The sequence below is a fragment of the Halocynthiibacter sp. C4 genome, assembly GCF_028823805.1.
Taxonomy (GTDB): domain Bacteria; phylum Pseudomonadota; class Alphaproteobacteria; order Rhodobacterales; family Rhodobacteraceae; genus Falsihalocynthiibacter; species Falsihalocynthiibacter halioticoli.
In genome coordinates, this window is sequence record NZ_JAPEIE010000002.1 from 684,219 (window position 1) to 740,915 (window position 56,697).

A 56,697-nucleotide genomic window follows, 5' to 3' on the forward strand; every position below is an offset into this window, starting at 1 on the left:
ACGCGGTTCTGCCACCAGCCAAACCCGGAGAGGTCGCATCAACAGAGCATGTCGGAGATATGATCGACGTTAAGGGGCAGGAACGTGCAAAACGGGCGCTCGAAATCGCAGCAAGCGGCCGCCATCACGTGTTAATGGTCGGGCCTCCTGGCGCAGGCAAATCGATGCTTGCCGCGCGATTGACCAGCATTCTTCCTGAAATGACACCACGCGAAGCGCTTGAAACGTCGATGATTCACTCGGTTGCCGGCTTATTGAGCGGACAAGGCATCCGCCGCGACCGCCCGTTTCGGGCACCGCATCACACTGCTTCAATGCCCGCAATTGCCGGCGGGGGTCGGGGCGCAAGCCCAGGCGAAATTTCATTGGCGCATAACGGCGTACTCTTCATGGACGAGTTCCCAGAATACAATCGAAACGTTCTTGAAACCTTAAGACAACCCTTGGAAACGGGCGAGATTGCGGTCACGCGAGCCAACGCAAAAGTTACATATCCGTGCCGCATTATGCTGGTCGCCGCTGCAAACCCCTGCAGATGCGGGCATCTCGCAGATGCAAACCGCGCATGTAGCCGTGCGCCCGTTTGCAGCGAAGATTACCTTGGAAAAATCTCGGGCCCATTGATGGATCGGTTCGACCTTCGCATCGAGCTTCCGCCCATGGCATATTCTGATCTCGACCTGCCAGCTTCTGGTGAAACGAGTTTTGAAATTGCCAAGCGTGTTCGTGCCGCGCGCGAAATCCAAGAAGCACGATATGAAGGCCTTACGGCAATCAACCAGAACGCTGATATCGAAGGGAAATTGCTGGAAGACGTCGCAACCCCAGACTCGGAAAGCCGCGCATTTCTTGAGCAGATTTCTGATCGTTTTGGGCTATCCGCGCGCGGTTATCATCGGATTCTCAGAGTTGCGCGCACGATCGCAGACCTCGACCAGTCCGAAATGGTCCGCAAACCACATGTTGCCGAGGCCGTCAGTTACCGAACGTCCCTCTCACAGCAGCTTTAAGCACGCTTAGCTTCAATCGCTTCCCAAATCTTGGCGGCAATATTCTCACCATTGAAGCGCTCGAGCTCAAGAATTCCAGTAGGAGACGTTACATTGATCTCTGTCAGATACTCGCCAATCACATCAATCCCGACAAATATCTGACCCTTTTCCCGCAGAAGCGGGCCGATCTTTGCGCAAATTTCCAAATCACGCTCCGTTAGCTCGGTTTTCTCCGGCTTTCCGCCCACATGCATGTTGGAACGCGTTTCGCCTTTGGCCGGTACGCGGTTAATCGCGCCGACAGGCTCTCCATCTACCAATATCACCCGTTTGTCGCCGCCGGAAACTGCTGGAAGGAATTTTTGAACTATGAGCGGTTCGCGATTAATTCCGGAAAACAGCTCGTGAAGAGACGTCAGGTTGCGATCATCCGGACCAAGCCGAAAAACACCCGCACCGCCGTTTCCATAAAGTGGTTTCAGAATGACATCGCCATGCTCTGCCTTGAACGCTTTGATCGTCTCAAGATCACGTGCAATCGTTGTTGGTGGTGTGAGGTCGGGGAAATCGAGCACGAGCAATTTCTCTGGATAGTTCCGCACCCAAAACGGATCATTCACAACAAGGGTATCGGGATGGATGCGATCTAGCAGGTGCGTGGTCGTGATATAGCCCATGTCAAAGGGCGGATCTTGCCGCAGCCAAACAACATCCCAATCCGCCAGATCAATTTCTGTTTCGGCACCGAGCGTAAAGTGATTGCCTTCTTCGCGGCGTACAGTCAGCGGCCACCCACGCGCGGTAATCTTGCCTTCTTGATAGGCAAGTTTGTCAGGCGTGTAATAGAACAAAGAATGCCCGCGCGCTTGCGCTTCTTCCGCAATTCGAAACGAACTGTCCCCTGCGATGTCAATATTCTCGATCGGGTCCATTTGAATAGCGACTTTTAGCGACATACCGTTTCTCCCTTGTTGCCCATTACATGGCGCAAGGTTGTGACCGGTTCAATGGCAATTAGAATTGTCCAAAGGCATTTTCAAGAATTTGCACTTGCCCCTTATCGTTCACCAACGCCACATCAAACCGCACTTCGGTATCCTGGCCGTTTGGTTCACCGGCCAAAAACTCAGAAGCCGTTGCAAATATGCGCTGCATTTGGCGGCGGGAAACACGCGCCGCTGCGCGCTCGAAGGTTTTGCTTTTCTTGACCTCGACGAAGACAACCCCCGCGCCATTTCTCGCAACAAGGTCTATCTCTCCCGATTTCCCGCGCCAACGTTTTCGCGAGATCGGCAAGCCACGCGCAATATAATCTCTCGAAACAGACTCTTCGGCAGCGATCCCAGCCTGATATGAAACCATTCCACTCATACAACTCTCCAAAACCGCGCAATTCACAACGCGGCAGAGCGTGTTGTGTTTTAATCCTTAGCGTCTTTCGCGATGGCGAGCGCCTTTTGGTACACATCCCGCCGCGCGATATTGAAAGTATCGGCCACAATACTTGCGGAATCTTTAACAGAGTTTGATTTCAGAGCCTCTTTAAGAGCATCTTCAATTGAAGATGCATCCACCGTTTTGGTGCCTACGCGGTTAACAAGAACAACGATCTCGCCTTTGACTGTGCGTTCAGAAAATGCCGAGGCGAGTTCCTCCAATGTGCCGCGCGCGACCTCTTCAAATTTTTTGGTTAACTCGCGGCAAACAGCTGCTTTTCGCTCTTCGCCGAATATCTCTGCCATATCTTTCAAACTGGCTTTGAGGCGCTTTGGAGATTCATAAAAAACAAGCGTCGCATCGGTATCTGCGACAGCCGACAGTGCCTTTCGCCGCGCGGATTTCGCATTGGGAAGGAACCCCGCGAACAGGAACTTATCAGTCGGCAGCCCTGCAATCGTAAGTGCGGCGATCATAGCGCTCGGTCCGGGCGCAGAGGTTACAGGATAACCCGCTTCTATCGCGGCAACGGACAAGTGATAGCCCGGATCAGCAACAAGCGGCGTTCCCGCTTCGCTGGCGTAGGCCACGGAGCACCCCTCCTCAAGATATTTCAGCAAACGCGGACGCGCCTTCTCTCCGTTGTGATCGTGATACGCAACCATTGGCCGATCTCGGAGCGGGATGCCGTGAATGTCCATGAGCCTTCGCGCTGTGCGGGTATCTTCGGCAGCGATAACATCCGCAGATGCAAGCGTATCCAGTGCCCGAAGCGTGATGTCCCGCGCCGAACCAATCGGTGTTGCAACAAAATACAGACCTGACGCGAGCTTTTTTGTCTCGAAATTCATCTCTTTAGGCTTTCGCTAGCGTTTACTATTCTCTTGTAAACGCATAGGTTCACCCCGTCCGGAGTCAATGCCTGACATGTTGCCGATCAATTGAAGCGAGACCTTTTTATGCTCAGAATTCTTCGAAATGCCCGTTTTGGATTGCAATTTCTTCTCCTTGGTATCGCGGCAATATTCCTCGCGGCCTGTCAACCAGGCGGCACAGGTGGTGGCCCGTCGATCAACACGCAAAAGGCTGTTCCTGTTGCGCTTTTGGTTCCTGGCAACTCTGCAAGTTCAGGCGATAACCTGATCGCCGCAGCACTTGAGAATTCCGCACGCCTTGCCATAGCAGACCTTCAGGGCGTCGAAATTGATCTGCGCGTTTATAACACTTCTGGTCGCGCCGATGTTGCGGCAAAGGTTGCCAAAGAGGCGGTCAGCGATGGTGCAAAAATCATTCTTGGCCCGCTTTACGCAGAATCAGCCAACGCTGTCGGCGTAGCGATTTCGAACAAAAACGTGAACATTCTTGCCTTCTCGAACAAGCCCGACATCGCTGGCGGCAACGTATTTGTGCTCGGCAATACATTCCAGAACACAGCAGACCGCATCGTGTCCTATGCAGCACGTCAAGGCATCAGCAGTGCTATGGTGATTTCCGGCTCCGGCGACCTCTCTGAAGATGCGGGCCGCGACGCACTGGTGACTGCGGCAAACAATTCCGGTGTAACCGTAGCAGCACTAGGCACTTTCGAGATGAGCCAGCAAGGTGTGATCAATGCGATCCCGGATCTCGCGGCATCGGCAAAATCTTCAGGTGCGGAGGCTCTACTCTTTGCTTCCGGAACCGAAGGTGCTCTTCCGTTACTCGCGCAGCTTTTGCCGGAAAACGGTATCGACCCGACAGCGACGCAATTTATCGGCCTGACACGCTGGGATATTCCGGCGTCGACGCTCGCGCTTCCTGGTGTTCAGAGCGGCTGGTTTGCCCTTCCTGATCCTGGCTTGGCGGCGCAATTCGCTTCGCGCTATGAAAACGCTTATGGCCAACCACCCCACCCGATCGCGGGGCTCTCTTATGACGGCATCGCCGCAATCGGTGCCCTCGTGCGCGCGGGCAAATCAGACGCGCTCACCCAATCGGCTCTCACTCAACCTTCGGGATTCGTTGGTGTGAATGGCGTATTCCGCCTGCTCCCTGACGGAACGAACCAACGCGGTCTCGCCATCGGTCAGATCCAAGACAATCAGGTAAACATAATTGACCCCGCTCCAAGAAGCTTCTCCGGCACCGGTTTCTAACGTCGCAGAGGCGACGCCGCTAACCTATCCTGCGCCATCTTTAGCATGTGCGCCGAATGACATCTTTGACCTCGTCGCGGTGAGCGGAGAGCTCGCCGAAACGATTCAGGGTGAAACCGATACGGCCGTCATTCGCAAGGCGACGGTCGATATCCTTTTGCGGGAACGCAAAAGAGGGTCCGAAGCAATCGAGGCGGCATTTGCCCTGCGCCCGCGCGAAGCCATGCCGGTCACGAGCGCCTATACCTACCTGACGGATTGCCTTGTGATGGTCGCCTATAACGTGGCCACAGGTTTTCTACACCCCAACCCGACGCCAACCGACGGCGAGCGCCTGACGCTGTTGGGCGTTGGCGGCTATGGCCGCGCAGAAATGGCGCCTGGTTCTGACGTGGACCTGCTTTTCCTCACACCGTACAAGATTACCCCTTGGGCCGAGAGCGTGATTGAATCCATGCTCTACATCCTTTGGGATTTGCGCCTGAAGGTGGGCCATTCCTCGCGGACTGTGAAGGATTGCGTTCGCTTAGGGCGCGAAGACATCACCATACGAACAGCGCTCCTCGAGCATCGCTACATCGCCGGAGCCGAGGACCTCATGGGCGACCTTGAGGACAGCCTGTACAAAAACCTGTTCAAAGGAACCGCAGCGGAGTTCATCGAAGCAAAGCTTCAGGAGCGCGCCGAACGCCATAAGAAGCAAGGCGGGCAGCGCTATGTGGTGGAGCCCAACGTCAAAGAAGGCAAAGGCGGCTTGCGAGATCTCCAAACGTTGTTCTGGGTGGCAAAATACCTGCATAACGTCGACACATCCGCGGAACTCGTCGCGCTCGGTGTGTTCGATCAAGAAGAATACGACAACTTCGTTCGTGCGGAAAACTTCCTGTGGGCCGTGCGCTGTCATCTGCATCTGATTGCAGGGCGCGCAATGGATACGCTCAGCTTTGACATGCAGATCGAAGTAGCGGACCGCATGGGATATATCGACACCGCCGGACGCCGCGCGGTTGAATTGTTCATGCAGGACTATTTTCGCCACGCCACCCGCGTTGGTGAATTGACCCGCATTTTCCTAACCTCGCTCGAAGCCTCGCACGTCAAGAAAGAGCCGTTGCTGGTTGGACTTTTCAAACGGAAACGCAAAGCGCGCGACGGCTTTAAGATCGTGCAGAACCGCCTCACTTTTGCAAATGAGGAGAAATTCCTAGCTGACAAGATGAACATCTTGCGCATCTTTGAGGAAGGGTTGCGCACGGGCGTGTTGCTGCACCCAGAAGCCATGCGCGTTGTGGCCTCCAACCTTGATCTGATCGACGACGACATGCGCAATCAGAAAGAGGCGCGCCGCATTTTTCTTGATCTTATGCTCAAGCACGGAAACCCCGAGCGCGCGCTCCGCCGCATGAACGAGATCGGTGTGCTCGGCGCGTTTATCCCCGAATTTCAAGAGATCGTCGCGATGATGCAGTTCAATATGTATCATCACTACACCGTGGATGAGCACACCATCCAATGTATCAAGACCCTCGCACAGATCGAGCGCGGCGAGTTGATCGAAGAGCTTCCCGTGGCCAGCGGCATTCTCAAGGACGGCATCAACCGCAAGGTGCTTTATGTCGCGCTGCTGCTGCATGACATCGGCAAGGGTCGCGACGAGGACCACTCGATTGTTGGCGCACGGATTGCCCGCAAGGTCGCGCCGCGCCTCGGCCTAAAGCCAAGCGAATGCAAAACTGTCGAGTGGCTCGTGCGCAATCACCTTTTGATGTCGGATATCGCCCAGAAACGTGACATTTCCGATCCTCGCACGGTGCGCGGATTTGCTAAGGCGGTGAACAACACCAAACAGCTCGACCTGCTCACTGTTCTAACTGTTTGTGACATTCGCGGCGTTGGACCGGGCACGTGGAACAACTGGAAAGCCATGCTCCTAAGGGATCTTCATGGCCAAACCACAATGGCGCTTGAGTCCGGCCTTGAAGCCCTCAACAGGGAAACGCGCGAAACAGAGGCCAAGAAAGCCCTGCGCACCGCGCTTGCAGATTGGGATAAGAAAGCCGTCCGCAAAGAAGTCACCCGCCACTACCCGCCTTATTGGCAAGGCAACCAGCTTTCCACGCATATTGTCTTTGCCAATATGCTCAAGAAGCTTAAAGACGACGAGATCGAGATTGATCTCAGCCTTGATGAGGACCGCGACGCAACGCGTGCCTGTTTCGCGCTTGTCGATCATCCCGGTATATTCTCGCGCCTTGCAGGGGCGCTCGCGCTGGTTGGGGCCAATGTGGTCGACGCGCGGACTTACACGACCAAAGACGGTTACGTGACGGCGATTTTCTGGGTTCAAGATTCCGAAGGGCATCCCTACGCCCGAAGCCGAATGCAACGCCTGCGCAATATGATCAAGAAGACCCTGCTTGGCGAGGTTGTGCCGCGAGACGCCTTGGTTGACCGCGACAAGCTCAAGAAGCGCGAGAAAGCCTTCAAGGTTCCAACGATCATTACCTTCGATAACGAAGGCTCTGAAATCTATACGATCATCGAAGTCGATACCCGCGACCGCCCCGGCCTGCTGTTTGATTTGACGCGGACATTGGCCAATGCAAATGTCTATATCGCCACCGCGACCATCGCGACCTATGGCGAGCAGGTGGTGGATACCTTCTATGTTAAGGATATGTTCGGCCTGAAGTATCACACCAAGGACAAGCAAAAGGTTCTGGCGGATAAAATTCGCACAGCAATCGCGCAAGGCACCAAGCGGGCACTCAACGGATGAAGCCCGCGCGCATGATCTCCGGCTTCATGACGGTTGGGTTCTGGACCCTGATGAGCCGTATTCTCGGATTTCTGCGCGACATTCTGATGGCGAGCTTCCTCGGAACCGGCCCCGTGGCAGAGGCTTTCCTGATTGCGTTTTCGCTGCCCAACATGTTTCGCCGCTTCTTTGCCGAAGGGGCATTCAACATGGCCTTTGTGCCGATGTTCTCCAAAAAACTGGAGCGCGGCGAAGATCCGTGTACCTTCGCCCGCGATGCATTTTCGGGGCTTGGCGGCATCCTGATTGTGTTCTCGCTTGTCGCGCATCTGTTGATGCCTTGGCTTGTGATCGCGATGGCGAGCGGATTTATCGGAGACGAGCGGTTTGATCTTGCGGTTCTATATGGCCGCATCGCTTTTCCCTATATCCTTTTCATCTCACTCTCTGCTCTTTTGGCTGGCGTGCTTAATGCCAGCGGTCGTTTCGCCGCCGCCGCCGCGGCCCCTGTTTTCCTTAACGTGGTGTTTGTTGCCGCAATGCTTGGCGCTGACGCTTTGGGCTGGCCGATTGGCCTAACATTGGCTTGGGCTGTTCCCGTTTCGGGCATTGTGCAGCTTGCGATTGTTTGGGTCGCGGCGAGCCGGATTGGCTTTCGTCTCGTTCCAAAGCGCCCGCGAATGACGCCTGATCTCAAACGCCTTCTTATCATCGCTGCTCCTGCCGCGCTGGCTGGTGGTGTTGTCCAGGTCAATCTGTTGGTCGGCCGTCAGGTCGCGAGCCATTTCGAAGGCGCGGTTGCGTGGCTTGCCTATGCCGACCGCCTCTATCAACTGCCGCTCGGAGTTGTTGGAATTGCAATTGGCGTTGTCCTACTCCCCGAGCTTTCGCGTCGCCTTGGTGCGAATGATGCCGACGGCAGCCGCGACGCCCTGAGCCGCGCAGGCGAGATTTCGATGGCGCTGACCATTCCCGCCGCTGTTGCGCTCGTGGTAATCCCGACGCCGCTTATCTCTGTTCTTTTTGAACGTGGCGCGTTTGATGCGGATGATACAGCCGCCACCGCTGTTGCTGTAGCGATCTATGGCCTCGGACTCCCGGGTTTCGTGCTGCAAAAGCTGCTTCAACCGGTTTTCTTTGCCCGCGAAGATACCAAACGGCCATTTTACTATGCAGTTGTTTCGATGGTGATAAACGCGGCAATCGCAATCGGTCTTGCTCCGTTCATCGGCTTCTGGGCTGCTGCCCTCGCCACAACGGTTGCAGGTTGGTTCATGGTTCTGCTTCTCGCCCTTGGCGCACGGCGCTACGGAACAGTTGCGCGATTTGATGCGCGGTTCTGGGGGCGGGTCTGGCGCGTTGTGCTGGCGGCTCTGCTTATGGGCGGCGCGCTTTTTGGTGTTCAAATCGTCATAACGCCAATGTTCGGAACCGAAGGGTTTGGCGTGCTTGGCCTCGTGATCCTGATTGGTTCAGGAATCGTAAGTTATTTCGGCATTGGGCATTTGATCGGCGCGTTTCGAATTGGTGATTTCCGCTCGGCGCTTCGCCGTTAATTATTGCCGCCGCATCTTCGCCACGAAACCGGCAAATGCCCCCGGCACAAGCGCAATCGCAAGAATTACGCCCACAGGAAATGCCGCGAAATCGGCAACCCAATTGCTTTGCCAGCCATAAAAGAACGCGAGTAAAAGGCGTAATCCAGCAAGAACAGCGATAAGTTTAAACGCACGCGCTTTTGGCCCACCGCTCGCCGCATACTCCTTATACCGAATAAACGTGTAGGCCCCGATCAAACCGAACACGCCGGGATAGCCGCCATAGGCAATTGCCTGCGCCCCGAACACGAGGCCGTAGACAAAGGCTGCGATAAACGCCGAAGCGAAGAAAATGATCAAAAGAGCGACGTTGCCTAGGGATTCCGCCGTCAACTTGCCCAGCGCCAGCACCAAAACGGCAATAAATACCGCCTGCGAGAAACCAGGCTGCACAAAGCTATAGGTGAAAAGCCGCATAAGATGCTCCGGTACAATGCGCCCCGTTTCGAGGAAATAGCTCACAACCGCGCCGTTAAAGCCAAACTCCTGAATGGCTGTACCGCGCATGCCTATCTTGGCGGGGCCAAATGCACCGAACTCACTAAGGAGCAAATACCCCTCTACACCCGCGACGACCAACGCAAGACAAACAACCGCCCAAGGCAGCGCAAGGAATGGCGATTCCGTGTATCGCGAAGGTGAAAAATCACTCATGTTCTGTCTCGTATTCTACGCACGACACCTCTGCGACGGTTGACGCGCACCTGCGCCATGGGTAAGCGACATGAGCACATAAATCCAGACGGAGTATTCACCATGACCGAGGTGGTCCAAACACCCTCGCAGCCCGGCACTCAATTTGCGCCGCGCGTCTTTTCCGGAATCCAGCCAACAGGCGGCCTGACTCTTGGCAACTATCTCGGGGCGATGAAACGCTTTGTCGATATGCAAGACAGCGGCGTAGAAACGCTCTACTGCATGGTGGATATGCATGCGATCACCATGCCGCAAGACCCAGATAACCTACGCCGCGCCACACGCGAATTGGCGGCGGGCTATCTTGCATCCGGTCTTGATCCGAAAAAGTCGATCCTCTTCAACCAAAGTCAGGTTCCAGAGCACGCCCAACTTGGCTGGATCTTTAACTGCGTGGCGCGGATGGGCTGGCTCAACCGCATGACACAGTTCAAGGACAAAGCTGGCAAAAACCGCGAGAATGCTTCTGCTGGTCTGTTCACCTATCCGAGCCTGATGGCAGCGGATATTCTCGTTTACCACGCAACGCACGTTCCCGTGGGCGAGGACCAGAAACAGCATATCGAGCTCACGCGCGATATAGCGGCAAAGTTCAACCACGACTACGGGGTGGATTTCTTCCCCATCACCGAACCCGTGATTGAGGGCGCAGCCACCCGCGTTATGAGCCTGCGCGATGGCAGCAAAAAGATGTCAAAGTCTGATCCGTCTGATGCCAGCCGCATCAACCTGACAGACGATGCCGACACAATCGCGCTCAAAATCCGCAAAGCCAAAACCGACCCGGACGCGCTGCCAAGTGAGGTCGAGGGGCTAGAGGGTCGTTTAGAGGCGCGCAACCTTGTCAACATCTATGCGGCGCTAGACGACAGCACTCCAGAGGCCGTGTTGAAAGAGGTTGGCGGCAAGGTATTCTCGGAATTCAAACCGATGCTTTCAGAACTGGCCGTGGCCAAGCTCTCGCCGATTTCCGGCGAAATGGCACGCTTGATGGAAGACACAGCCGAGATTGACAAGATCCTTGGCGAAGGCGCTGCAAAGGCACGTAAGATTGCCTCGCCAATCCTTGACCAAGCGTATGACATTGTCGGTTTTGTCCGCAGCTAAATGCTTGTGAAAAAATGAACAGAACCTGCGCGTCGCCGTGGGTTTTGTTCGAATTTACTGTGAGTATAGTCTTTCCAAGCAAAAGGAAACGCTATGACAAAGTCCTCTCAAGAAGAGCCCACCTCCATCCATCCCCAAACGCGCATTGGTCACGTTCACCTGCGTGTCAGTGACCTTGAACGCGCGATCGGCTTTTACTCCGGCGTTCTCGGGTTCGAAGTAACTATGCGTTATGGATCTGGCGCGGCCTTTCTCGCGGCGGGCGGATATCACCATCACATCGGGCTGAACACGTGGGAAAGCCTTGGTTCAACGCCCCCTCCACCAGGCCACACCGGCCTCTATCACACAGCATTCCTCTATCCGACACGCGCAGACCTAGCCGATGCGCTGCGCCGCATTTATGCCGCCGGATATACCCTAACAGGTGCAGCTGATCACGGCGTGAGCGAAGCGCTTTATCTGGACGACCCAGACAAGAACGGTGTTGAGCTTTATTGGGACAAACCCGAAGCCGATTGGCCCCGCGACACTGACGGGAATATTGCCATGGTGAACACCCGCCTCGACCTTGAAGATCTGTTGAAGGAGTCTGCCCCGCAACCATGAATACCCATGTCATGAATCTGATTCAGAATCAGCGCATCCTAGGTCACGTAGGCGCGCTCCAATTCCTGCTGTCCCGCTAACCTCCGCGACCTACAAGCGCCTCTGGTTTCCCCACCAGAGGCGCTTCGCATTCTCACTCGACCTTTCTGGTGCGCTTATTTAGGCTCTGCATGTCAAAAGGAGAGTCGCATGGCTGTTGGGAAAAATATTCACACTTATCACAATGGTGCTTGGCACAAAGGCGACCTGCCGATCATGAACGCGGCCGACCACGGAAGCTGGCTCGGCACAACGGTTTTTGACGGTGCTCGGTTCTGGAAGGGTATGGCACCGGACCTTGATTTGCACTGTCAGCGCGTGAACGCTAGCGCCGAAGCGCTCATGATCACGCCAACTGTTTCTGCCGAAGAAATGGAAGAGCTGATCTGGGATGGGCTTGCAACTTACGACGACGAAGCTGCGGTCTATATCCGCCCGATGTATTGGGCAATCAACGGCGATCAATCTGCTATCGTTCCCGCGTCGGATTCAACCGGCTTTGCCATTTGCCTCGAAGAAATCCCGATGGCGCCTGACAATGCTGTCACAACCCTGACAACTACGCGGTTTCGCCGCCCTGTGCTTGATAGCTCGGTGGTGAATGCCAAGGCAGGATGCCTCTATCCAAACAACGCGCGGATGCTCGCCGAAGCCCGAGCCAAAGGGTTTGGCAATGCGCTCGTCTGTGATGCCCTCGGCAATGTCGCCGAAACAGCGTCGGCCAATGTGTTCATGGTCAAAGACGGGGTGCTTAAAACACCTATCGCGAACGGCACCTTCCTTTCTGGTATTACCCGCGCCCGCCACATCAAGAATGCCCAAGCCGAGGGTATAGAAGTCCAAGAAACTGTGCTGCAATTGGATGATTTCCACGAGGCTGACGAGGTCTTCCTCACGGGCAACATGAACAAGATCACCCCTGTCAGCGCATTTGACGATACCCAGTACCAGACCGGACCGATTACAAAACGGTTGAAGCAACTGTACTGGGACTGGGCACGCAGCCTGCCCAAGCGCGGATAACGCCAGAGAAGTCTTGCAAAAATAAAGGATTGCGTCGCAATCACCAAGCCGCCACTATCGCGGCACAAGGAGGATACCTATGCGCAAGTTTCTTGTCGTTCTGGACGACAGCCGAGAATGCCTGAACGCTATGCGGTTCGCGGCCATGCGAGCGGCGCACACGGGGGGCGGCGTTGAAATTCTGTCGATTATTCCGCCAGACGAGTTCAATCACTGGATTGGCGTTGCGGACATCATGCGTGCTGAAGCGCGTGAACGGATTGAGGTGCACTACGAAGTCTTCGCCAAGTGGATGCGCGACCGTCAAAATGTTGATCCGAGCCTTGTCATTCGCGAAGGTGAGGCTATTCAGGAAATCCTTGCGCACATCAAGGAGAACCCAGAAATTGGCGTGCTTGTCCTTGGTGCAGGAACCAGCAAACACGGCCCCGGCCCTCTTGTTTCTGCGCTTTCAAACACTTCGGGCTCTCTCCCGATCCCTGTCACCATTGTGCCCGGCGATCTGACCAAGGAGCAGCTAGAGGCGATCACTTGATTGCAGTTTAGAATGGTTCTAATCCTTGACACTTCCTCGCCCAAAGCGCATATCTAGCGCAAACGGAGGCGACCATGTTTATCCAAACCGAATCCACGCCAAACCCGGCGACCCTCAAATTCCTGCCTGGCCAGACTGTTCTCGAAGCGGGAACAGCAGACTTCCCTTCGGGCGAAGCTGCGGCCAAATCTCCGCTTGCGCAGCGTATCTTCGCTGTTGGCGGCGTAACTGGCGTGTTCCTCGGCACTGATTTTGTGACCGTAACCAAAGGTGATGCCACCGAATGGGACCATATCAAGCCTGCCATCCTTGGCGCGATTATGGAGCATTATCAGTCCGGTGCGCCGATCCTGAACGATGACGCCGCACCCGCAACCGGCCATGCCGAGCATACAGGCGAAGACGGCGAGATTGTTGACCAGATCAAAGAGCTTCTGGATACACGTGTGCGCCCAGCTGTTGCGCAAGACGGTGGCGACATTACCTTCCACGGTTTTGATCGCGGCATCGTATATCTGCATATGCAAGGCGCATGCGCGGGTTGCCCATCTTCGACACTGACGTTGAAAATGGGCATCGAAAACCTGCTGCGTCACTATATTCCAGAAGTGCTGGAGGTGCGCCCCGTTGCCGCCTAAGCCGCTGGTACTGGGATTTGATACATCGGCCGCGCATTGCGCGGCCGCTTTGCTTGCGGGCAATGAGGTTTTGGGAGAAACGCTCGTTCCGATGAAGAAGGGACAAGCGGAATCACTGCTCCCCATCCTCGAAGACTTACTTGCCACCCACGACGTTAGCTGGGCCGATCTTGCAGCCATCGGCGTCGGCACCGGTCCGGGCAACTTTACCGGAATCCGCGTTTCTGTCTCTGCCGCGCGCGGGCTTGCGTTGGCGCTCGGCATTCCTGCGGTTGGCGTGACGACACTCGAGGCACAGACCGAAGGGTTTGAAAAACCCGTATTTTCGGCAATCGAAGCCCGACGCGACCATGTTTATCTACAGGAAATCGGCACCGCCTCCGATGTGCTGCAACCACTGGTCACCGATGTGAATGCCATTACCAGAGAACAAACCGTCATCGGTGCGGAGCATCTTAGCTTTACCGCGCCGAAACTCCAAATCGCCGAGGCGATCGCGCGCATTGCGGCACGCCGCTTTGAAAGCCAACCATCCGATATGCGCCCTGCCCCGTTTTATGTGCGCAAGGCGGATGCGGCTCCCGCAAAAGATGCGCCTCCGGTGCTTCTTGACTGATCCTTCAGCCATAGACTGGGATGCTGGCCGTCTTGCCGCTCTACATGCCCGTTGTTTTACCGTTCCGCGCCCGTGGCGAGCGGAAGAGTTCGACGAACTCCTTGCCACACGCGGCTGCTTCCTCGCCCCCCATGACCACGGTTTTGCGCTTGGCCGAGTGATCGCCGATGAAGCCGAATTGCTCACCCTCGCCGTTTCTCCTGATATGCGCCGGAGAGGATATGGCAACGACCTGCTACGCGCATATGAAAGCCGCGCAGCACAACTTGGCGCCGCAGAATCATTTCTTGAGGTCGCAGAAACTAACCTAGGGGCAATCGCGCTCTATCGCGCCAACGGCTATATCGAATCCGGCAGAAGGCGGCGCTACTACGCGGTTCAGGGCGGCAATTCCCTAGATGCCCTTATAATGCGCAAACAGATTGGCAACGGCTAAACACCTGAATTTCCCTTATTTTGCGGCATTCCGTCGAAAAATATGACCGGTTGGTAAAAATTCTATTGACCAAATCGCCGGACTCCCCCCTAAATTGCCGATGATCTTCTTGTGATCTGCTCAGAACAAAGGGTAACGTCGTTTATGGAATGACGCCCTATAACAACAACTGGGAGAGTATTATGACCCTCATGAAAACCATTCTCGGCGCGACAGCGACGCTTGCCCTTTCGGCTGGCGCTGTTTTGGCCGACCCTGCGATCGTTTTTGATCTCGGCGGTAAATTCGACAAATCCTTTAACGAAGCGGCCTATACTGGTGCCGAGCGTTGGGCCAGCGAGACAGGTGGCTCCTACGACGAATTCGAACTCTCCGCTGACGCTCAGCGCGAGCAGGTTCTTCGCCGTTTTGCCGAAGGCGGCAACAACCCTATCGTCATGGCAGGCTTCTCTTTTGCATCCGCACTTGAGACTGTTGCAGCCGATTTCCCTGACACAAAATTCGTGATTATTGATGCGCCAGTTGACGCACCAAACGTGCGATCCATCGTGTTTGACGAGCACACAGGCTCTTACCTAGCCGGAGTGATGGCCGCTATGGCCAGCGAAACCGGCACAGTTTCCTTTGTCGGTGGTATGGACATCCCGCTCATCTCGAAATTCGCTTGTGGTTATGCGCAAGGCGTTAAAGATACCAAACCTGATGCCAACGTCATCGTTAACATGACAGGTACAACACCATCAGCATGGAACGACCCAGTGAAGGGCAGCGAGCTGACACGCGGCCAGATCAGCCAAGGCTCTGACGTGGTATATCATGCGGCCGGCGGAACTGGTCTCGGCGTTCTACAGACCGCGGCTGACCAAGGCATCCTCGCCATCGGCGTCGATAAAAACCAAAACCACCTTCAGCCCGGTTCGGTTCTGACTTCCATGGTTAAGCGCGTAGACAACGCCGTATACGAGAGCTTCACAGCCGGAGAAAGCGTTGAGCCCGGGTTCGCGGCCATGGGACTTGCCAACGAAGGTGTGGCTCTAACGTTTGACGAACACAACGCATCGCTTGTCTCTGACGAGATGAAAGCGGCTGTTGAAGAAGCAAAAGCCAAAATCATCGCAGGTGACATCGTAGTCCACGACTACATGTCCGACGAATCCTGCCCGTCCCTGTAATTCAGGATGGCTACGGCAACAGAAACAGGGCGGCAGAAGACTGCCGCCCTCGCCTCCCCCGCTCCGGCAATCGAATTGCGTGGAATTTCCAAAGCGTTCGGACCGGTTCAAGCCAACAAGGATATCTCGATCCGCGTCGAAAAAGGCACGGTACACGGGATTATCGGTGAGAACGGAGCCGGTAAATCGACACTCATGTCGATCCTCTACGGCTTTTACAAAGCCGATGCGGGCGAGATTTTTATCGGGGGCAAGGAAACGCTTATTCCCGACAGCCAAGCCGCGATCAGCGCAGGCATTGGTATGGTGTTCCAGCACTTTAAACTGGTCGAAAATTTTACGGTCCTCGAAAATGTAGTCCTCGGCGCGGAAGAAGGCTTCCGTCTTACGCCAAGCCTGCGGAAGGCGCGCAAGCTGTTGACTGAACTTGCGGCAGAGTACGAGCTGAACGTTGATCCGGATGCCTTGATCGAAGACCTGTCTGTGGGTCATCGCCAGCGCGTCGAGATCCTGAAAGCGCTTTATCGCAAGGCCGATATCCTCATTCTGGACGAGCCCACCGGCGTTTTGACACCGGCAGAGGCAGATCACCTGTTCCGTATTCTTGAGGGACTTCGGGATGCCGGGAAAACCATCATCCTCATTACGCACAAGCTGCGCGAAATCATGGATATCACCGACACGGTGAGCGTGATGCGTCGCGGCGAGATGACCGCAACCGTCAAAACATCAGAGACAAGTCCCGAGCACCTCGCGGAGCTCATGGTCGGACGCAAAGTGCTACTGCGCGTTGATAAGAAACCTGCCCAGCTTGGCGAAGAAATCCTCAAGGTCGAAAACCTCAGAGTTGTCGATGAGCAAGGTGTCGAGCGCCTCAAAGGTATCGGCTTTAACATCCGCGCAGGTGAAATCCTTGGGATCGCTGGCGTGTCGGGCAACGGGCAATCCGAATTGCTTGAGGTACTGGGCGGTTACGCGGAAGCGACGGGGAAAGTCTCGCTCCACGGCGAGGAGCTTGACCTTTCAGGTGCGGAATCCGACGCACAATCGCGCCGCTTAAAAGGTATCGCGCATGTGCCGGAGGATCGCCACGAAGAGGGGCTTATCCTCAACTTCCATGCGTGGGAGAACATGGTTTTCGGCTACCAGAACGACCCGAAATATAACAAAAACAAGATTTTGATGGATAACAAAGCCATCTGGGACGAGACCCAAGCCAAAATGGACCGTTTCGACGTACGTCCGCCCAATCCTCGCCTCAACGCGGCGAATTTCTCTGGCGGGAACCAACAAAAGATCGTTCTGGCCCGTGAGATCGAACGGAATCCCGAGCTGCTCCTTATCGGACAGCCGACCCGCGGCGTGGATATCGGCGCCATCGAATTTATTCACCAACAAATCGTCGAACTCCGTGATCAGGGGAAAGCAATCCTCTTGGTGAGCGTGGAACTTGAAGAAGTGTTGTCTCTGGCGGATCGCATCGTGGTTATGTTTGACGGTCAGATCATGGGCGAGCGCCTGTCTTCTGAAACAGATGAACGTGAACTGGGCATGCTCATGGCCGGTATGAAACAGGGAGCAGACGCATGAAAAAGATGCCGCGTTGGGCAGATGTAGCCCTGATCCCGATCCTGAACCTGTTAATTGCGTTTATCATTTCCGGCCTCGTATTGCTGGCAATCGGTAAAGACCCGTGGGCCGCGCTTGGCACCATGATCGATGGATCTTTTGGAAGCAGCCGCGGCGTGGGCTACACGCTCTATTACACAACCAACTTCATCTTCACGGGCCTCGCCATGGGCATCGCCAGCCACGCGCGGATGTTCAACATCGGCGGAGAAGGACAAGCCGCGCTTGGCGGTCTTGGCGTTGCGCTCATCCTTCTAGCTGTGCCGTGGCCCCATTGGACGCTCGCACTTCCCGCAGCGATCCTGTTTGGCGGCTTGTTCGGCGCTGCTTGGGCCTTTATTCCAGCGTATCTCCAAGCCAAACGCGGCAGCCATATCGTGATTACCACGATCATGTTCAACTTCATTGCGGCTTCTTTGATGGGGTACCTGCTGACAGGCGTTCTCAAGGTGCCGGGCAAAATGGCTGCTGAGACGGCAAAGTTCCCAGAAGGCGCGCATCTGCCGACGTTCCATGAAATGCTGGCCCCCTTTGGAATTGAATTCTCCAAACACGCTCCAGCCAACCTCAGTTTCCTTGTGGCGCTTCTCTGCCTCTATGTGTTCTGGATTTTGGTCTGGCGTACGCGGCTTGGCTACAACATCCGCGCATTTGGCGAGTCTGAATCTGCGGCGGTTTATGCAGGTATCAATCCGGCAAAGATCATCATCATCACGATGCTGATTTCCGGTGCGTTTGCTGGCCTGATGGCGATCAACAATGTGATGGGTGAAGCCGAGCGCCTGATTCACAACGCCGTTGAAGGCGCGGGCTTTATCGGAATTGCGGTTGCGCTAATGGGGCGGAACCATCCGATAGGTATTTTCCTCGCCGCACTCCTCTTTGGGTTCCTGTGGCAGGGTGGTGCCGAGCTTCAGTTCGAGCACCAGATTCCGCGCGAGATGGTCACCGTAATTCAGGCTCTTGTGATCCTGCTTACTGGTGCGCTCGACAATATGGTGCGCCGTCCGGTCGAGAAGCTGTTCATTATGCGTTACAAAGCGAAGGGACTCTGAGCCATGGATTTCATGACGCTTATCGCCATTTTCGACAGTACCCTGCGCTACGCAACTCCGCTTCTGCTGGCTTGTCTTGCTGGTCTCTATTCTGAACGCGCTGGCGTTGTAGATATCGGCCTCGAAGGCAAAATGCTCGGTGCGGCTTTCGTAACCGGTGGCGTAGCCTATGTGACCGGATCGATCTGGCTCGGTCTGCTTGCAGGAACCGCTGCTTCAATCGCGCTATCGCTGATCCACGGGGTTGCCTCAATCACCTACCACGGGGATCAGTTGATCTCCGGCGTTGCGATTAACTTCCTCGCCGCGGGCCTTTCAATTGTGATCGCGTCGGCATGGTTCGGCCTTGGTGGACGTACACCAAGCCTACCACCCGAAGCGCGCTTTCAGAACATCAACCTGCCGTTGGCAGACACGCTTCAAAATGTGCCAATCTTAGGCCCGATCTACTCCGAACTCATCTCGGGTCATACGATCCTCGTTTACGTCGCGCTGCTTGCCGTTCCGGTCACGTGGGCCGTCTTGTTCCGCACACGCTTTGGTTTGCGCCTTCGGGCTGCGGGCGAAAATCCGGGAGCGGTTGATACAGCTGGGGTTTCCGTTGTTCGGTTGCGCTATTACGCGATTCTGATTGCGGGTCTGCTCTGCGGGCTTGCGGGGGCGTATCTTGCCGATTTTGCCGCGAACTTCGTAAAGGATATGACAGCGGGTCGAGGCTTTATCGCGCTTGCCGCGCTTATTTTTGCCAAGTGGCGTCCGTGGCAAGCAATGGGAACATGCCTCCTCTTTGGCTTCCTGTCTGCCGCTGCACCCTATCTTGAAAACAAGAGCTTCATGGGTATCGAAGTCGCGTCGCAATTCATTGATGCGCTGCCCTATATCCTGACGGTCATCATCCTCGCGGGGTTCGTTGGCAAGGCAATTCCGCCCCGCGCAGGTGGCCAGCCCTATGTGAAAGAACAATAATCGACTCTTTTCTCGATTGTGGGCTTCAAATTTCAGTCAATCACGGCTTATAAGGGCCGTGATTATCACAGGACTCGCCCATGCAGATATACCTTCCTATTGCCGAGGTATCGGTAAACGCTTTCCTCCTCTTAGGGCTTGGCGGATTGGTTGGTATATTATCGGGTATGTTTGGTGTTGGCGGCGGCTTCTTGATGACGCCGCTTTTGTTTTTCATCGGCATCCCGCCAGCAGTGGCCGTGGCAACCGAGGCAAACCAGATTGTCGCCTCCTCTTTCTCTGGTGTTCTCGCACATTTTAAAAGGCGAACGGTCGATTTCAGGATGGGCGGCGTCTTACTTGTCGGCGGCCTGATTGGCGCTGCGCTCGGCGTCCAGCTCTTTAATGCGCTCAAAGAAATCGGGCAGGTCGATCTGCTTGTTACGCTTTCTTATGTCGTCTTCCTCGGGATAATCGGCGGGCTGATGTTTATCGAAAGCCTGCGCGCGCTGATGCGCTCAAAGAAGCCTGGTGCAGTACCGAAGCGGCGCAAACACAACTGGGTTCACAACCTGCCGTTCAAGATGAAGTTCCGCACTTCGGGCCTTTATATCAGTGTCATCCCCCCAATTATGGTTGGTGTACTGGTTGGTATTCTTGCGGCGATCATGGGCGTTGGCGGCGGGTTCATCATGGTTCCGGCGATGATCTATATTCTCGGTATGCCGACTAAGGTTGTTGTGGGCACATCGCTTTTCCAGATCATTTTCGTTACCGCATTCACAACACTGCTTCACGCGACAACCAACCAAACAGTTGATATGGCGCTGGCGGTTCTACTGCTTATCGGTGGTGTAATTGGTGCGCAGATCGGAACGCGCATCGGCCTGAAACTCAAGGCCGAGCAACTGCGCATTCTTCTCGCGGTTCTTGTGCTCGCGGTCTGTGGCAAGCTGGCGCTTGATCTTCTGTTGCAACCCAGCGAGCTATATTCGCTTGGCACGGGTGGAGGTCACTGATGCGGTTTCTTCTGCTCCTCCCCCTCCTGCTGTTGTCTACGCTTGCCGCGAAGGGCGAAGAGGTTGTTGCCGGACTTTCGCAAAATCGTGTTGCGATCACTGCGAATTTCGACGGTTCCGAGATTCTGATTTTCGGCGCGGTCAAACGCGTTGCCCCTCCGCCTGAGGGTGATCCGCTTGACGTCATCATCACGGTTTCTGGTCCGATGTCGCCGGTTATGGTGCGCCGCAAGGACAAGCGTGTCGGCATTTGGGTCAACACTGACGCGGTCGAAGTTGACGCCGCTCCAAGTTTCTATGCCGTCGCTTCGACCCGCCCGTTAGACGACATTCTCACCAACACAGAAGACCTGCGCCACAAGGTGAGCATTGAGAATGTAATCCGCTCAGTCGGTGCACCCGCAACGATTACGGATTCCGAGAACTTCACCGCAGCACTCATCCGTATTCGCGAAGACAAGGGCCTCTACCAAACGCTCAAGAACGGTGTTGAGCTATCTGAGGACACGTTGTTTCGCACCTCAATCGCCCTCCCCGCCAACCTAACCGAGGGGGACTATAACGCCCGTTTTCTCTTGGTTCGTGGGGGCAGCGTTGTGGGTGAATATGTGACCGAATTAGATGTGAGCAAGGTCGGGCTTGAGCGCTGGCTCTTTAATCTCGCCCATGAAATGCCGCTGGTTTACGGCATCCTGTCGCTGTTTATCGCGATTGTTGCGGGCTGGGGCGCGAGCGCGTTCTTCCGCCGGTATCTCAACTCCTAAACCGCATTATCCCCGCCCGACAAACGGCATATTCGTGGCCATCACGGTCATGTTGAGTATGTTGGCCGACAACGGCAGCTCGGCCATATGCAATACAGCTTCGGCTACGTGATCCGAACTCATCACTGGCTCTGGCGCGATACTCCCATCAGCCTGCGGTACGCCTGCCGACATCGACTCGGTCATGGCGCTTGCTGCGTTACCGATGTCAATCTGCCCACAAGCGATCTGAAACGGACGCCCGTCAAGCGCCAGCGTTTTCGTCAGCCCCGTTACCGCGTGTTTCGTAGCTGTATAGCCAACGGTTTGTGGTCTGGGCGTATGAGCCGAAATTGAACCGTTGTTGATAATTCTTCCACCTGTCGGATCCTGCGTACGCATCCGCGTGAAAGCAGCGCGCGCAGCGAGGAACATCCCCGTCAAATTCACATCTACGGTATGGCGCCACTCGGCCACTGTGATCTCGTCAATCAAAGCCTGCTTTCCAAACGTCCCCGCGTTGTTGAAAAGCACATCAAGTGGCCCGTCAAACGCCTCAAAAGCCCGCTCGATAGAGCCCTCATCGGTAACATCACATGGCAATACAACGGCCCGTTCATGCCCGTCCGCGAGTGCTTCTAGCTTGTCTTTGTTGCGCGCCAAAAGGCCAACGCGCCAGCCCTTTTCAAGGAACAGCCGTGCCGTTGCCGCGCCCAAGCCACCACTCGCACCGGTTATGATAATCGACTTCATGCTTGGTTCTCCTCATTCTCTAGCGTAAGCGAAAGCGGCGCTGGCGCCGCCCGCAAATCATCCGTCACCAGCGGACCAGATGGCCGCGCAAGACGGTTGCGCACAACCCAATGCAGCCGCCTCTCAGCCCGCGTAATCGCCACATAGGCAAGCCGTTTCCACAGGGGATGCCCTGCCTCGATCCGCCCCATTCGCGCTGCTGCATACAAATCCGGCGCAAAGACCTGCACCTGCTCCCACTGCGATCCCTGCGCCTTGTGAATCGTAACCGCCGCGCCGTGCAAAAACGCCGCCCCCATACGCGCCGCATAGGGGATAAACGGCTCTTCCTCGTCTGGGAATTCGATCTTCACAATCGAAGCCGCACTCACTTGCGGGTCTTCCGCGCCAATCACATGCAGTCGCGAAAACCCCGGCTTCTTTCCCGGCCCAAGATAAACAACCTGAGCACCCTTGATCAGCCCGCGCGCCTCGAGATCGATCCGTTTCTTACGGTGTTTTACCGGCAACTCAATCCCGTCGCAAATCAGCGGCTCACCTGGCAATAACGCATCCGCTGGCGCACCAAAGGCCCCTCTAAATGCCTGAATAAGCCGTACACGCGTTGCGTTCCGCCAAACCAAAACCGGCGAACGCGCCATCAAATCGCTTTCGACCCTTTGAGCCATAACAACGCGATCATCCTTTCGCGCGGCCTCCTCGACCATGCGCTCGAACCCCTCGAACGTTAGGTCCGGATCACCCAACGCGTGCGCCAAATCGAGGATCGGATTATCCTGCGTTTGGCGATGTACACGCGAAAGCGTCTTGACCTGCGGCTCTTTCAGCTTGTCGAAAACCATCGTTCCAGATTGGCCCACAGGTGCCAACTGCGCAGGATCGCCAAACAAAACCAAAGTTGGGAAAATCTCTTTCAAATCTTCGAACTGCTTGTCATCAAGCATCGAAGACTCATCAATAAAACCGATATCCAGCTCATCATCCCGACGGCTCCAACCGGTAATGAAATCCGAGCCACGCAGCCCCGCAGCGGCAAGCGCACCTGGAATGGACTTGTGAATCTGGTAAAACGCATGAGCCCGATCAAGCGCCTCGTCGGTTAGCCCTTCGATTTCGGGCCTCTCTGAATCACCCGCCAACCATTGCGCAATCTTTTCGTATTCCGGATCGTAAACCGGCGTATACAGAATGCGGTGGATCGTGGTGGCCGGCACACCGCGGTTACGCAAAACACTCGCAGCTTTGTTGGTTGGCGCGAGAATTGCGAGGGTACGGCGGGTTTTGCGGCTCTTGCTTTCATAGTCGCCGGAAACGACCTCGACGCCCGCGTCCTCTAGCGCCTTATACAGCTGCGCCAGTAGCAGGGTTTTTCCTGAACCGGCCTTGCCGATTACCGCAAGAACCTTTTGCTTTCCGCCACTTAGCGGCGTGATCATTGCCTCATCAAGATCAACACCTGCCCCGCGCAATAGCTCGGTGACGGCATCGTAAGCTTCGGCCTGATCATCCGAAAAAGTAACTGCGGGTACGTTCATAACGCGACCATATAGCGGCCCTTTTGTAAGGACCAGCAACATTATCACAAGAGCGAAGCCGAAAGCGCGAGCAAGCGCCTAGTGGTCTCGCATTTCTTTTACCACCCGCTTACGCGCATCATAGCTGTCCTTGATCTCCGCCCCCACGGCAGAAATCTGCGACAGTTCCAACGCAGCATGTAATTTCGTTTCTTCCAAATTCTCCGCAAGAATAGGCAGCCTGTTGCGCTCGGCGAATGTCTTTAAGTCATTCAGCACGCACAAAACCCAGTCATGTGTCATTTCAGATCCCCCACGATCGACACGATTGCCCCACACAACCAGTGCGAGAATTTTAGTCTGGCAAATTTTAGCGCTATTCGTCTAGCTTTTTCGTGGTTTTACCTTGTTTTACACAAAAAAGGCCGCCATTTCTGGCGGCCTTTCATGGCTTCCCGTCACGGGCACGTTAGGAAAGCCGGGGATCGATGCCCTCCTCCAGCGCATCTTCGAATGTCCGCAAACCGGCTCGTGGTGACTGCACCAGAACCGCCATATTGCCGGGCTGGTGCTCGTTTTTACGCATTTTCACATGGGCCTGCGGAATATCGTCCCAACCGAAAACTTCGCTCATACACGGATCAAGACGGCGCTCGATCATCAAACGGTTCGCAGCCGACGCCTGTTGCAGATGCGCAAAGTGGCTTCCCTGAATGCGCTTCTGGTTCATCCAGACATAGCGCGCGTCCATGGTCAGGTTAAATCCGCTGGTACCGGCGCAAATCACAACCATACCGCCTTTTTTGCAAACGAATGTTGAAATTGGGAATGTCGCTTCGCCCGGATGCTCAAACACCATGTCAACATTCACGCCTTTACCCGTGATATCCCAGATCGCCTTGCCAAACTTCCGCGCTTCGGCGAACCACTCCTTATATTCAGGGCTGTTCACCGTAGGCAATTGCCCCCAACACTTGAAATCTTTGCGATTAATTACGCCCTTAGCGCCAAGGCCGAGTACAAAATCCCGCTTATCCTCATCGGAAATCACGCCGATTGCATTGGCCCCTGCGGTATTGATCAACTGGATCGCATAGCTGCCCAAGCCACCCGAAGCGCCCCAAACAAGCACGTTCTGGCCGGGCTTTAGCTCATGGGGATGGTGCCCAAACAACATTCGGTATGCGGTGGCCAAGGTCAGCGTATAACAAGCACTCTCCTCCCAAGTGAGATGCTTTGGCCGCGGCATAAGTTGCTGTGCTTGCACACCGGTAAACTGAGCAAAACTCCCGTCAGGCGTTTCATAGCCCCAGATACGCTGGCTTGGCGAAAACATCGGATCACCGCCATTGCACTCCTCATCATCGCCATCATCCTGATTGCAATGGATCACAACCTCATCGCCAACTTTCCAACGCGTAACTCTATCACCAACGGCCCAAACAATGCCCGAAGCATCGGACCCAGCAATATGATAGTCGGCTTTGTGAACATCAAACGGGCTGATCGGTATTCCTAGCCCCGCCCAGATACCGTTGTAGTTCACGCCCGCCGCCATCACGAGAACAAGAACGTCGTTACTCCCGATTTCAGGCGTATCCACAACTTCAAGCTGAAAGGATTGATCCGGCTCTCCGTGCCGCTCGCGACGAATGGCCCACGCGTACATCTGTTTTGGCACGTGGCCCAGCGGTGGCATTTCGCCGACCTCATAGAGATCTTTGACCGGCGCATCATAATTCGCGCGAATGTTGTCTTGATCCAGTGCCATGGGCTCCTCCTCGTTTTCTGCGCCGCAGAATCAGCGCTCCTACCTATGTGGTAAGATCGAGCTAGCAACAAAGCAACCCATTTTGATTAATTTTTGTAATTTAATAACCGAGCAACTGCAGAATAATCAGAGCGACACCTCCGACGGCTCAAAGAAATGCGCAATGGATTCAGCGTAATACGTAACGAATTCAGCTGATTTTGGGCTTATTACAAAACCATCTTCCTGTTCCAACACGAAGCGGCGCAGCTTTAACATCCGCAACCCAACTTCCGCGCCATAAGCAGGGTTATCGCGCGGCACATGCACATGAACACCGTTTGAGCGCAGCAGATCGAGCATTTTCACATATCGCTCGACAACATCATCGTGCGTAAGCGGGCGCTCTGCTTGTTCAAAGATCGTTGCAACCATCGGAACGGGAACCGCCGGAACAACAGCCCGCACGCGCGTCATCAACTCTTCGGCGACAAGCGGTGGGAGGTTCCCAGTCTGGCTTTGCGAAAACGCCCGCAGGGACAGTGGCTCGCCAAAACTCACAGCTGCATATCCAAATCTGTGGAAACGTCCGGTGAGCATGAAACGAAGCTGTCGGAACATGAACCCAAAGCTTCGCCAGACAGAGAATTTGAATTTACTGCGCCCGCCATGCGCCGCCTCGCGGAGTACCCGATCTTCAAGCACGCGGTCATAGTTAAGCGCCACAGGAACGAAAACCACATCCCGATCGCGCAGCGGGTGGTAGCCGGAAATCACATAGCTTAGAATGCCAAGCTTCGCGTCGCCGACGCCGCCCGTTAACGAAAGCCGCCCTTCTGGGAATACTGCTTGCGCTACGCCCGCCTCGGTGGCCATTTGAACATAACGCGCCAACACCCCGCGATAGAGCGCGTTGTAAGACTTTCGTCTAATAAAATAAGCCCCCATAGAGCGGATCAGCCCTTGTAGCGGCCAGACTCTTGCCCATTCGCCGACGGCATATGAGAGAGCCGCACGCTTTGCCGCGAGATAGGTGACAAGCACATAATCCATGTTGGAACGGTGGTTCATCACGAACACAACCGTTGCTTCAGGGGAAATTTTCGAGAGCGCCTCTTCGTCGAAATAGCCGATCCTGATCCGGTAGATCGAACGCGAGATCACTCGTGCCAATCGGATCGCAAACCCGAAATAGGCTGTTGCCGAAAATGAGGGCACAATCTCTTTGGCGTAACGCTGCGCATTCTCAAACGCGACGTTTTCCGGGACCCCTTCGCTTGCGGCATATTCGTTAATCGCTTCGGAGACCTGCGGGGAGTAAATCAACCGCTGAATTGTGTCATGCCGCCGCGCGAGCTTGAAGGGCTCGATCGGCCGCTCCAGCCGTGTGTTGAGCCGCGCCACAACGCGCTCCATCCGGCGGCGAAAAAACCATCGTACAGACGGTACAAGGATCCGTTCCAACGCCGCAACCGCCGCCAATAGCGCGACAATAACGATTACCCAGACAGGAATTTCAACGGTTTGAAACATCAGCCCAAGGTTTCAGCCCCTTGCCTCGGAGTAAACCCGCTAATGCCGCAACGCAGCGATTGACAGAGATATTTTATTACGTAAATATGACTCATCTAGAAATTTAATTGCAAGGCGACTCCGAGATGTCAAATCCAGACCAGATCCGCCCATGGCTGTTTCGCACTTATGCAGGCCATTCCACGGCCAAAGCATCCAATGCGCTTTATCGTGAAAACCTCGCCAAAGGTCAGACCGGACTCTCGGTTGCGTTCGACCTGCCGACGCAGACAGGATATGACAGCGATCATGCGCTCGCGCGGGGTGAGGTTGGCAAAGTTGGCGTTCCGATCAACCACATCGGAGATATGCGCGCGCTGTTTCACGATATTCCGCTGGAGCAAATGAACACTTCGATGACCATCAACGCGACGGCCCCATGGTTACTGGCGTTATATATCGCGACCGCCGAAGAGCAAGGCGCGGATGTTTCCCAACTCAAAGGGACCGTGCAGAACGATATCATCAAGGAATATCTAAGCCGCGGCACCTATGTTTGCCCGCCGGAGCCGAGCCTGCGGATGCTCACAGATGTGGCCGCCTATACGCGCACGCATTTGCCGAAATGGAACCCCACGAATGTGTGCTCCTACCACCTTCAGGAAGCGGGCGCGACGCCGGAAGAGGAGCTTGCCTTTGCTCTCGCCACGGCGATTGCCGTGTTGGATGACTTACGCAAGAAAACACCACCAGAGCATTTCCCTCAGATGGTTGGACGCATCAGTTTCTTCGTGAACGCAGGCATTCGCTTCGTTACAGAGATGTGCAAAATGCGCGCTTTTGTTGAGCTTTGGGATGAGATTACCCGCGAGCGTTACGGCATCACGGAGGAGAAATACCGCCGCTTCCGTTATGGTGTTCAGGTCAACAGCCTTGGCCTGACTGAACAACAGCCAGAGAACAACGTATATCGCATCCTTCTTGAGATGCTGGCCGTAACCCTAAGTAAAAATGCGCGCGCCCGTGCGGTACAACTTCCGGCGTGGAACGAAGCGCTTGGCTTGCCCCGCCCCTTTGATCAGCAGTGGTCGCTTAGGATGCAGCAAATTCTGGCCTATGAAACCGACCTGCTGGAATTCGATGACCTATTTGACGAGAACCCTGCCGTAACCCGCAAAGTTGAAGCGCTCAAAGACGGCGCGCGCGCAGAACTTGCCCAGATCGAAGACATGGGCGGCGCGATTGCGGCGATTGAATATATGAAAGCGCGACTCGTCGAAAGCAACGCAAGACGCTTGGCCAAGATCGAGACAGGCCAAACAACCGTTGTTGGCGTGAACCGCTGGACAGAAACTGCCGACAGCCCACTCACAACCGGCGACCGTGCGATCATGGAAGCTGACGCAGGCGCCGAAGAAGACCAGATCGCGCGGCTCAATGCCTTCCGTGAAAGCCGCGATGCCAATGCGGTTTCCAATGCGCTCGCCGCTCTGCGCGCCGCTGCGCAAAGTGGAGAAAACATCATGCCTGCCTCGATTGCCTGTGCCAAAGCGGGGGTAACCACGGGAGAATGGGGCGATGTTGTGCGCGCTGTATTCGGCCAGTATCGCGCGCCAACCGGTGTGCGCAAAACACCGTCAAACCAGACGGAGGGGCTGGAGGACATTCGCCTTGCCGTTGATGTGGCGAGCCAGAATCTTGGCCGCCGGATGAAGCTGCTTGTCGGCAAACCCGGCCTTGATGGCCACTCAAACGGGGCTGAGCAAATTGCCACACGCGCGCGCGATTGCGGCATGGAAATTAGCTACGAAGGCATTCGCCTCACGCCAGAAGAGATCGTTGCCGCGGCAAAACGTGAAAACCCGCATGTTGTTGGGCTTTCGATTCTGTCGGGAAGCCACGTGCCGCTGATTGAGGAATTGCTTGAGCGGATGCATGTCGCGGGGCTTGGGCATATCCCGATCATCGCAGGAGGCATTATCCCCGCCGAGGATGCAACTCGTCTTATCAACAAGGGGGTCGCTCGGATTTACACGCCCAAGGATTTCGAGCTCAATCGCATCATGCATGACATCGTGACCCTCGTTGATCCGGCCCGCGCCGCCGCGGAGTAACGCTTGCAACTCGGCCTCGGTTTGTGCAGTGATTGTCCATCCGATCAAAAAACGCGAGGCCCGCAATGACTGTCCATATTGGCGCAAAACCCGGCGATATTGCCGAAACTGTCCTCCTGCCCGGCGATCCCTATCGCGCAAAATGGGCGGCCGAAACCTTTCTGTCCGATGTAAAACTCGTGAACGAGGTGCGCGGAATGCTCGGCTTTACCGGTACATGGAAAGGCAACCGCGTTACAATACACGGCTCTGGTATGGGGATGCCCAGCCTGTCGATCTATGCGAATGAATTGATCTCCGAATACAACGCCCAAACGCTGATCCGTATTGGCTCTTGCGGCGGGATGCAGAAATCTGTGGGGGTGCGTGATGTGATCATCGCAATGACCGCCTCCACCCTCTCAACCCCTTCGCGCGGGATTTTCAAGGAACTCAACTTCGCGCCGTGCGCCGACTATGGCTTGCTCAAAGCGGCTGCGGATGCGGCCGAAGCCAAAGGCACCCCAACCCATGTTGGTGGGATATACTCAAGCGACGTGTTTTATGACGAACGCCCGGACCTGAACGAGCAAATGCAGCGTCACGGAATTCTTGGCGTCGAGATGGAAGCCGCCGAGCTTTACAATCTCGCCGCCCGTTATGGCCGCCGCGCGCTTGCTGTTCTTACGGTGAGTGACCACCTGCTGACAGGGGAAGCCCTGCCAAGCGAGGACCGCGAGAAGAGCTTTGGCGATATGGTTGAAATCGCGCTTGAAGCGGCGTTTGCGTAAAACAATTACCTCTTAAAACGAAAGCGGCGAAGGTTGCCCCTCGCCGCTTTTCTTTTTGCCTCTACTGCCCGATTTACGGCAGCACAACCACATCGAGCGGCGGAAAGCCGTTAAACCCGACGGAAGCATAGGTTGAGGTATAGGCCCCACAGGACGGGATGATAATCCGGTCACCTGATTTAAGGCCAAGTGGCAGGTGCACAGGGCGCTTTTCATAAAGCACATCGGCGCTGTCACAGCTTGGACCAGCGAGGATGCAAGGGCCGGTGTCTTCGTAGTCGCGATCAGTCAGGAACTGATAGCGGATACACTCGTCCATGGTTTCGGCCAAGCCAGAGAACTTGCCGATATCAAGGTAAACCCAGCGGCTCAGATCATTTTCAGACTTGCGCGAGACCAATACAACTTCGGCAGCGATCATCCCCGCTTCGGCAACAAGCCCACGACCAGGCTCTGCGATAAGTTCAGGAACATCACCAAACCGCGCTTGAACCTGCGCCATCACGGCGCGTGCATAATCAGTCGGCCCTTGGATTTCGTCACCGTAGAACGCAGGGAAGCCGCCACCGATGTTAAGCAGAGACAGATCAAACCCTGCCTCTTTTGCGTCTTGCCAAATCGCAGCAACCTGATCGAGCGTGTTTTCCCACATCGCAGCTTGGCGCGTTTGCGATCCAACATGAAACGACAGCCCCTTGGCGTTCAGACCAAGCGAACCAGCAAGCTCCAGCAAGTGCAGAACCTTATCGCGCGCGCAACCGAACTTGCGGGTGAGCGGCCAATCCGCATCGCAATTCTCTACAATCACGCGAACGAATACATCGGCCCCCGGTGCGTTTTCGGCGATCTTGTCCATCTCTTCTTCGGCATCGACTGCAAAGAGGCGCACGCCAACTTGATACGCAAATGCAATGTCGGACACGCGCTTGATGGTGTTACCAAAGGAAATCCGCTCCGCTGGTGCGCCTTGCGAAAGGCACAGCTCGATTTCCGCACGGGAGGCCGCATCGAAGTTCGATCCCATTTCCGCCAGTTTCGCAATGATTTCCGGAGCTGGGTTTGCCTTAACCGCATAGTGCATCGCGGCCCGTCCAAGGCCAGCCTTGAGCGCGTCATACTGGGCGGCAACCTGCTCTAGGTCCACCACAAGTGTGGGGCGGTCAAAACGGGTGTTACGGATATACTGCTCTGCTCGGTGAACAGGCGAAAAGGATTCAGGGACCGAAAACTCGGTTACGTATGCGTTCATGGTCATCTCCAACAGACCCGGCCATATATGACCGCTCACTTCCATTCAGAGACGTTACCGTCGCTACGTAACCATGGGGGATGAAACCCTTGGGACAGAGGCGCGTGCGTTGGCGTCTAGAAGCGGTATTTGTGATGAATCGTTTTCAAAATCAACAGTTTTTTGCTGCGCGACTTCAAAGTTTTTTCATCTGCATGAGAGAGAGGCTCGCAACTCATTGAAAAACAACAAGTAACGTCGGATTCAGGCGGCATTCCCCGTCCTAGAAAAGCGCAAATTTTCGCGTATTCTTACCCATAATTCCGCCCTCATATGCCAAAAAACACATTGGATGTCGTGGCCGCGCCGTACGCATGCCCATGCTGATTCATCTAGGGTGTTGTGACGCAAAAAGCAAATCAGAGTGGTGAGGTTTTTTGAATTGGCGCAGTCATCTGCTAATTTGGGCGCATGACCCATAGGACGATCTCCGATTATCACGCCGCGCAATCTCCAGAAGATCAGAAGATTTGCGATGTGCTTCGTGCCGAAATCGACGCGGCTCTCCCACTTGCCGAAAGCAAAATTTGGCATGCCCATCCGGTCTGGTTTCTGGAAGACAACCCGATCGTCGGCTACAGCAAACTCAAGCATTGCGTGCGGCTGTTGTTCTGGAGCGGACAATCTTTCGAGGCGCGTGGCCTTGCACGTGAGGGAAAGTTCAAAGCAGCCGAAGCGCGCTTTACTGAGGCGCAGGGGATCGACCATGACCTATTGCGAGCATGGCTGGCGGAAGCGCCGTTGGTTCAATGGGATTACAAAAATATCGTCAAACGTAAAGGGCGGCTTGAACGTATCAGCGTTGACTGACACGCCCCCAACAAAAAAGCCCCAACAAAATGGCGGGGCTTTTCCGTTAAAATTTGCGCGCCTTAGACTGCGCGCTCGACCATCATTTTCTTAATGTGGCTGATCGCCTCTGCAGGGTTCAGACCCTTCGGACAGGTCTTGGCGCAGTTCATGATTGTGTGACAACGATAGAGCTTGAACGGATCTTCAAGATCGTCCAAACGCTCGCCGGTTGCTTCATCGCGGCTGTCGATAATCCAGCGATACGCATGAAGAAGTGCCGCAGGGCCGAGGTACTTATCGCTGTTCCACCAATAGCTTGGGCAAGATGTGGAGCAACTCGCGCACATCACACATTCATAGAGGCCATCAAGCTTTTTGCGGTCCTCAATAGACTGTTTCCACTCTTTCGCAGGGCGGTTGGTCTTGGTTTCGAGCCACGGCATGATCGATGCGTGCTGCGCGTAGAAATGGGTGAGGTCAGGGATCAGATCCTTCACCACTTCCATATGCGGCAGCGGATAAATCTTAACGTCACCCTTCACCTCGTCCATGCCATAGATACAGGCCAGCGTGTTCACACCGCCCACATTCATCGCGCAGGAGCCACAAATCCCTTCACGGCAGGACCGGCGGAAAGTCAACGTTGGATCAATCTCGTTCTTGATCTTGATCAGCGCATCCAAAATCATTGGCCCACAGGTGTCCATGTCGACGAAATAGGTATCGATCTGGGGGTTTTTGCCATCATCAGGATTCCAGCGGTAAATCTGGAACTTGCGCACATTCGTCGCGCCCTCGGGCTTTGGCCACGTTTTCCCTACTTTAATTTTAGAATTTTTCGGTAATACGAGTTCAACCATTTCAGACTCCTAACGCCTGTAATCTTTGTCGGTGTCACAAACCTCGCCCATGGGGGCAAGGTTGATCCGGTCTTCTGTGAAGCGCTTCATCATCAACACACCTAGAACGTCCGCGCTTTAGGGGCGATTTTCTTGAGCGAAATACCACCCTCTTTTTCGGTCGTCAGCGGATCAACAACAACAGGACGATAGCTCAGATCGACCTTGTTGCCATCCACGCGGCTGATGGTGTGGACACGCCAGTTTTCGTCATCGCGCTCGGAATAATCTTCATGCGCGTGCGCGCCGCGGCTTTCCTTACGGGCTTCGGCGCCAACAATCGTTGCCATCGCGTTTGGCAAGAGGTTGGTCAATTCCAGCGTTTCCATAAGGTCGCTGTTCCACACGAGGCTACGGTCTGTGACTTTAAGGTCATCCACCTTGCCTGCGATTACCGTCATCTTCTCAACACCCTCTGCGAGGGTTTTGTCGGTGCGGAATACAGCGGCGTCGGCCTGCATGGTTTTCTGCATCTCAAGGCGCAACTCTGCGGTGGCGACATTGCCCTTCGCGTGGCGCAGCCCGTCGAAACGATCAAGCGCGGCATCAACCGAAGTTTGGTTCAGCACAGGGTTCGGTGCTTCGGCATCAACAACGGAACCGGCGCGGATCGCAGCGGCACGACCGAACACCACGAGGTCGATAAGCGAGTTCGAGCCAAGACGGTTCGCACCATGCACCGAGGCACAGCCCGCTTCACCCACAGCCATCAGGCCCGGCACAACGGCGTTGGGGTCTTTCTTGGTCGGGTTCAGCACTTCGCCAAAGTAGTTCGTCGGAATACCGCCCATGTTGTAATGCACGGTCGGAATGACGGGGATTGGCTCCTTGGTCACGTCAACGCCCGCGAAAATCTTGGCGCTTTCCGAAATACCAGGAAGGCGTTCGGCCAAGGCTTCCGCCGGGAGGTGGCTCAGGTTGAGGTGGATGTGATCTTTCCCCTCGCCCACACCGCGGCCTTCACGGATTTCCATGGTCATCGACCGGCTCACATAGTCGCGTGGCGCGAGGTCTTTGTAGGTCGGCGCGTACCGCTCCATAAAACGTTCGCCCTCGGAGTTGGTGAGGTAACCCCCTTCGCCGCGCGCACCTTCAGTAATCAGACAGCCGGAGCCGTAAATGCCGGTCGGGTGGAACTGCACGAATTCCATATCCTGCAGCGCGAGGCCAGCCCGCGCCACCATACCGCCGCCATCACCCGTACAGGTGTGGGCCGATGTGGCGCTGAAATAGGCGCGGCCGTAACCACCGGTGGCCAGTACGGTCATCTTGGCGTTGAAGACGTGGATTGTCCCATCGTCGAGCTTCCAGCAAACCACGCCCTGACATTCGCCATCTTCGGACATGATGAGATCAATCGCGAAGTACTCGATAAAGAACTCCGCATTGTGCTTGAGGCTCTGGCCGTAAAGCGTGTGAAGGATAGCGTGGCCTGTCCGGTCGGCAGCGGCGCACGTCCGTTGTACGGGGGGGCCTTCGCCGAATTCGGTTGTGTGGCCTCCGAAGGGGCGCTGGTAAATCTTGCCCTCTTCGGTGCGCGAAAATGGCACGCCGTAATGCTCAAGCTCGTAAACCGCCTTGGGAGCTTCACGAGCGAGGTATTCCATCGCATCCGTATCACCAAGCCAGTCCGACCCTTTGACCGTGTCATACATATGCCACTGCCAGTTATCAGGGCCCATGTTTGACAACGATGCCGCAATCCCGCCTTGCGCGGCAACAGTGTGGCTACGCGTCGGGAAAACCTTGGTCACACAGGCCGTACGCAGCCCCTGTTCCGCCATTCCGAGTGTCGCCCGCAAACCGGCACCACCGGCACCAACAACAACTACATCATAGTCGTGGGTTTCATATTCATATGCAGTCATGGAGCCAGCTCCTTAAAGCGCGATTTTGGCGAGGGAGAACAGGCCAGCGGCCATTACCCCGTAAGAGAAAAGGATCACCGTCACGATCCAGAATTTTTTGGCAAAGCCCCGCAGGTAATCCTCGATCATCATCTGCGCCCCTTTGCGGAAGTGCTGAAGACCAAAGACAAGCATCAAACCTGTGATAATCGCAGGGATGGGGCGGGAGAACGTGGCGATCACCTCTTCATAAGTACCGCCTAGCGCGCTGCCGAAAATGTAAACAAAGAACGGGGTCAAAACAGCAAGGCCAACGGCGCTTACCTGCATGTACCAATGGTCATAGGTTCCTGTGCCCGATGCACCGCGGCCTTCGGCCCGTTTACGATCTGTAATATAACGCATCTCGGCCCCCTTAGACGATCACGATTGTCAGAATGGTCAGAACGACAGAGCCAATCACACAGGCCCAGCCCAGCTTCTCGGCGGTCGGAATATCAAGCCCCTTGCCCGCATCATAATAGAGATGCCGCAAACCAGCGAGGAAGTGATACCAGATGCCCAGTACCGAGAGCGTCATGATGATGTCACCAACCCAGCAGGTCAGGATGCCATTGACGAAGTCGAAATACTCCGGCCCGCTCGCCGCTGCGAAAAGCCACCAGACCCCAAGCACGAATGACGCCAGCAATGCGTTTCCTGTGATCCGCGTCAGGATCGAAGAGATCGCGGTTATCTGCCAGCGATAGACGGTGAGATGCGGAGAGAGCGGCCGCGCGCTCTGCTTTGGATCAGCCATGGGGACTCCCTTTCAGGATGTGATGCCTTTGGTATGTTTATGCCACTAATAGCGGAAAAATCGAAGCTGTCACTCTTTGAGCGCGTAAAATCGCGGGAAAATTGCCGCAAGTTAGCGATAAACCCCAAGATGTGATCACAGCTTGCAACCCCGTGATCACAAATAAAGTAACAATTCTCTGATTTTGTGAAGATAAGAGAATCTCTAAGGATTGTGCCGGTTTGGCAAGATTTCGGGTTGCCGCGACCTGCCCTAGACCGGAACGAAGGCCCAGTAATCCAAATCAAGCAGAACGTCGGGATTGTATTTCCCCGCACCGTCTTTCAACGCGCCAGCCGCTCCACCCTTGCTCGCTACGAGCCGCAACCGCAATGCGCCAATACCCGGCGCGTCAACCTCCGCCTTGTCCAACACCTCGCTCCATGCAGTGACCGTATCGCCTGCAAAACAAGGGTTCGCGTGGGATCCCCCATTGATCGCGGCGATGAGTTGCGCGTTGGCCAATCCATTGAATGACAGCGCCCGCGCAAGAGACATAACATGCCCACCATAGATAAGCCGCCGCCCGTCTGGGCGCTGCCGCGTATCGAAATGCACCTTGGCCGTGTTCTGCCAAAGGCGGGTGGCCATCATATGCTCGGCTTCCTCGATGGTTACGCCGTCTACATGGTCGATGATCTCGCCAGCCTCGTAATCCGCAAACCGATGCGGCTCTCCGGCGAGGGCAAAATCATAACCGCTAAAATTCAATCCCTTTGGAACGGGTAAGTCGTCCGCCGCAACAACAGGATTAAGTTTTGGAATTACGGTCTCTGGCGCCTCTGAGCCGACGTCACGCTTTTTAACCATAACCCAGCGCACATAGCTTAAAACCGCCTCATCTCGCTGGTTCAACCCCGTGGTCCGCACCCAGACAACACCAGATTTGCCGTTGCTGTTTTGCTTAACGCCAATCACTTCGCTCACAGACCGAAGCGTGTCACCCGTATAAATCGGCTTTAAGAAACGCCCCTCCGCATATCCAAGATTGGCAACCGCATTTAGCGAAATGTCAGGCACCGTTTTGCCGAAAACTGTATGAAAACCTATGAGCCCATCAAGCGGTGCTTCGGGCAACCCGGAGCTACGGGCAAACTCATCGGACGAATGGATCGCATGGCACGCGGGATAAAGCGCGTGATACAGCGCGCGCTCCCCGCCAGAGAGTGTGCGGGGCACAGCGTGGATAATCTCCTGCCCAACGGCAAAATCCTCGAAAAAGCGCCCCGCGTTGGTTTTCATTAGTGCTGACCCAGTTTGGTTTCAGGTGTGTATGTGCCTTCGGCCTCTTTGATTACGGCTTGCGCACACCGCATGACGCCGTTGGCCTGATCAAAGGCGTAAGAGGGAGAGCCATGCAGTTCCCAACCCTTGTTCAGCGCATCTGTTACCTTATGGCAAAATGCGGATGTGTCGTCTTCTGTGAGTAGTCTGTAAAGTTTCATCCGTAAGTTCCTAGAAATGGGCTATATCCTAGCCAAGTGTGAATGCCGGCAATGACCGCATAGAGCACGATCGCAATCACCACGACGCGCAAATCTCTGGCCCAAGTGCCCGCTTCGGGGCGTTGCCAAGCGCCCTCTGCATGATTGATAAGCAGCATCTGTGCAATGGCCCAGAGGCCCAAACCACCGAATAGGATGATCGAGGCCAGATCGCCATTCACCAGCAAATGCGCAACCGCCCAAACAATCACACCCGTCAACATCGGGTGGCGGATCTTGGTCCGCACAACGCCCGGAGCGCTTCCTGCACCAAGCAGGAAAATAGAGAAGAGCATAAGCAGATTGTTAAGGTGCCCCATCCCTGCCATCGGCGTATAGACTGGAATAACCTCCGCGCTGCGGTATCCGATCACCATCAGCACGATACTCAACAAGAGCGTGCCCGCCACAACGCCCTTGCCAGCGTTGCCCATGCGTTCGCGCACCTGTGGCAAAATCCGTTTGAACATATGCGCGTCCATCCAGAGTAGAACGCCGAGAATAAGCCAGATCATAAAAACCTCCCAATGTGAATCTCGTTCACATTGCCCCTATTCCGTGCGCTCCGCAATGGCCTTTGCCTTGGCGAGGATATCGCGGGCTGTGGCAACGTGCAGGTTCTCGACAATCTTGCCATCCAGAACGGCAACACCCTGCCCCTCCGCCTTGGCCGCGTCAAACGCCGCGATCTGACGTTTCGCAAGGTCGATGGCCTCTTCGCTGGGGGAAAAGACAGCATTGGCGGTTGCAATTTGGGCGGGGTGGATCACCGTTTTCCCATCAAAACCAAGGTCGCGCCCCTGCTCGCATTCCGCCGCAAGGCCCTCGTCATCTTTAAAGGCGTTGAACACACCGTCGATCGCAATAACCCCATGCGCCCGCGCCGCCAAAAGAGACGATTGAAGCGCCCCCATCAGCGGCAGTCGATCCGCGCGGAAACGGCAGTTGAGCTCTTTGGCAAGGTCATTCGTTCCCATAACAAATGCCTCGAGCGCGGGATGAGCGGCGATATCGGCCGCGTTGAGCACCCCGAGCGGGGTTTCGATCATCGCCCAAACCGGCACCTCCGGCAGCACCTTCCGCGCCGCCGCAACATCGTCCGCCGTTTCAACCTTGGGAAGCAACACCGCATCAAACGCGAGCCCTTTGAGAGCCGCCAAATCTGCGGCGCCCCACTCGGAGTCCGCGCCATTCACCCGCACGACCTTGAGCCGGTCTCCATAGCCGCCCAATTTGAGTGCATCGGCAAGCGTTGCGCGCGCAGCAACTTTCTCTTCGGGCGAAACAGCGTCTTCCAGATCAAAGATAATCGCATCCGCAGGCAGCCCCTTGGCCTTTTCAAGCGCGCGCGGTTTGGACGCTGGTATATAAAGAACAGAGCGCACAAGTTTGGGGGGGATGGTGTCTGACATCAATCGTCCTCGCAATAATATTGCGCAAACAATCCCCAATTCGCACCAAAATGGCAAGGCTAATTTTGCCGCAACGCAGAAAAATCCGCCACCTCGGCAATTTTCGCCGCGTCACACCCGTTGTAAAGCCGCCCTAAGTGAGGCTTTCCCAAATCAACTTACAGCCCGTAATCAGCAAAAACGCATATGTCAGGCGGAAGAACCAGGTTTCCGGCATTTTGCGATGCCCGATCACCCCGAGATACACGCCAAGAAACGCAACGGGTGCAAGCAAGACATTCGCAATCGCCGTTTCTTTGCTGAAGATGCCGAGCATCAGGTAAGGCACAAACTTAATAAGGTTGATCGCCCAAAAAATGATCACTGTTGTGGCCTGAAACTCGGTTTTGCTCATCTTTTTCGACAAAAGATAAACCGCCGCAGGGGGCCCACCTGCGTGGCTAATGAAACTTGTAAAGCCCGCAACCGCCCCTGCAATCGCCCCCGCTGCACGCGGCAAGGGCTTCTCCGCCGTCTTCAAAAGCCCGCTTGATCGCGCTGCGGTATATGCCACGAACCCGACCGCCACGAGACCAATCAAGAACTTGAACACATCGGGATTGGCCACACTATAGAGCGCTGCACCGAGCAGGATTCCAGGAAGCGAGCCAAGGATCATCAGTTTGGCATCGTCCCAATTCCACTGCTTCCAGAACGCCTTAAGCGCACCGATATCCATCAGCATAAGCAGCGGCAACATCAATCCAACCGCTTGCCCCGGCTCGAGAATCAGCGCCAAAAACGGCGTCGCCGCAAAGGCCGCGCCGCTCCCGAAACCACCTTTGGATATACCCGCAAACAGCACAGCCGGAATGGCAAACGCGAAAAATACCAGATCGAATTCCATGGTGTAACTGCCCTGTAGCGCGGTGTTTTATTGGTAATTCCCAACACCATTATACGTTCGATAGCGCTAACGTAACCCCTTTTCCACAGACGCGCCGCAGTGCAGCGCACTTGCGTGACGCGCCGCAAATGGCTAGGGAAACTCGTGGACATAACAGACCAAGGATCAAATTCATGGCCAGACCCAAAATCGCGTTAATCGGCTCGGGACAAATCGGCGGCACGCTCGCACACCTCGCCGCAATGAAAGAATTGGGCGACGTCGTCCTCTTTGACATCGCAGACGGCATCCCTCAGGGCAAAGCCCTCGACATCGCGGAGTCCGGCCCTTCCGAAGGGTTTGACGCTACTATGTCGGGCACAACCGATTACGCTGATATCGCTGGCGCGGATGTTTGCATCGTGACCGCTGGTGTTGCACGTAAACCCGGCATGAGCCGCGACGACCTGCTCGGCATCAACCTCAAGGTGATGAAATCCGTCGGCGAAGGCATCGCTAAGCACGCACCGAACGCATTCGTGATCTGCATCACCAACCCGCTTGATGCGATGGTTTGGGCGCTGCGCGAATTCTCCGGCCTTCCGCACGAAAAAGTTTGCGGCATGGCTGGCGTTCTTGACTCCGCACGCTTCCGCCACTTCCTCGCATCCGAGTTCGACGTTTCTATGAAAGACGTCACAGCGTTTGTTCTCGGCGGCCACGGCGACACAATGGTGCCGCTCGCACGGTACTCGACTGTTGCAGGCATCCCGCTTCCAGACCTCGTGAAAATGGGCTGGACCACACAAGAGAAGCTCGACGCGATCATCCAGCGTACCCGCGACGGTGGCGCCGAAATCGTTGGCTTGCTGAAAACAGGCTCCGCTTTCTACGCACCAGCCACATCGGCAATCGAAATGGCCGAAGCCTACCTCAAAGACCAGAAGCGCGTTCTGCCTTGCGCAGCCTATGTTGACGGCGCTCTCGGCCTCGAAGGTATGTATGTGGGTGTTCCAACCGTAATCGGCGCCGGCGGCATCGAGCGCGTTGTCGACATCAAGATGAACAAAGAAGAGCAAGCCATGTTCGACAACTCTGTCGACGCGGTAAAAGGCCTCGTGAAAGCTTGTAAGGAAATCGATCCTTCGCTTGGCTAAGCCTTGCTTGAAATCTATTGAAACTGGGCCGGAGTTTTCCGGCCCTTTTTCGTTTCCTGCCCCGAACCCCTTATTCTTAAGGGAGCGCTAACATTTTAGGCGCTGCGATTCGGGTATTTCACGTTTTGTGATCACACTATTTGGGGCTGTGATCACAAAATTGGCTAAATCAGCCAAAATCCGCCACCACAGTGTGAAATCCGTTTGTTTACGACCTATATGCGTGTTTACGTGGAAAAGAACGCAGTAGTAGATAGGATTTTTTCGTGAACATTCATGAATATCAGGCGAAGGCGCTTCTTCGCAGCTACGGCGCACCTGTTTCGGACGGGCGTGTTGTACTCAAGGCCGAAGACGCGAAAACCGCCGCTGGCGAAATGGACGGCCCGCTTTGGGTTGTTAAGGCGCAGATCCACGCAGGTGGTCGCGGCAAAGGGAAATTCAAAGAAGAAGCAGCGGGCGAAGCAGGCGGTGTGCGCCTTGCGAAATCCGTTGAGGAAGCCGCAGAGCACGCCAAAGCGATGCTGGGCCGTACATTGGTCACACATCAAACCGGCCCTGCCGGTAAGCAAGTGAACCGCATCTATATCGAAGACGGTTCCGGCATCGAAACCGAACTCTACCTCGCATTGCTCGTTGATCGCCAAACTTCCCGCGTGTCTTTCGTTTGCTCCACTGAGGGCGGCATGGACATCGAAGAAGTTGCAGCAGCAACACCAGAGAAGATTCTTTCCTTCTCGGTTGATCCGGCAACAGGGTACCAAGGCTTCCACGGTCGCCGCATCGCATTTGCGCTCGGCCTTAAAGGTGCGCAGGTCAAGCAGTGCGTTGCGCTGATGGGTCTGCTCTACAAAGCATTCCTCGAAAAAGACATGGAGATGCTCGAGATCAACCCGCTGATCGTGACCGACAAAGGCGATCTCAAGGTGCTCGACGCCAAAGTCTCCTTCGACGGCAACGCGCTCTATCGTCACTCCGACATCGCCGCTCTCCGCGACGACACCGAAGAAGACCCCAAAGAGCTTGAGGCCAGCAAATACGACCTCAACTACATCGCGCTCGACGGTGAAATCGGCTGTATGGTCAACGGCGCAGGCCTTGCCATGGCAACCATGGATATCATCAAACTCTACGGTGCCGAGCCTGCCAACTTCCTCGACGTAGGCGGCGGCGCGACCAAAGAGAAAGTGACCGAAGCGTTCAAGATCATCACCTCCGATCCAAACGTTAAAGGCATCCTCGTGAATATCTTTGGTGGGATTATGCGCTGTGACGTGATCGCCGAAGGTGTGATCGCTGCGGTGAAAGAAGTGGGCCTCAAGGTGCCGCTGGTTGTACGTCTCGAAGGAACCAATGTTGAAGAAGGCAAGGCCATCATCAACAACTCCGACGTTGACGTGATTGCCGCCGACGATCTCAAAGACGGCGCCGAAAAAATTGTTAAAGCGGTGAAGGGCTAGGATCATGGCAGTACTCGTAGACGAAAACACAAAAGTGATCTGTCAGGGCCTCACCGGTTCGCAGGGCACATTCCACACCGAACAGGCCATCGCTTACGGCACCAAAATGGTTGGCGGCGTAACACCGGGCAAAGGCGGTCAAACCCACCTGAACCTGCCCGTGTTCAACTCCGTTCACGAAGCCAAGCACGTGACCGAAGCCAATGCCTCCGTGATCTATGTTCCGCCCCCCTTCGCGGCGGACTCGATCCTCGAGGCCATCGACGCAGAGATGGAACTCATCATCTGTATCACCGAAGGCATCCCTGTGCTCGACATGATGCGCGTTCAGCGCGCGCTTGAAGGCTCCAAATCCCGCCTCATCGGGCCAAACTGCCCCGGCGTGATTACACCTGACGCCTGCAAAATCGGCATCATGCCTGGCCACATCCACAAGCGTGGCTCCTGTGGTGTGGTTTCGCGCTCCGGCACGCTCACATATGAGGCCGTAAAGCAAACAACCGACCTTGGCCTCGGCCAGTCCTCGGCTGTTGGCATCGGCGGCGACCCGATCAAAGGCACAGAGCACATCGACGTGCTCGACATGTTCCTTGATGACGACGAAACACAGTCCATCATCATGATCGGTGAAATCGGTGGCTCCGCAGAAGAAGAAGCTGCTGAATTCCTCGCCGAGCAGAAGAAAAAAGGCCGCTGGAAGCCAACCGCTGGCTTTATCGCTGGCCGCACAGCCCCTCCAGGCCGCCGTATGGGCCACGCCGGTGCGATCGTTGCCGGTGGTAAGGGCGGTGCCGAAGACAAGATCGAAGCGATGAAATCCGCTGGTATCGTTGTCGCCGACAGCCCCGCCACCCTTGGCGAAGCCGTGATCAAAGCGATTGAGCTCGGTTAATGTACATGCTGCGATCCGCACATAGCGCTGTACGCGGCGCCATACCCGAGGGCAGGTGCGATGCGCCTGCTCGATCAACCGGAGGCTCGCCTTCGGTAGGTCGGGGCGGATCGCGCAAATCATTCGTTAATGAATTAGCAGGAAACGAGGCATGACTGACACTGCCGCACCACAGCGTAAGCTTGGCGCTATCTTTGCGGGTCGTTCTGGCCGCAAATCCTACTGGCGTGTCGTAGGCCCAATTTTACTGGCCATGGGTGCAGCACTGGCCTTCGGTCTGTTAGTGCTCGGGCCTGAAATTTATGAGGAGACGACAACTTCAAAGAGTCTGCTCACAGGTGAAATAAGCGTCGAAGTACGTCAGGTCACGGACTATGGCCCAAGACTGGCAAGCAGCATTGTCGGTTGGCTTTGTGTTTTGCCGCTTTTGGTTATGCTGACGCGGCGGGTCCACGACATTGGGTATCCCAGCTACTTCGCTTGGATTGCAGTTTTCTGCGCGTTCCTTGCGCCGACCATTGCGGCAACTCTATCTAGCTTAGTTGCGTACGCTTCAATTCCTCTTGCCCTGATTGTGGGTCTCCTTACAGGGCTTCCTGCTACAATCCTATCTGCCGTCGCACTATTGATTATTTTTCTCTGGGGGTTTGCTCCGTCCGAGCCTGGAGAGAACGAATATGGTCCCTGCCCTGTGGAAGCCGATCAATGAGCTTTACCCAATCCATAAAGACGTGTTTTCAGAAATACGTTACTTTCTCCGGACGGGCCTCTCGTCCGGAGTATTGGTATTTTTTCCTTTTTATTATTCTCGGCAATATCGTGACAACGGTGCTGGATGTGACTTTCTTTGGCGTTGATCTCACCATCACCACCGATGATGCATCCCACACAACAACCACCGAAGTTCACGACAACGGCCCGCTTGGCCGCCTGTTTTCGCTCGCAACTATGATCCCGCTTCTCGCGGTCGGTTGGCGGCGCATGCACGACAGCGGACGCTCCGGCCTGTATCTGTTTTTCCCGCTGATCGCCATGATTGGCATCGGCCTGTTCCTGTCCGTCTCTGCCGGAACCATCGCGTTTACCGGCGGCACGCTCGGACTAGGCGGCCTTGCCACGGCTCTCGGCGCTGTGTCCCTCGCGATCCTGTTTCCCGCACTTGTGATTGGCATTTTCGCCCCGCTTCTTGTGATCTGGTGGCTAACACGCCCCTCTGATCCAAACCCGAATACTTACGGTCCCAACCCGAATGAGGCCCCCCAATGACCGACCAGTCAAACAACGAACAATTCCATGCGTCGTCCTTCCTGCAAGGGCACAACGCGGAGTATATCGAGCAGCTCTACGCTCAATATGCCAATGACCCCAACGCAGTTGATGCGGCGTGGCAGGAGTATTTTGCGGCTCTTGGCGATCTGGACAGCGACGTGGTTGCCGAAGCGGCTGGTCCAAGCTGGGCGCGCAATGACTGGCCGCCTGTTCCAAACGACGAGCTAACCGCCGCTCTTGATGGTCAGTGGGGCACAGAGCCCGAAGCTGCGGGCAAAAAGATCAAAGAAAAGGCCGCCGAAAAAGGCGCGTCTGTTTCGGACGAGCAAGTGAAACGTGCCGTTCTTGATTCCGTTCGCGCGCTTATGTTGATCCGTGCTTACCGTATCCGTGGCCACCTCGCCGCTGATCTCGATCCGCTTGGCATGCGTGAAGACACAAAGCACCCAGAGCTTGATCCGAAATCCTACGGCTTCACTGATGCCGACATGGATCGCCCGATTTTCATCGACAATGTGCTTGGCCTTCAAATCGCGACCCTGCGCCAGATCGTAGAGATCGTGAAGCGCACATATTGCGGCACATTCGCACTGCAATACATGCACATCTCCAACCCTGACGAAGCGGCTTGGCTCAAGGAGCGCATCGAAGGGTTTGGCAAGGAAATACAGTTTACCAAGAACGGCCGTAAAGCCATTCTCAACAAGCTGGTCGAGGCCGAAGGTTTCGAGAAGTTCCTCCATGTCAAATACATGGGCACCAAGCGTTTCGGCCTTGATGGCGGCGAGAGCCTCATTCCCGCGATGGAACAGATCATCAAACGCGGTGGGTCCCTCGGCGTTAAGGATATCGTGATCGGTATGCCGCACCGTGGCCGCCTCTCCGTTCTCTGTAACGTGATGAGCAAGCCCTACCGCGCGATCTTTAACGAATTTCAGGGTGGCAGCTTTAAGCCCGAAGATGTCGACGGATCCGGCGACGTGAAATATCACCTCGGCGCATCGTCCGACCGTGAGTTTGACGGCAACACGGTTCACCTATCGCTTACGGCGAACCCAAGCCACCTTGAGGCCGTGAACCCCGTTGTTCTGGGCAAGGCCCGCGCCAAGCAGGAACAAACCAACGACGCAGACCGTATCGCAACCCTGCCTGTTCTTCTGCACGGTGACGCGGCCTTTGCCGGTCAGGGCGTTGTCGCGGAGTGTTTCGGCCTTTCTGGCCTCGTCGGTCACAAAACTGGCGGCACTATCCATATCGTCGTGAACAACCAGATCGGCTTTACCACTGCGCCGCACTTTAGCCGCTCCAGCCCCTATCCAACCGATATCGCGCTGATGGTTGAAGCTCCGATTTTCCACGTGAACGGTGATGATCCGGAAGCTGTTGTGCATGCCGCCAAGGTTGCCACCGAATTCCGCCAGAAGTTCCACAAAGACGTGGTTCTGGATATCTTCTGCTATCGCCGGTTTGGTCACAACGAGGGCGACGAGCCCATGTTCACCAACCCGATCATGTACAAGAAGATCAAAAAGCAGAAAACAACGCTTCAGCTCTATACAGAGCGCCTTGTCAAAGACGGCCTTATCCCCGAGGGCGAGATCGAGGATATGAAAGCGGCGTTTCAGGCCCACCTGAACGAAGAGTTTGAAATCGGCAAAGACTTCAAACCCAACAAAGCGGATTGGCTTGATGGCCGCTGGTCGCATCTCGACAAAAAGGGCGAGCAATACCAGCGCGGCAAAACCGCTATCTCCGAGAAAACCTTTGATGATGTGGCCAAGAGCCTCACAACGGTGCCTGCAGACTTCCCGCTGCACAAGACGGTGAGCCGCCTGCTTGAGTCAAAGAACAAGATGTTCGAAACCGGCAAAGGTATCGACTGGGCAACCGGCGAAGCGCTGGCTTTCGGCTCCCTTCTGACCGAAGGCTATCCCGTTCGCCTTGCCGGACAGGACTCCACCCGCGGTACATTCAGCCAGCGTCACTCCGGCCTGATCAATCAGGAAACCGAAGAGCGCTACTACCCGCTGAACCACGTCCGCGAAGGGCAAGCCCGCTACGAAGTGATCGACTCCATGCTATCGGAATATGCTGTGCTCGGGTTCGAGTATGGCTATTCGCTGGCCGAGCCGAACGCCCTCGTTGCATGGGAAGCGCAATTCGGCGATTTCGCCAACGGTGCGCAGATCATGTTCGACCAGTTCATTTCCTCTGGTGAAAGCAAATGGCTGCGGATGTCGGGCCTCGTGATGCTTCTGCCTCACGGCTTTGAAGGTCAAGGACCGGAACACAGCTCCGCCCGCCTTGAGCGCTTCCTACAGATGTGCGGACAAGACAACTGGATCGTTGCCAACTGTACAACGCCAGCCAACTACTTCCACATCCTGCGCCGCCAGCTGCACCGCAGCTTCCGCAAGCCGCTCGTGTTGATGACGCCAAAGTCGCTCTTGCGCCACAAGCTCGCCGTCAGCACCAAAGAAGAGTTCACAACCGGAAGCTCCTTCCACCGTGTCCTCTGGGATGATGCGCAGCAGGGCAACAGCGACACCAAGTTAGTAGCCGACAAGAAGATCAAACGCGTGGTTATGTGTTCGGGCAAGGTCTACTATGACCTCCTCGAAGAGCGCGACGCCCGCGGCATCGACGACATCTATCTTCTGCGCGTCGAGCAGTTCTATCCGTTCCCCGCCATGTCGCTCGTTAACGAGCTTGGCCGCTTCCCCGACGCAGAGGTCATCTGGTGTCAGGAAGAGCCAAAGAACCAAGGGGCTTGGACCTTCATGGAGCCCAACATCGAATGGGTTCTGGACCGCATCAAAGCCAAGCACACACGTCCGGTTTATGTCGGTCGTGCCGCCTCCGCGAGCCCTGCCACAGGTCTTGCATCGCAACACAAAGCTCAACAAGCAGCGCTCGTTAACGACGCGCTCACACTCGAAGGATAAACCAATATGTCCACCGAAGTTCGCGTTCCAACACTGGGCGAATCCGTAACCGAAGCCACCGTTGCCACTTGGTTCAAGAAACCGGGTGACGCCGTTGCCGTTGATGAAATGCTCTGTGAGCTGGAAACAGACAAAGTGACCGTCGAAGTTCCGGCCCCTGCTGCTGGTACAATGGGCGAGATCGTTGCCGAAGAAGGCGCAACCGTTGGCGTTGACGCCCTGCTCGCTACAATCGCCGATGGCGCATCCGACAGTGCTGCTCCAGCCGCCAAAGCCGAAGCCGCGCCCGCCGCTGCTCCTGCTGACTCAGGTGGCGAAGCGGTTGACGTAATGGTGCCAACTCTTGGCGAGTCCGTGACTGAAGCAACCGTGTCCACATGGTTCAAAAAGGTCGGCGATACCGTCGCACAGGACGAAATGCTCTGTGAGCTTGAGACAGATAAAGTATCGGTTGAGGTTCCGTCCCCTGCCGCTGGCGTCCTGAGCGAGATCGTTGCCGAAGAAGGCACAACCGTTGACGCATCCGCCAAGCTCGCCGTTATCGGCGGTGCAAGCGCCTCCGCCTCCTCCGCGCCCGCCGCCGCAGAAGCAGCCCCCGCGGCCGCAACTAGCGGCAAAGACGTGGAAGATGCTCCAAGCGCCAAAAAGCTTATGGCCGAAAAAGGCATCGACCCTGCCTCTGTTAAGGGAACAGGTCGCGATGGCCGCATCATGAAAGAAGACGTGCAGAAAGCCGCATCGGCTCCGGCCGCCGCCCCTGCCCCTGCCGCCGCACCATCCGCGCGCACGCCTGTCACAGCAGACGATGCTTCGCGTGAGGAGCGGGTGAAAATGACCCGTCTGCGCCAGACAATCGCGCGCCGCCTCAAGGATAGCCAAAACACCGCCGCCATGCTCACCACCTATAACGAGGTGGACATGACCGAGGTGATGGCACTGCGCAACGAGTACAAAGAGCTGTTCCTCAAGAAGCACGGCGTCAAGCTCGGCTTTATGTCCTTCTTCACCAAGGCCTGCTGCCACGCGCTGAAGGAAGTGCCCGAAGTGAACGCAGAGATCGACGGCACAGACATCGTCTATAAAAACTATGTCCACATGGGCATCGCCGCCGGTACGCCAACTGGCCTCGTTGTGCCTGTGATCCGCGACGCAGACAGCATGTCCTTTGCAGACATCGAAAAAGCCATCGCCGAAAAAGGCGCCCGCGCCCGCGACGGCAAGCTTTCAATGGCTGAAATGCAGGGTGGCTCCTTCACCATCTCCAACGGTGGTGTCTATGGCTCGCTGATGTCCTCGCCGATCCTCAACCCGCCACAGTCGGGTATCCTCGGCATGCACAAAATTCAGGAACGCCCCATGGCGATCAACGGCGAAGTCGTTATCCGCCCGATGATGTATCTGGCTCTGTCCTATGACCACCGGATCGTTGACGGCAAAGGCGCGGTAACCTTCCTCGTGCGCGTCAAAGAAGCGCTCGAAGATCCACGCCGCCTGTTGATGGACCTGTAAAAACCAAGGGGGCGCATCGCCCCCTTTCCTTTCCCGCGCCAGAGGCATTCCGCCTATGACCACCGAACTCACAGCCCTTGCCCTCACCGGCCTCATACATGCGGCGCTCTACTTGGCGCTGATGATTATCGCGCGTCGGCATGTGCCCCATTCGGTGCTCTACGGGACGCGCGACGAAGATGTTTCCCCTTACCTCAAGGGGATCACGGGCCGTCTCCACCGGTGCTTGAACAACAGCGGCGAGGCGCTGATCTTTTTCACACCTGCCGTGGTCATCCTTGCGCTGACAGACCAATCCACCCCCGTCACCCAAATCTGTGCGGGGCTGTTTCTGGGGGCGCGGGCGATCTATGTGGTGACCTATCTTAAGGGAATGATACCGGCACGGAGCCTCATTTGGCTTGCGGGTTTTCTGGCCACCTTCGCCCTCTATATCGCGGCGCTCGTGCCATGGTTCTGAACACAGTCAAAACCCACCATGACACAGGCAAAGCCAGTCCGAATTTGAGCATATGGGAATCATATGCAAAACATATGCAAATAATATCGCCATTTTTGGCGAAAATGACCAAGGAGAAGACCCATGGCGAACTATGATGCAATCGTAATTGGCGGCGGCCCTGGCGGCTATGTCTGCGCGATCCGTCTTGCACAACTCGGCCTGAAAACGGCCTGTGTCGAGGGCCGCGAAACGCTCGGCGGCACCTGCCTCAATGTGGGCTGCATCCCGTCCAAAGCGCTGCTGCACGCCAGCCACCAGCTGCACGAAGCAGAGCACAACTTTGCGAAAATGGGTCTCAAAGGAAAGTCGCCCTCCGTCGATTGGGACCAGATGAAATCCTACAAACAGGACGTCGTGGACCAGAACACAAAGGGCATCGAATTTCTGTTTAAAAAGAACAAGATAGACTGGATCAAAGGCTGGGGCAGCATCCCCGAAGCGGGCAAGGTCAAAGTGGGTGACGAGGTTCACACAGCCAAGAATATCGTGATCGCGACAGGCTCCGAAGCCAGCAGCCTGCCCGGTGTTGAGGTAGACGAGAAGATCGTCGTGACTTCCACAGGCGCGCTTGACCTGCCCAAAACACCTAAGAAAATGGTTGTGATTGGCGCTGGCGTCATTGGCCTTGAACTTGGCTCTGTTTATGCACGTCTGGGTGCCGAAGTCACTGTGGTTGAATTCCTTGATGAAATCACACCTGGCATGGACAAAGACGTTCAGAAAACCCTGCAACGTATCCTTAAAAAACAAGGCCTTAGCTTTGTGATGGGCGCTGCGGTTCAGTCCGTAGACAAGACCAAAACCAAGGCCAAAGTGAACTACAAACTGCGCAAGGATGACAGCGAAGCAACTATCGACGCTGATGTTGTACTGGTCGCCACAGGCCGCCGTCCATTCGTTGACAACCTCGGCCTCGATGCGCTTGGCGTGAAGATGACAGAGCGCGGCCAGATCGCAACCAACGATCACTGGGCCACCAATGTCGACGGCGTGTACGCCATTGGCGACGTGATCGAAGGGCCGATGCTCGCGCACAAAGCCGAAGACGAAGGCATGGCCGTTGCCGAGCAGATCGCGGGCAAATCCGGCCACGTGAACTATGACGTGATCCCCGGCGTGATCTATACCGCCCCAGAAGTGGCCAGCGTTGGCGCGACCGAGCAAAGCCTTAAAGAAAAGGGCGTTAACTATAAGGTCGGCAAGTTTTCCTTCATGGGCAATGCCCGCGCTAAGGCCGTGTTCCAAGGCGAAGGCTTCGTGAAAATCCTCGCCGACAAAGACACAGACCGTGTTCTCGGCGCGCATATCATCGGCCCTGCTGCGGGTGACATGATCCACGAAATCTGCGTGGCCATGGAATTCGGCGCCAGCGCGCAAGACATCGCCCTAACCTGCCACGCGCACCCGACCTACTCGGAAGCGGTTCGCGAAGCAGCCCTTGCCTGTGGCGACGGCGCGATCCACGCCTAGCTAATTTCCCTAATCCGGCACAATCGTGCCGCATTTTTGCATGACAAGTGACGGATGGTCCCTGCGGGCTGTCCGTCTTCTTTTTGCAAAGGTGCAAGATGCGCAACGCGTTACTGGCTATATTAACAAGTGTCCTAGCAGTAAATTCGCCTCTCCCATCAGAGGCTCGTACCGGCCAAAAACTTTACTTTGTCGAAACAGAACACGCCGCGCTCCCCCATGCGCCGGCCCTCTCACTGTGTGTCCTTGCAGACGTAACAACAGTTTTTGGGCTAGAGCTCGCAGTGACCAACCAACGGTATGTAGCTAGTGAATCCAGTTGCACTCCCGGAAGCCATAAGGAGTTTTTCCCTGGTGGCTTCCGGGATGCGCAGGCTGAGGGTGTGTATAGCGCCGCTCTTCCTGCAACCCCTGACCTTACTCCAAAACACCGCACGCCTGTCATCTTTGGTGCATTTGCACTGTTGTTAGCTGCGATTGCGGCACTCTTTGCTTTTGTACCTTCACTGCGCGCGCTCATTCCCGCGCGCGCGACCCCGCCAAGCAAATCGGACGCAGAGGCCGTTGTGAATGTCATGTGCCATATGTCGATCATCGATCGTAAGGTGGATGCGCATGAAATCCGAGTAATCGCGCGCCTTGGCTATGAAATGACAGGCCATCACATCGCGCCCGAAGAAATCGTGAAGCTGATCAAGAACACCAAACGCGACATGACTCCGCTGGAATGTCGTGCGCTTGGAAAGGGGCTGAGCCTCGCGAACCGTCGACTCTGTTATAGTGCGGCTCTAAAGATTGCGACGCGCCATCGCGGGTTGATCCGCCCTGAGGTGCAATTCCTGCGCAGCCTTGCCTCTGGCCTTCGCCTTTCAGGGCGTGACGTAAACAAATGCGTGGCGAGCGCGCAGACGCCTACGCCAGATACGGCCGTTGTATCCCCATACGATCAGGTCATTCCCGCGCAATAACGCCAGTCAACTTGCCAAAAGTCGAAGCCCCTGCGTAACGTCTGTGCGAATGGCCAGACGCAAACCCGGCTCGTCTCCCGCCCGGAGTGCTGCAATGATAAGTCGGTGATTGCGCGGCGGATCGGTCCGGCGCAATTTTCCATAGAGCGAGCGCATTGTTGGCCCAAGCTGGAGCCAGACCGTCTCTGTCATGGCCAAAATCGCTGGGGCCTGTGCGCGCAGATAAAGCGTGCGATGAAATTCCAGATTGGTCCGGATGTAGCCAACCGCGTCCTGTTTCGCCACATGCTCGGCGATCGTTGCGTTGATGGATTGAAGCCGTTCAATCAACGCCATATGCGCCCTTGGAAGCGCGCGGCTCGACAGCTCCGGTTCGAGCAACGCCCGCAACGCGGCAAGCTCTTCAATCCGCTCGTTCGACAATTCCGGCGTCGAAATCCGCCCTGAGGAGGAAAGCGTTAGAGCCCCCTCGGCAACCAAACGTCGCGCCGCCTCGCGCACGGGCGTCATGGATATTCCGTAATCTTTACCAACCCCACGCAGCGTGAGCGATTGGCCGGGCGCAAGTTCACCGTGCATGATCTTTGCCCTGAGATGGCGATAGACCTGTTCGTGAACGGCCTCATTTTCCTTGAGTTTGAACGTCATGCCGCAATGTGATCACAAATCTTGCGGAGGTCAATCCTTGAAGCGAAACCGGTGCAGTTCTTGCCCCTCGTCGCGAAGCCACTTACGGGGCGCGGCATAATCGGGATAGATCCGCGCGACCTGATCCCAAAACGCCTGTGAGTGGTTCATCTCCACCCGATGCGCAACCTCATGGGCCGCGACATAACGCAAGACATCCGGCGGCGCCATCACCAGCCGCCACGAATACATCAGATTCCCTTCGTAAGAACAGGACCCCCATCGAGAGCGCGTATCTCGCAAGGTGATTTTGCCGATATCGACGCCGAGATCATGCGCATACCCCTCGCTCGCCTCGAGCAAATCCGCGCGCGCCGCATGTTTCAAGAATGTCGCGACCTTTACGCCCGCACGCTCTTCTGAAACCTCCAAGCGCCCGCCAACCAAGCGCGCAGAGCGGCCCGTACCCTCGGCAATCTCCAACCGCTGCCCGCGAAACCAGACCCAACTCCCCGGCGCGGGCCGAATCTGCTCGACCTGAGTGCCAAGTTGCGCGCGAATCCAATCGGCTTTTTCATTCGCAAATCGTTCGGCTTCTTTGACGCGCGCGCGCGTCGGCAATGTTAGAGTCACACGACCATCCAAACGGGACACACGCAAACTCAAACGCTTTGCGCGCGCAGACCGCCGCAGCTTCACAACAACCTCGGGCGTTCCCGAAAGCCGCAAACTGTCAACCTGTACCCGCTTGTTAAACATTCATTCAAACCTATGCGAACTTCTGCCCAAATACCGCAACAATCGTGCCGGAACCTCAAAAGCCTTTGACACCCTCGAATTGTTGTGGCAGTTGGCTCCAAATCCGAATTTATGAGCCAGCTTGAAGGGGATCACAATGCCCAAAGAAGAATGGGGAACGAAACGCGTTTGCCCCCAGACCGGAAAACGCTTCTACGATCTCAATAAGACTCCGATCATCAGCCCCTACACGGGCGAAGAAGTTGTCGTCGAAGAGGGCGCGAAAACACGCAACCTTGTTGCCGACAAAGCCGACGCCGAAACAACAGCCAAAGATCTGGTTGATGGCGATGAGGCCGTGATCGAGGATGATGCAGATGACCTCGATGTAGAACTCGATGACGACATCCTCGAGGATGACGACGACGACGATACAGTGCCTCTTGAGGAAATCGCGGACGTCTCTACCAACGACGACGATTAATCGCAAAATTATCAGAAGCGCGCGTGATTTTCGCTTGAACATCGGCGCGCGCTTCCATAAGTACACGCTCGCAGACAATATCTGCGTGAGGGGCCTTAGCTCAGTTGGTAGAGCGCTTGCATGGCATGCAAGAGGTCAGGGGTTCGACTCCCCTAGGCTCCACCAAATCTTACCTGACATTCCCGATCAAAGCTCAGCAAACGCTGTAGTTCGCGCTTTCGACTACGCCCAGTGGCATCAGTTGCGGTCTGTGCCTGTCTCAATTGGGAAGAACAGCCATAGTACGAAAATTGAGCCGATTGGCGACCATAGCAAAGACATCGTCCACCATGCCCACGGGGAATGCCCTCGGGCTTTGGCCATGTCTCCAATAATCGCAAACAGCAGATAGACGGCACAGAGCGCCAGCGTGATGAATGCAAGCAGCATCACAGCTCCGAACACGTCAGACATTTGGCCACCCTCCGTTTCAAACAGCGAAAATTGCGTGGGGCGACCCTGTCTTACGGCCTAAGACTTAACAATCTGTTCAAATCCGCCAATAAGCATGCGTTTTCCATCAAATGGCATCGGGGCGACATCGGGCTGAGCGCGCGGGTCATCGATGGTTTTCTTCATACCCGCATCTCGTGTGGCTTTGTCGGGCCATAGAACCCATGAAAACACGATGGTTTCATCGTCCTTCTTTTGAACGGCCTGCGGAAATGACGTGATCTCTCCTTCGGGCACCTCATCGCCCCAACATTCGACGCATTCAATTGCGCCGTGTTCTATAAAAACTTTGCCAATGATTTCAGCGTGTTCGATAAATTCCTGTTTCCGCGCATCAGGAACGGCGGCAACAAATCCGTCAACATAGGCCATGAGAAATTCCTTTCACTCTCGGCAATACTTTTGGGTTGAGAATACCCTTACCCTACCATTTCGGGCCGTGGCGGCCAAATTTGGCCCCCGCGCCCCTTCTCGCTGGCATCAAGAAAAACTCCACTTGTTGGACAAACCATTAGGATCAAATGCAAAACCTTCCTATGATGCGGTTAACAAAGTGATTTCTGAGCACGGGAGCCGAATGTGTTGGTGATTTTCCTTAAGTTTCTGCATTTTCTAGCATTGTTTTTCGGTGGCGTGTCCATCGCCAGCTCCATCGTGCAGTCCGCCCATGCAAAGGCCAAAACGCCGCCCGCCCCGCCTGTTCAATCGGCCATGAGAACGCTTGGCTTCATGAGCCTCGGCGCTATCCTTGTTCTTTGGATTACCGGTATCGCGCTTGTGCAGGCGCTTGAGGGGGCGCTGGTCCTGAACTGGGCCTTTTATGGAAAACTCGTCGGCGCGGCGATTGTTCTTGGCTGCTCTGCAGCGCTGAACTTTCTGAGCCTGAATGCAGCGCGCAAGAAAACGGCGCCCGACGCGGCACTCATGAAAAAATTTGTTTCGGGCGCGCGCGGCGGGCTCTTGATCGCGTTGATCGGGGTTGCCATCGCATTTACGCCATTCTAATCGCGAAACTTTGGCGCCGCACTTTACGCTCACACTGAAACTGGATAGAAAACGAAAAACTACGCATACATTAAATTATGCAGAAAGGATGCCTATGACTTCGGGCAGTACAATGGCGCTTGTCGCGCACGATGGTATGAAAAACCTGTTGATCGACTGGTCCAAGCGCAACAAGGCTGCTCTGGAGCCGCTCACGCTATTTGCCACGGGTACAACAGGCGGCCGACTAACTGACGAGGTTGGGCTAACGCTCACGGCGCTCAAAAGCGGCCCCAAAGGCGGCGATGCGCAACTTGGAGCAATGATTGCCGAGGGGCGGCTTGATGCGCTTGTGTTCTTTATAGACCCGCTGTCGGCCCTGCCTCATGACGTTGATGTTAAATCGCTTCTTCGACTGGCCATTCTCTATGACACCCAACTCGCTGTAAATGAATCTACGGCGAACGCGGTGCTTGCAAACATCAGGTAAGAAAATGAAAACAATTCTCGGATGTATCGCGGATGATTTCACCGGCGCTACGGATTTGGCCGGACTACTGGCACGCAGCGGCGTTAAGGTTTCGCTACGCATGGGCATTCCCGATGAAGCGCCCAATCCCGAAACAACCGCCGCATTCGAGGTGATTGCCCTTAAGTGTAGGACGTCGCCCGTTGACGAGGCTGTTGCAGAGTGTCGTCGCGCTCTTGAATGGCTCAAGGCTGCGGGAGCGGAGCGGTTTTTCTGGAAATACTGCTCTACGTTCGACAGTACGGACAAAGGCAATATCGGACCCGTCGCCGAGGCCCTCATGGCAGATCTCGGCACTGACCAGACAATCTATTGCCCAGCTTTCCCAGAAAACGGGCGTAGCATCTTTATGGGCAACCTCTTCGTAAACGAAGCGCCCCTCGCCGAAAGCCCCATGCGGAACCATCCGCTCACCCCAATGCGCGACAGCAACCTGATGCGCCTTCTGGCGCCGCAGGTTTCGGGCGCGGTTGGTCTTGTGAATCGGCTTGCGGTGGATCGCGGCGTAGATGCGCTTCGTATGCGTCTTAACGAATTGAAAGCAACGGGGACGCAGCACGTAATCGTTGACGCCGTAGCCAACCAAGACCTCTATACGATCGCCGAAGCCTGCCGCGACATGCCGCTTATGACAGGGGGCAGCGCCGTGGCCATGCCGTTGCCTGACCTTTACATCAAAGACGGTGTGCTTGATGCGAACGCCGAACGCCCAAGCGCCCCGCAGCTTGCCAAGGGCGCAATTATTCTAGCAGGTAGCTGCTCGGAGATGACCCGCAAACAAGTTGCCGCGATCAAAAGCTCAGCAGCCTCGCTTAGGCTTGACCCGCTCGACCTTGCGGAGAATGGCAACGAAGCGGCGCGCGCGTGGCTCAAGGCGCAACCGATTGAGGCGGTCAAAATGATCTATGCCAGCGCAGAACCCGAGGCCGTATTGGCAGCGCAGGAAAAACTTGGCGTTGCGCGCGCGGGCGAATTGGTTGAAGCGGCGCTTGCCGAACTGGCCGTAGATGCGCGTGACATGGGCACCCAACGATTTGTGGCCGCTGGTGGTGAAACATCAGGCGCTGTGACCAAAGGGCTGGGCGTGCAGCGCATGACCATCGGCCCAGAAATCGCACCTGGCGTGCCTTGGACATATTGCGAGAGCGGAGACACCGAAATCGCACTCACCCTCAAATCGGGCAACTTCGGTGCAGAGACATTCTTTGCCGACGCACTTGCCCTTCTGGAGAAGCTATGAGCAGCAGCGAAACCAAACTCCGCGAAGAGATTTGCCTGATTGCAAAGTCGCTGTTTGATCGCGGCCTTACGGCGGGCGCGAGCGGTAATATCTCGGCCAGAACCGAAGATGGCGGGTTGCTCGTCTCCCCCACAGGAAGTTCCTTCGGGCGACTTGACCCCGCCCGACTGAGCCGATTTGACGACAAGCTCAATCACATTGGCGGCGACAAGCCGACCAAGGAAATGCCACTGCATTCTGCATTCTACGACACGCGCGGCGACAAGGCTGGCGCGATTGTCCACCTGCATTCCTGCCACTCGGTCGCGCTTTCTGTGCTGCCCGATGTGGACCCAGACAACATGCTGCCACCGATTACAGCCTACGGCGTGATGCGGTTGGGCAAGGTGGCACTCCTGCCCTATTTCATGC

Annotated in this window: 58 protein-coding genes and 1 tRNA gene (2 of these 59 running past the window's edge); 36 read left to right on the forward strand and 23 right to left on the reverse strand. The window is 55.7% G+C overall.

What is annotated here, in order from left to right; translation table 11 throughout:
* Positions 1-1,010, forward strand: the 3' portion of a protein-coding gene (locus tag OU789_RS10460; protein ID WP_274655541.1) for a YifB family Mg chelatase-like AAA ATPase. The gene continues 505 nt to the left of window position 1, outside the view; 1,010 of the gene's 1,515 nt are visible here — the last part of the coding sequence; its start codon lies off the left edge, out of view; its stop codon occupies positions 1,008-1,010.
* Here the strand turns inward: OU789_RS10460 and gshB are convergent.
* The 3 genes from gshB to rsmI are packed head-to-tail and all read right to left on the reverse strand — an operon-like array spanning position 1,007 to position 3,280.
* A complete protein-coding gene (gene gshB, locus OU789_RS10465) occupies positions 1,007-1,948 on the reverse strand; it encodes a glutathione synthase (protein ID WP_263952474.1) in 942 nt (313 codons plus the stop codon). The genes OU789_RS10460 and gshB overlap by 4 nt on opposite strands.
* A gap of 58 nt (positions 1,949-2,006) precedes the next feature.
* Positions 2,007-2,363, reverse strand: coding sequence for a YraN family protein (locus OU789_RS10470; protein WP_274655542.1), 357 nt, complete (start codon positions 2,361-2,363; stop codon positions 2,007-2,009).
* Between the two features lie 50 nt (positions 2,364-2,413).
* Positions 2,414-3,280 (reverse strand): 16S rRNA (cytidine(1402)-2'-O)-methyltransferase, encoded by an 867-nt coding sequence (gene rsmI / locus OU789_RS10475; protein ID WP_274655543.1) that lies wholly within the window; start codon positions 3,278-3,280, stop codon positions 2,414-2,416.
* 108 nt (positions 3,281-3,388) lie between these two features.
* On the opposite strand from rsmI, the gene OU789_RS10480 reads away from it, so the two are divergent.
* Genes OU789_RS10480 through murJ form a run of 3 tightly spaced genes read left to right on the forward strand, consistent with a single transcriptional unit; the run spans position 3,389 to position 8,878 of the window.
* The gene (locus OU789_RS10480; protein WP_274655544.1) at positions 3,389-4,564 is read left to right on the forward strand and encodes a penicillin-binding protein activator; all 1,176 of its coding nucleotides are present in this window, start codon (positions 3,389-3,391) and stop codon (positions 4,562-4,564) included.
* On the forward strand, positions 4,524-7,343 hold the full coding sequence (locus OU789_RS10485; RefSeq protein ID WP_274655545.1) for a [protein-PII] uridylyltransferase: 2,820 nt from the start codon (positions 4,524-4,526) through the stop codon (positions 7,341-7,343). The genes OU789_RS10480 and OU789_RS10485 overlap by 41 nt, the downstream gene beginning before the upstream one ends.
* Positions 7,340-8,878, forward strand: a complete 1,539-nt coding sequence (murJ, locus tag OU789_RS10490; protein WP_274655546.1) for a murein biosynthesis integral membrane protein MurJ — start codon at positions 7,340-7,342, stop codon at positions 8,876-8,878. The genes OU789_RS10485 and murJ overlap by 4 nt, the downstream gene beginning before the upstream one ends.
* On the opposite strand, the gene OU789_RS10495 is transcribed toward murJ, so the two are convergent.
* Positions 8,879-9,574: a rhomboid family intramembrane serine protease gene (locus tag OU789_RS10495; protein ID WP_274655547.1), complete on the reverse strand. Its 696-nt coding sequence runs from the start codon at positions 9,572-9,574 to the stop codon at positions 8,879-8,881.
* Positions 9,575-9,676: 102 nt separating this feature from the next.
* Between OU789_RS10495 and trpS the strand changes: the two genes are divergently transcribed.
* From trpS to OU789_RS10560, 13 genes are all read left to right on the forward strand, one after another.
* Positions 9,677-10,723, forward strand: a complete 1,047-nt coding sequence (gene trpS / locus OU789_RS10500; protein WP_274655548.1) for a tryptophan--tRNA ligase — start codon at positions 9,677-9,679, stop codon at positions 10,721-10,723.
* 93 nt (positions 10,724-10,816) lie between these two features.
* Positions 10,817-11,332 carry a VOC family protein gene (locus tag OU789_RS10505; RefSeq protein ID WP_274655549.1) on the forward strand — a complete coding sequence of 172 codons (516 nt, stop codon included), beginning with the start codon at positions 10,817-10,819 and terminating at the stop codon, positions 11,330-11,332.
* Positions 11,333-11,521: 189 nt separating this feature from the next.
* The gene (locus OU789_RS10510; RefSeq protein ID WP_274655550.1) at positions 11,522-12,394 is read left to right on the forward strand and encodes a branched-chain amino acid aminotransferase; all 873 of its coding nucleotides are present in this window, start codon (positions 11,522-11,524) and stop codon (positions 12,392-12,394) included.
* A gap of 79 nt (positions 12,395-12,473) precedes the next feature.
* Positions 12,474-12,929, forward strand: coding sequence for a universal stress protein (locus OU789_RS10515; RefSeq protein WP_263952464.1), 456 nt, complete (start codon positions 12,474-12,476; stop codon positions 12,927-12,929).
* A 74-nt stretch (positions 12,930-13,003) separates the two neighbouring features.
* Entirely contained in the window at positions 13,004-13,567 is a 564-nt protein-coding gene (locus tag OU789_RS10520; RefSeq protein WP_263952463.1) for a NifU family protein, read from the forward strand.
* Positions 13,557-14,183, forward strand: a complete 627-nt coding sequence (gene tsaB / locus OU789_RS10525; protein ID WP_274655551.1) for a tRNA (adenosine(37)-N6)-threonylcarbamoyltransferase complex dimerization subunit type 1 TsaB — start codon at positions 13,557-13,559, stop codon at positions 14,181-14,183. Before OU789_RS10520 ends, tsaB begins: the two co-directional genes overlap by 11 nt.
* The gene (locus OU789_RS10530) at positions 14,176-14,619 is read left to right on the forward strand and encodes a GNAT family N-acetyltransferase (protein ID WP_274655552.1); all 444 of its coding nucleotides are present in this window, start codon (positions 14,176-14,178) and stop codon (positions 14,617-14,619) included. Before tsaB ends, OU789_RS10530 begins: the two co-directional genes overlap by 8 nt.
* A 182-nt stretch (positions 14,620-14,801) precedes the next feature.
* A complete protein-coding gene (locus OU789_RS10535; RefSeq protein ID WP_274655553.1) occupies positions 14,802-15,791 on the forward strand; it encodes a BMP family lipoprotein in 990 nt (329 codons plus the stop codon).
* Positions 15,792-15,797: 6 nt separating this feature from the next.
* Positions 15,798-17,381, forward strand: coding sequence for an ABC transporter ATP-binding protein (locus tag OU789_RS10540; protein WP_274655554.1), 1,584 nt, complete (start codon positions 15,798-15,800; stop codon positions 17,379-17,381).
* Positions 17,378-18,475, forward strand: a complete 1,098-nt coding sequence (locus OU789_RS10545) for an ABC transporter permease (protein WP_263952458.1) — start codon at positions 17,378-17,380, stop codon at positions 18,473-18,475. The genes OU789_RS10540 and OU789_RS10545 overlap by 4 nt, the downstream gene beginning before the upstream one ends.
* 3 nt (positions 18,476-18,478) lie before the next feature.
* The gene (locus OU789_RS10550) at positions 18,479-19,441 is read left to right on the forward strand and encodes an ABC transporter permease (RefSeq protein ID WP_263952457.1); all 963 of its coding nucleotides are present in this window, start codon (positions 18,479-18,481) and stop codon (positions 19,439-19,441) included.
* 80 nt (positions 19,442-19,521) lie between these two features.
* Positions 19,522-20,439 carry a sulfite exporter TauE/SafE family protein gene (locus OU789_RS10555; RefSeq protein WP_263952456.1) on the forward strand — a complete coding sequence of 306 codons (918 nt, stop codon included), beginning with the start codon at positions 19,522-19,524 and terminating at the stop codon, positions 20,437-20,439.
* Entirely contained in the window at positions 20,439-21,203 is a 765-nt protein-coding gene (locus OU789_RS10560; protein ID WP_274655555.1) for a TIGR02186 family protein, read from the forward strand. The genes OU789_RS10555 and OU789_RS10560 overlap by 1 nt, the downstream gene beginning before the upstream one ends.
* Positions 21,204-21,209: 6 nt before the next feature.
* Here the strand turns inward: OU789_RS10560 and OU789_RS10565 are convergent, their stop codons facing one another.
* From OU789_RS10565 to OU789_RS10585, 5 genes are all read right to left on the reverse strand, one after another.
* Positions 21,210-21,935, reverse strand: coding sequence for an SDR family oxidoreductase (locus tag OU789_RS10565; protein ID WP_274655556.1), 726 nt, complete (start codon positions 21,933-21,935; stop codon positions 21,210-21,212).
* Positions 21,932-23,470 (reverse strand): ATP-dependent DNA helicase, encoded by a 1,539-nt coding sequence (locus OU789_RS10570; protein WP_274655557.1) that lies wholly within the window; start codon positions 23,468-23,470, stop codon positions 21,932-21,934. Before OU789_RS10570 ends, OU789_RS10565 begins: the two co-directional genes overlap by 4 nt.
* 78 nt (positions 23,471-23,548) lie before the next feature.
* Positions 23,549-23,752, reverse strand: coding sequence for a hypothetical protein (locus OU789_RS10575; RefSeq protein ID WP_263952452.1), 204 nt, complete (start codon positions 23,750-23,752; stop codon positions 23,549-23,551).
* A gap of 166 nt (positions 23,753-23,918) precedes the next feature.
* Positions 23,919-25,220: a crotonyl-CoA carboxylase/reductase gene (ccrA, locus tag OU789_RS10580; protein WP_274655558.1), complete on the reverse strand. Its 1,302-nt coding sequence runs from the start codon at positions 25,218-25,220 to the stop codon at positions 23,919-23,921.
* A gap of 126 nt (positions 25,221-25,346) precedes the next feature.
* Positions 25,347-26,732, reverse strand: coding sequence for a 1-acyl-sn-glycerol-3-phosphate acyltransferase (locus OU789_RS10585; RefSeq protein ID WP_274655559.1), 1,386 nt, complete (start codon positions 26,730-26,732; stop codon positions 25,347-25,349).
* Positions 26,733-26,857: 125 nt separating this feature from the next.
* Between OU789_RS10585 and OU789_RS10590 the strand changes: the two genes are divergently transcribed.
* The gene (locus OU789_RS10590; RefSeq protein WP_274655560.1) at positions 26,858-28,825 is read left to right on the forward strand and encodes a methylmalonyl-CoA mutase family protein; all 1,968 of its coding nucleotides are present in this window, start codon (positions 26,858-26,860) and stop codon (positions 28,823-28,825) included.
* A 65-nt stretch (positions 28,826-28,890) separates the two neighbouring features.
* Positions 28,891-29,595 (forward strand): purine-nucleoside phosphorylase, encoded by a 705-nt coding sequence (deoD, locus tag OU789_RS10595; protein ID WP_263952448.1) that lies wholly within the window; start codon positions 28,891-28,893, stop codon positions 29,593-29,595.
* A gap of 73 nt (positions 29,596-29,668) precedes the next feature.
* On the opposite strand, the gene OU789_RS10600 is transcribed toward deoD, so the two are convergent.
* Positions 29,669-30,844: a type III PLP-dependent enzyme gene (locus tag OU789_RS10600; protein ID WP_274655561.1), complete on the reverse strand. Its 1,176-nt coding sequence runs from the start codon at positions 30,842-30,844 to the stop codon at positions 29,669-29,671.
* Between the two features lie 450 nt (positions 30,845-31,294).
* On the opposite strand from OU789_RS10600, the gene OU789_RS10605 reads away from it, so the two are divergent.
* On the forward strand, positions 31,295-31,693 hold the full coding sequence (locus OU789_RS10605; protein ID WP_274655562.1) for a DUF1801 domain-containing protein: 399 nt from the start codon (positions 31,295-31,297) through the stop codon (positions 31,691-31,693).
* 62 nt (positions 31,694-31,755) lie between these two features.
* On the opposite strand, the gene OU789_RS10610 is transcribed toward OU789_RS10605, so the two are convergent.
* The 9 genes from OU789_RS10610 to OU789_RS10650 form a co-directional block, all read right to left on the reverse strand.
* Positions 31,756-32,535 (reverse strand): succinate dehydrogenase iron-sulfur subunit, encoded by a 780-nt coding sequence (locus OU789_RS10610; RefSeq protein WP_263952445.1) that lies wholly within the window; start codon positions 32,533-32,535, stop codon positions 31,756-31,758.
* 101 nt (positions 32,536-32,636) lie between these two features.
* Positions 32,637-34,442, reverse strand: a complete 1,806-nt coding sequence (gene sdhA, locus OU789_RS10615) for a succinate dehydrogenase flavoprotein subunit (RefSeq protein ID WP_263952444.1) — start codon at positions 34,440-34,442, stop codon at positions 32,637-32,639.
* 12 nt (positions 34,443-34,454) lie between these two features.
* Positions 34,455-34,826, reverse strand: coding sequence for a succinate dehydrogenase, hydrophobic membrane anchor protein (gene sdhD, locus OU789_RS10620; protein WP_263952443.1), 372 nt, complete (start codon positions 34,824-34,826; stop codon positions 34,455-34,457).
* A 10-nt stretch (positions 34,827-34,836) separates the two neighbouring features.
* The gene (sdhC, locus tag OU789_RS10625) at positions 34,837-35,220 is read right to left on the reverse strand and encodes a succinate dehydrogenase, cytochrome b556 subunit (protein ID WP_263952442.1); all 384 of its coding nucleotides are present in this window, start codon (positions 35,218-35,220) and stop codon (positions 34,837-34,839) included.
* Between the two features lie 252 nt (positions 35,221-35,472).
* Positions 35,473-36,501: a MaoC family dehydratase gene (locus OU789_RS10630; RefSeq protein ID WP_274655563.1), complete on the reverse strand. Its 1,029-nt coding sequence runs from the start codon at positions 36,499-36,501 to the stop codon at positions 35,473-35,475.
* Entirely contained in the window at positions 36,501-36,704 is a 204-nt protein-coding gene (locus OU789_RS10635; protein WP_263952440.1) for a DUF1737 domain-containing protein, read from the reverse strand. Before OU789_RS10635 ends, OU789_RS10630 begins: the two co-directional genes overlap by 1 nt.
* Positions 36,701-37,258, reverse strand: a complete 558-nt coding sequence (locus tag OU789_RS10640; RefSeq protein ID WP_274655564.1) for an NnrU family protein — start codon at positions 37,256-37,258, stop codon at positions 36,701-36,703. Before OU789_RS10640 ends, OU789_RS10635 begins: the two co-directional genes overlap by 4 nt.
* A 36-nt stretch (positions 37,259-37,294) precedes the next feature.
* Positions 37,295-38,155 (reverse strand): HpcH/HpaI aldolase/citrate lyase family protein, encoded by an 861-nt coding sequence (locus OU789_RS10645; protein ID WP_274655565.1) that lies wholly within the window; start codon positions 38,153-38,155, stop codon positions 37,295-37,297.
* Between the two features lie 133 nt (positions 38,156-38,288).
* Positions 38,289-39,041: a sulfite exporter TauE/SafE family protein gene (locus OU789_RS10650; protein WP_263952437.1), complete on the reverse strand. Its 753-nt coding sequence runs from the start codon at positions 39,039-39,041 to the stop codon at positions 38,289-38,291.
* 173 nt (positions 39,042-39,214) lie between these two features.
* Between OU789_RS10650 and mdh the strand changes: the two genes are divergently transcribed.
* From mdh to OU789_RS10700, 10 genes are all read left to right on the forward strand, one after another.
* A complete protein-coding gene (gene mdh / locus OU789_RS10655) occupies positions 39,215-40,177 on the forward strand; it encodes a malate dehydrogenase (RefSeq protein WP_263952436.1) in 963 nt (320 codons plus the stop codon).
* 266 nt (positions 40,178-40,443) lie between these two features.
* Positions 40,444-41,637, forward strand: a complete 1,194-nt coding sequence (sucC, locus tag OU789_RS10660; protein WP_274655566.1) for an ADP-forming succinate--CoA ligase subunit beta — start codon at positions 40,444-40,446, stop codon at positions 41,635-41,637.
* A gap of 4 nt (positions 41,638-41,641) precedes the next feature.
* Positions 41,642-42,529 (forward strand): succinate--CoA ligase subunit alpha, encoded by an 888-nt coding sequence (gene sucD, locus OU789_RS10665; RefSeq protein ID WP_263952434.1) that lies wholly within the window; start codon positions 41,642-41,644, stop codon positions 42,527-42,529.
* 151 nt (positions 42,530-42,680) lie between these two features.
* Positions 42,681-43,238: a DUF805 domain-containing protein gene (locus tag OU789_RS10670; RefSeq protein ID WP_274655567.1), complete on the forward strand. Its 558-nt coding sequence runs from the start codon at positions 42,681-42,683 to the stop codon at positions 43,236-43,238.
* Entirely contained in the window at positions 43,235-43,795 is a 561-nt protein-coding gene (locus tag OU789_RS10675) for a DUF805 domain-containing protein (RefSeq protein WP_274655568.1), read from the forward strand. The genes OU789_RS10670 and OU789_RS10675 overlap by 4 nt, the downstream gene beginning before the upstream one ends.
* On the forward strand, positions 43,792-46,743 hold the full coding sequence (locus OU789_RS10680; protein WP_274655569.1) for a 2-oxoglutarate dehydrogenase E1 component: 2,952 nt from the start codon (positions 43,792-43,794) through the stop codon (positions 46,741-46,743). Before OU789_RS10675 ends, OU789_RS10680 begins: the two co-directional genes overlap by 4 nt.
* 6 nt (positions 46,744-46,749) lie before the next feature.
* Positions 46,750-48,252, forward strand: coding sequence for a 2-oxoglutarate dehydrogenase complex dihydrolipoyllysine-residue succinyltransferase (gene odhB, locus OU789_RS10685; RefSeq protein ID WP_274655571.1), 1,503 nt, complete (start codon positions 46,750-46,752; stop codon positions 48,250-48,252).
* A 55-nt stretch (positions 48,253-48,307) separates the two neighbouring features.
* Entirely contained in the window at positions 48,308-48,712 is a 405-nt protein-coding gene (locus OU789_RS10690) for an MAPEG family protein (protein ID WP_263952429.1), read from the forward strand.
* 123 nt (positions 48,713-48,835) lie between these two features.
* Positions 48,836-50,224 carry a dihydrolipoyl dehydrogenase gene (lpdA, locus tag OU789_RS10695; RefSeq protein ID WP_274655574.1) on the forward strand — a complete coding sequence of 463 codons (1,389 nt, stop codon included), beginning with the start codon at positions 48,836-48,838 and terminating at the stop codon, positions 50,222-50,224.
* Positions 50,225-50,508: 284 nt separating this feature from the next.
* Positions 50,509-51,192, forward strand: coding sequence for a hypothetical protein (locus tag OU789_RS10700; protein WP_274655576.1), 684 nt, complete (start codon positions 50,509-50,511; stop codon positions 51,190-51,192).
* A 6-nt stretch (positions 51,193-51,198) separates the two neighbouring features.
* Here the strand turns inward: OU789_RS10700 and OU789_RS10705 are convergent, their stop codons facing one another.
* Both OU789_RS10705 and OU789_RS10710 read right to left on the reverse strand, forming a co-directional pair.
* Positions 51,199-51,840: a GntR family transcriptional regulator gene (locus tag OU789_RS10705; RefSeq protein ID WP_263952426.1), complete on the reverse strand. Its 642-nt coding sequence runs from the start codon at positions 51,838-51,840 to the stop codon at positions 51,199-51,201.
* A gap of 30 nt (positions 51,841-51,870) precedes the next feature.
* Positions 51,871-52,578, reverse strand: coding sequence for a M48 family metallopeptidase (locus tag OU789_RS10710; protein WP_274655578.1), 708 nt, complete (start codon positions 52,576-52,578; stop codon positions 51,871-51,873).
* A gap of 136 nt (positions 52,579-52,714) precedes the next feature.
* Here OU789_RS10710 and OU789_RS10715 point away from each other — a divergent pair, with 136 nt between their 5' ends.
* Both OU789_RS10715 and OU789_RS10720 read left to right on the forward strand, forming a co-directional pair.
* On the forward strand, positions 52,715-53,041 hold the full coding sequence (locus OU789_RS10715; RefSeq protein ID WP_263952424.1) for a TIGR02300 family protein: 327 nt from the start codon (positions 52,715-52,717) through the stop codon (positions 53,039-53,041).
* 89 nt (positions 53,042-53,130) lie between these two features.
* Positions 53,131-53,206: transfer RNA gene (locus OU789_RS10720), tRNA-Ala, on the forward strand.
* 72 nt (positions 53,207-53,278) lie between these two features.
* Here the strand turns inward: OU789_RS10720 and OU789_RS10725 are convergent.
* Together OU789_RS10725 and OU789_RS10730 are read right to left on the reverse strand one after the other, a co-directional pair.
* Positions 53,279-53,494 carry a hypothetical protein gene (locus tag OU789_RS10725; RefSeq protein ID WP_274655580.1) on the reverse strand — a complete coding sequence of 72 codons (216 nt, stop codon included), beginning with the start codon at positions 53,492-53,494 and terminating at the stop codon, positions 53,279-53,281.
* A 57-nt stretch (positions 53,495-53,551) separates the two neighbouring features.
* On the reverse strand, positions 53,552-53,905 hold the full coding sequence (locus tag OU789_RS10730; protein WP_274655582.1) for a DUF1428 domain-containing protein: 354 nt from the start codon (positions 53,903-53,905) through the stop codon (positions 53,552-53,554).
* Between the two features lie 207 nt (positions 53,906-54,112).
* Between OU789_RS10730 and OU789_RS10735 the strand changes: the two genes are divergently transcribed.
* The 4 genes from OU789_RS10735 to otnC all read left to right on the forward strand — a co-directional run.
* The gene (locus OU789_RS10735; protein WP_274655584.1) at positions 54,113-54,538 is read left to right on the forward strand and encodes a hypothetical protein; all 426 of its coding nucleotides are present in this window, start codon (positions 54,113-54,115) and stop codon (positions 54,536-54,538) included.
* 88 nt (positions 54,539-54,626) lie between these two features.
* Entirely contained in the window at positions 54,627-55,007 is a 381-nt protein-coding gene (locus OU789_RS10740) for a methylglyoxal synthase (RefSeq protein WP_274655586.1), read from the forward strand.
* A gap of 4 nt (positions 55,008-55,011) precedes the next feature.
* Positions 55,012-56,286, forward strand: a complete 1,275-nt coding sequence (gene otnK, locus OU789_RS10745; RefSeq protein WP_274655588.1) for a 3-oxo-tetronate kinase — start codon at positions 55,012-55,014, stop codon at positions 56,284-56,286.
* Positions 56,283-56,697: the 5' portion of a 3-oxo-tetronate 4-phosphate decarboxylase gene (otnC, locus tag OU789_RS10750; RefSeq protein ID WP_274655590.1), read on the forward strand. 239 nt of this gene lie beyond the right edge of the window; 415 of the gene's 654 nt are visible here — the first part of the coding sequence; it begins with the start codon at positions 56,283-56,285; the stop codon falls past the right edge of the window. The genes otnK and otnC overlap by 4 nt, the downstream gene beginning before the upstream one ends.

Excerpts from the sequence above, each read along its gene's own strand:
- sdhC (WP_263952442.1), bottom strand. The coding sequence starts at position 35,220 with ATGGCTGATCCAAAGCAGAGCGCGCGGCCGCTCTCTCCGCATCTCACC.
- OU789_RS10715 (WP_263952424.1), top strand. The coding sequence starts at position 52,715 with ATGCCCAAAGAAGAATGGGGAACGAAACGCGTTTGCCCCCAGACCGGA.
- otnK (WP_274655588.1), top strand. The coding sequence starts at position 55,012 with ATGAAAACAATTCTCGGATGTATCGCGGATGATTTCACCGGCGCTACG.
- OU789_RS10740 (WP_274655586.1), top strand. The coding sequence starts at position 54,627 with ATGCCTATGACTTCGGGCAGTACAATGGCGCTTGTCGCGCACGATGGT.
- lpdA (WP_274655574.1), top strand. The coding sequence starts at position 48,836 with ATGGCGAACTATGATGCAATCGTAATTGGCGGCGGCCCTGGCGGCTAT.
- OU789_RS10730 (WP_274655582.1), bottom strand. The coding sequence starts at position 53,905 with ATGGCCTATGTTGACGGATTTGTTGCCGCCGTTCCTGATGCGCGGAAA.
- OU789_RS10510 (WP_274655550.1), top strand. The coding sequence starts at position 11,522 with ATGGCTGTTGGGAAAAATATTCACACTTATCACAATGGTGCTTGGCAC.
- trpS (WP_274655548.1), top strand. The coding sequence starts at position 9,677 with ATGACCGAGGTGGTCCAAACACCCTCGCAGCCCGGCACTCAATTTGCG.
- sucD (WP_263952434.1), top strand. The coding sequence starts at position 41,642 with ATGGCAGTACTCGTAGACGAAAACACAAAAGTGATCTGTCAGGGCCTC.
- OU789_RS10505 (WP_274655549.1), top strand. The coding sequence starts at position 10,817 with ATGACAAAGTCCTCTCAAGAAGAGCCCACCTCCATCCATCCCCAAACG.
- OU789_RS10635 (WP_263952440.1), bottom strand. The coding sequence starts at position 36,704 with ATGAAACTTTACAGACTACTCACAGAAGACGACACATCCGCATTTTGC.
- OU789_RS10560 (WP_274655555.1), top strand. The coding sequence starts at position 20,439 with ATGCGGTTTCTTCTGCTCCTCCCCCTCCTGCTGTTGTCTACGCTTGCC.
- OU789_RS10545 (WP_263952458.1), top strand. The coding sequence starts at position 17,378 with ATGAAAAAGATGCCGCGTTGGGCAGATGTAGCCCTGATCCCGATCCTG.
- murJ (WP_274655546.1), top strand. The coding sequence starts at position 7,340 with ATGAAGCCCGCGCGCATGATCTCCGGCTTCATGACGGTTGGGTTCTGG.
- OU789_RS10710 (WP_274655578.1), bottom strand. The coding sequence starts at position 52,578 with ATGTTTAACAAGCGGGTACAGGTTGACAGTTTGCGGCTTTCGGGAACG.
- OU789_RS10680 (WP_274655569.1), top strand. The coding sequence starts at position 43,792 with ATGACCGACCAGTCAAACAACGAACAATTCCATGCGTCGTCCTTCCTG.
- sdhA (WP_263952444.1), bottom strand. The coding sequence starts at position 34,442 with ATGACTGCATATGAATATGAAACCCACGACTATGATGTAGTTGTTGTT.
- OU789_RS10610 (WP_263952445.1), bottom strand. The coding sequence starts at position 32,535 with ATGGTTGAACTCGTATTACCGAAAAATTCTAAAATTAAAGTAGGGAAA.
- OU789_RS10520 (WP_263952463.1), top strand. The coding sequence starts at position 13,004 with ATGTTTATCCAAACCGAATCCACGCCAAACCCGGCGACCCTCAAATTC.
- OU789_RS10725 (WP_274655580.1), bottom strand. The coding sequence starts at position 53,494 with ATGTCTGACGTGTTCGGAGCTGTGATGCTGCTTGCATTCATCACGCTG.
- OU789_RS10515 (WP_263952464.1), top strand. The coding sequence starts at position 12,474 with ATGCGCAAGTTTCTTGTCGTTCTGGACGACAGCCGAGAATGCCTGAAC.
- OU789_RS10605 (WP_274655562.1), top strand. The coding sequence starts at position 31,295 with ATGACCCATAGGACGATCTCCGATTATCACGCCGCGCAATCTCCAGAA.
- OU789_RS10675 (WP_274655568.1), top strand. The coding sequence starts at position 43,235 with ATGAGCTTTACCCAATCCATAAAGACGTGTTTTCAGAAATACGTTACT.
- OU789_RS10600 (WP_274655561.1), bottom strand. The coding sequence starts at position 30,844 with ATGAACGCATACGTAACCGAGTTTTCGGTCCCTGAATCCTTTTCGCCT.
- OU789_RS10670 (WP_274655567.1), top strand. The coding sequence starts at position 42,681 with ATGACTGACACTGCCGCACCACAGCGTAAGCTTGGCGCTATCTTTGCG.
- OU789_RS10565 (WP_274655556.1), bottom strand. The coding sequence starts at position 21,935 with ATGAAGTCGATTATCATAACCGGTGCGAGTGGTGGCTTGGGCGCGGCA.
- OU789_RS10555 (WP_263952456.1), top strand. The coding sequence starts at position 19,522 with ATGCAGATATACCTTCCTATTGCCGAGGTATCGGTAAACGCTTTCCTC.
- OU789_RS10470 (WP_274655542.1), bottom strand. The coding sequence starts at position 2,363 with ATGAGTGGAATGGTTTCATATCAGGCTGGGATCGCTGCCGAAGAGTCT.
- OU789_RS10640 (WP_274655564.1), bottom strand. The coding sequence starts at position 37,258 with ATGATCTGGCTTATTCTCGGCGTTCTACTCTGGATGGACGCGCATATG.
- OU789_RS10480 (WP_274655544.1), top strand. The coding sequence starts at position 3,389 with ATGCTCAGAATTCTTCGAAATGCCCGTTTTGGATTGCAATTTCTTCTC.
- OU789_RS10575 (WP_263952452.1), bottom strand. The coding sequence starts at position 23,752 with ATGACACATGACTGGGTTTTGTGCGTGCTGAATGACTTAAAGACATTC.
- OU789_RS10495 (WP_274655547.1), bottom strand. The coding sequence starts at position 9,574 with ATGAGTGATTTTTCACCTTCGCGATACACGGAATCGCCATTCCTTGCG.
- OU789_RS10550 (WP_263952457.1), top strand. The coding sequence starts at position 18,479 with ATGGATTTCATGACGCTTATCGCCATTTTCGACAGTACCCTGCGCTAC.
- OU789_RS10535 (WP_274655553.1), top strand. The coding sequence starts at position 14,802 with ATGACCCTCATGAAAACCATTCTCGGCGCGACAGCGACGCTTGCCCTT.
- OU789_RS10645 (WP_274655565.1), bottom strand. The coding sequence starts at position 38,155 with ATGTCAGACACCATCCCCCCCAAACTTGTGCGCTCTGTTCTTTATATA.
- ccrA (WP_274655558.1), bottom strand. The coding sequence starts at position 25,220 with ATGGCACTGGATCAAGACAACATTCGCGCGAATTATGATGCGCCGGTC.
- OU789_RS10690 (WP_263952429.1), top strand. The coding sequence starts at position 48,308 with ATGACCACCGAACTCACAGCCCTTGCCCTCACCGGCCTCATACATGCG.
- deoD (WP_263952448.1), top strand. The coding sequence starts at position 28,891 with ATGACTGTCCATATTGGCGCAAAACCCGGCGATATTGCCGAAACTGTC.
- OU789_RS10570 (WP_274655557.1), bottom strand. The coding sequence starts at position 23,470 with ATGAACGTACCCGCAGTTACTTTTTCGGATGATCAGGCCGAAGCTTAC.
- sdhD (WP_263952443.1), bottom strand. The coding sequence starts at position 34,826 with ATGCGTTATATTACAGATCGTAAACGGGCCGAAGGCCGCGGTGCATCG.
- rsmI (WP_274655543.1), bottom strand. The coding sequence starts at position 3,280 with ATGAATTTCGAGACAAAAAAGCTCGCGTCAGGTCTGTATTTTGTTGCA.
- OU789_RS10540 (WP_274655554.1), top strand. The coding sequence starts at position 15,798 with ATGGCTACGGCAACAGAAACAGGGCGGCAGAAGACTGCCGCCCTCGCC.
- OU789_RS10585 (WP_274655559.1), bottom strand. The coding sequence starts at position 26,732 with ATGTTTCAAACCGTTGAAATTCCTGTCTGGGTAATCGTTATTGTCGCG.
- odhB (WP_274655571.1), top strand. The coding sequence starts at position 46,750 with ATGTCCACCGAAGTTCGCGTTCCAACACTGGGCGAATCCGTAACCGAA.
- OU789_RS10590 (WP_274655560.1), top strand. The coding sequence starts at position 26,858 with ATGTCAAATCCAGACCAGATCCGCCCATGGCTGTTTCGCACTTATGCA.
- OU789_RS10705 (WP_263952426.1), bottom strand. The coding sequence starts at position 51,840 with ATGACGTTCAAACTCAAGGAAAATGAGGCCGTTCACGAACAGGTCTAT.
- mdh (WP_263952436.1), top strand. The coding sequence starts at position 39,215 with ATGGCCAGACCCAAAATCGCGTTAATCGGCTCGGGACAAATCGGCGGC.
- OU789_RS10650 (WP_263952437.1), bottom strand. The coding sequence starts at position 39,041 with ATGGAATTCGATCTGGTATTTTTCGCGTTTGCCATTCCGGCTGTGCTG.
- OU789_RS10630 (WP_274655563.1), bottom strand. The coding sequence starts at position 36,501 with ATGAAAACCAACGCGGGGCGCTTTTTCGAGGATTTTGCCGTTGGGCAG.
- gshB (WP_263952474.1), bottom strand. The coding sequence starts at position 1,948 with ATGTCGCTAAAAGTCGCTATTCAAATGGACCCGATCGAGAATATTGAC.